Consider the following 56847-nt stretch of genomic DNA (forward strand, 5'->3'; position numbering starts at 1 on the left):
AACTCGCTTGCCTTCATCATCTCACAGATTTTATGGTTTTCGGATAGGCCCTTAGAACCTGTGGTACTTTAATAGCTGCGGCTGCGAACTTCAGTATACTAATAGGCTGAAGATCAAACCCTCAAGTAAGGTGATCCAGCCGTGGTCGTTGCAGTCGAAGCCCTACTCACGCCCGAAATCCTGCGCCCAGCTCGCTACCTCGGTAATGAGTTGGGTGCAGTGCATAAGCCTTGGGAAAGCGCGATCGTTCGGTGGTCGCTCACTTATCCCGAAGTTTATGAAGTAGGGGCTTCTAATCTGGGTCATATTATTCTTTACAGCATTCTGAATGCTCAACCTCGGCAGTTGTGTGATCGTGCTTACTTGCCTGCCCCTGACCTTGCCGCCAAACTGAGAGCAACACAGACACCCTTATTTGCGGTTGAGTCTCGACGATCGCTCACCGATTTTGATATTCTCGGTTTTAGCCTCAGCTACGAGTTAGGCGCAACGAATATTCTGGAAATGCTGGATCTGGCAGGTATTCCGCTGGCTTGGCGCGATCGGGCAGAGGGTGAGTATCCCTTAATTTTTGCAGGCGGCCAGACGGCTACCTCAAATCCAGAACCCTATGCAGACTTTTTTGACTTCATCGCCTTGGGAGATGGTGAAGAACTTTTGCCTGAAATTGGTCTGATTTTAGAAGAAGGAAAGATAGCTGGACTGAGTAGAGAAAGCCTTCTCTTGGACTTAGCACAGGTTCCCGGAGTTTATGTGCCTCGGTTTTATGACATGGCGGAGGATGGGTCAGTATATCCCAATCGTCCTGATGTCTCAACTCGAATTTTGCGACGAGTCGCTGATCCAATTCCCGCATACTCAATTGGTCTGGTGCCCTATATCGAGACGGTTCACGATCGACTGGTGATTGAGATTCGTCGAGGCTGCACGCGGGGCTGTCGATTTTGCCAACCAGGAATGCTGACCCGTCCAGCGCGAGATGTCGAACCTGAAAGCATCGTTGAGTCGATCGAGCAGGGAATGAGAGCGACGGGCTACAACGAATTTTCTCTACTGTCGCTAAGTTGCTCCGATTATCTGGCTCTGCCCGCAGTGGGAATGGAAATCAAAAATCGGCTCAAAAACGAGAACATTTCACTATCATTACCCAGTCAGCGAGTTGATCGCTTTGATGAAAACATTGCTCACATCCTCGGCGGCACTCGTCAAGGCAGCCTGACCTTTGCTCCAGAAGCGGGCACGCAGAGAATGCGCGACATCATCAACAAGGGCTTGACCAATGAAGAATTACTTAGAGGCGTAAAAACAGCATTTGATCAAGGCTGGGACAAGATCAAGCTCTACTTTATGATTGGCCTGCCAGGTGAGACCGACGTGGATGTGTTGGGGATTGCAGAGACCATTCACTGGCTGAGGCGAGAATGTAGTCAGAGAGGCAGAAAGCGGCTGGACTTTAACATCACCATCTCAAATTTTACGCCCAAACCTCACACGCCGTTTCAGTGGCACTCTGTCTCGACCGCTGAATTCAAACGCAAGCAGAGTCTTTTAAGAGAGGCCTTCCGTTCTCTGCGCGGCTTAAAGGTTAACTTCACCGATGTCCGCATCTCTGCAATGGAAGACTTTGTAGGACGAGGCGATCGTCGTCTTTCTAGCGTCGTCCGCCGAGCCTGGGAACTGGGAGCCGGGATGGATGCCTGGTGGGAAAGCCTGGACAAAGCCTTTAACGCATGGACACAAGCGATCGACGAATCTCATCTCACCTGGAAGTACCGCCAAGTCGAAAACGGCGAATGGAACCTCTTTGAGAACTCTGAATCAGCCCTCGAAGCGGAAGTCATCTCTCCTCGCGCAGCGGATTACCCCCAAAGGGGAACAGATCATCGAAGTTCTCCCTCATCCCTCGATTCCCCGCTCCCCTGGGACTTCATCGATACGGGCATTCATAAACAGTGGCTCAAAGAGGATTTGCAACGGGCGTTAGAAGCGGCAACTGTACCAGACTGCTCCTTTGAAGGCTGTTCTCACTGTGGCGTGTGCGGTGTGGATTTTGGGCATAACATCGTTGTTGCGCCATTACCCATTCCTGAGTTTGTGGGGCAGTTTGAACCCGATCAGCGTCGATCGCAGCGTCTTCGAGTCTGGCTAGGAAAAACTGGCGAGATGGCATTGGTTAGCCATTTAGACTTAATGCGGCTATTTGATCGAGCGATTCGTCGAGCCTCGATTCCGATTACTTTTACAGGCGGCTTTCACCCCAACCCGCGGATTATTCCCGCCAACGCGCTGCCCCTGGGAACGACTAGTTCGGGCGAAATTGTGGATTTTGAATTGACGGAAGCGATCGAGCCAGCCCTCTTTCAGGCAAAATTAGCGGCTCAATTGCCAGCAGACATGCCGATCTATCGCGTCGAAGCAGTCAGCATGAAAGCCCCCGCCTCCGCCCAGATTCTCGAAAAGGCAGAATATCTGATTACAGTGGATGTCGCTGATCAAGCTGGGGGCGATCGTCCCCAAATCTCGACAGACCAGTGGCAAACCTGGATTCAAGCCATTCAAGCAGCCGAAGAAATTTGGCTTGAGCAGACGACAAAATCTGGAAAAGTACACCTGATCAACCTGCGAGATCGGCTCTTTGAGTTGGAACTGGTAGAGAACGACCCCTCGCGGGTAACTCGAAGCGATCGCCAAACAACACTGCGCTATGTCGGTAGCTGTCGCAATGATGGCACTATGCTTCGTCCGGATCACCTGGTCTATATGCTCGAACAGATTGCCCAGCAAGAACTCTGCCTTTTACAGATTCACCGTAATCAACTGCTTCTAGCTGAGACTGAGAATATTTAATTTGGTCAGAGATAAGTAATTTGACGGAGAAGTCGAGGTACGATTCTCGCTAAATTTCAGCTAAATCTCGGTGATTTCTCGAAATTTTCGCTGAGGCGCAGATCCTCACGCTATAATGCTTTCCATTAGAGGCAGTTGTGGACTAGAGTTCCCCGTGGTTGCCGTCGGGTGAATTGCATTAGATGCCAGACGCAGCTTACTCTTGCTAGACTTTCCGCTCATCGTTCATGAGATGCAGTGACTTATCCTTCGAGGATATGCAACATTGCCTTATCGATCGCAGCTTGTGTATTGACTTGTCCGTCGCTGAGGCCGCCCACTTGAGGGTAGTTGGGCATTGATGACCTCAAGGGCTGGAATCCCCGGTTCTACATGATTTTAAGGGTTTAGCTCACAGACATTATTTAAGGAAAAAGCGAGAGGCGCAAGAACTTCGATGCCCTCCTCGCCCCCCAATTTTGAGGAAATTGAATGACAAAGCAGATTGTTATCGCAGAACAGCATCGAATTGCTGCCGTTTTTTCAGAAGATCAGATTCAAGAAATCATCGTTGCCACAGGCAGTCATCAAGTCAGTGATATCTATCTGGGCATTGTGGAGAATGTCCTGCCCGGTATTGATGCCGCTTTTGTAAATATTGGCGATTCTGAACGAAATGGATTCATTCACGTTACGGATCTAGGGCCACTCCGATTAAAGCGATCGGCTGGTTCGATTACAGAACTCCTTGCGCCACAGCAGAAAGTTCTTGTGCAGGTGATGAAGGAGCCAACCGGAAACAAAGGCCCCCGCCTGACTGGAAACATTTCTTTGCCGGGAAGATACCTGGTGCTGATGCCCTACGGTCGAGGCGTTAATCTTTCGCGTCGAATTCGCAGCGAGAACGAACGCAACCGCCTCAGAGCCTTAGCCATTCTCGTCAAGCCTGCTGGCATGGGGATTGTGATTCGCACCGAGGCCGAAGGAATGCCCGAAGAGGCAATCATCGAAGATCTGGAAACCTTGCAAAAGCAATGGGAATCGATTCAGCAAGAAGCTACCTCCACGCGCGCTCCGGCCCTGCTCAATCGAGATGATGACTTTATTCAAAGAGTTTTGCGGGATGTCTACAGCGCAGACGTAAACCGGATTGTCGTTGACTCTCATACAGGACTCAAGCGCGTCAAACAACAGTTGTTTAGCTGGGGCGGCGGAAAAGTTCCTCAAGGGGTGCTGGTCGATCATCACCGCGATCGTATTCCAATTCTCGACTTTTTCCGCGTCAACGCAGCCATTAGAGAAGCTCTGAAGCCTAGAGTGGATTTACCTTCTGGCGGCTACATTATCATCGAAAGAACAGAAGCATTGACCGTGATCGATGTGAACTCTGGCTCGTTTACGCGATCAGCAACAGCTCGTGAAACCGTTTTGTGGACAAACTGTGAAGCAGCGACTGAAATCGCTCGTCAGCTCAGATTACGAAATATTGCAGGTGTGATCATTGTTGACTTTATCGACATGGATTCTCACCGCGACAAGCTGCAAGTGTTAGAACACTTCAACAAGGCGTTGCGCGTCGATAAAGCCAAACCTCAAATTTCTCAACTGTCTGAGCTAGGACTGGTCGAGCTAACTCGCAAACGTCAGGGTAAAAACATCTACGAACTGTTTGGCAAAACCTGTCCAACCTGCGGCGGTCTGGGACATCTAGCCCATCTTCCTGGAGAGTCTGACGAAGAAGGGGAGAGCTTGGAGCGCTCTGCAGTGTCGCTGAGAGATAGTCGAGAAAGTCGGCGATCGGAGCCACGTCGAGAAATTCCCTCAGTGACAGAAGCATTTTGGGACGGAGATGACGCAGAGCCTGAGAATGGCGATCAGGATCTAGACTTGATCAACCATCCGAGCTACAGAGAGCAGGGACGAGCAACCAATCGTCGTCGCCGTCGCCGGGTGGGTGAAGAGCCAATCAGAGAAGGCGCACCCCCCAGAGAAGGGTTGCCTAGAGAAGGGCTGCCTAGAGAAGGAGTATCCAGAGAAGTCATTCGAGCGAAGACAGTTCCCTGGGAAGAACCCGTCCGCCACGTTCCAACGCCCACTCCCCTGCCTGCACTGGTCAACAGAAACGAGCCTGTAGTGGAGCCACCGGAGCAGTTGTTAATGCCGGAGGAGACTTCTGCACCTAGAGAAGGGCGTGTGCTAGACGATCGTCGAACTCGTACAGGTAGACGAGGGGCAGTTAAACCTGCTGCCGAGCCGCCAGAGTCAGTTTATGTAGAAATGACCCCCGAAGAGCAAGAAGTTTATGCCTGGATGGGCATTTCGCCCCTGGTGCTTTCGACTCGCGAGCTAAAAAATCCCAAATCAGCGACCGTAATCGTCACCCTTCCTGGGCAAGCACCTCCTGAACCTGTAGTTACGGAATCGATACCCGTTGAGGCAGCTTCTGATCAGGAGGAGAGGTTAGGTGAAGAACCTCCGGTTGGTGAGGAAGCCACCATTCCTGAACCTCGGTTTCAACCTGTCCTGAGAACTGCTGCCTCCCCAGCGCCAGAAGTTTCACTGCCAGAAGTTGAAGAGCAAAGTCAGCCTGAGCCAGAGGAGGAAGTTTCTGTAACTCGGCGACGGCGACGACGATCGTCAGCTACCAACGGGGATTCGGCAACGGGCGAATAAAGTCGGACTTTAGACTCTAGACTGGATGATCTGGAATTGGTCGAGGGTCTAAAGTTAATTTTTATGGCAAAAGCTCCTGGATTAGAGGTAGAGCTTACCTTTTGGGCAAAGGGCCAGTTGCGAATTGCGGGCGTAGACGAGGCAGGCTTGGGTAGCTTGTGTGGGCCGATCGTGGCGGCCGCTGTTCTACTTCCGGCTTACTGCCCCCTGATCGACGGGGTACGCGACTCAAAACTGCTGTCTGCGACTCAACGCGATCGACTCTTTGTCCAAATCTTGCAGCAGGCGACCGCGGTTGGTGTAGGCATTGCAACAGTTGCCGAGATTGAGCAGATTAATGTTCTGAGAGCCTCTTATTTAGCGATGCAGCGAGCGCTCAAGCGAATTCAGCCCTATGACCACGCTTTGATTGATGGACGAGCAATCAAGCAGGCTGACCTGGGAGCACATACGGCGATTATTGACGGCGATGCTACCTCTTATGCGATCGCATGTGCATCCATTGTGGCCAAGGTGAGGCGCGATCGATTTATGCAGCGTCTGGCAAAACGTCATCCTGGCTATGGCTGGGAACGTAATGCGGGCTACGGAACAAAGGCTCATCTAGCAGCAATTAAAGAACTTGGCGTGACCCGATGCCATCGCCGTACGTATGCACCAATTCAAAAAGCTTTGAAGCAGTTAGATCTGTTCGCAAACTAGCTGACCGGAAACGGAACTCCGTCTGGATTGCTTCCTGATTCTGCCTGAACTGATGCCCAGTTTCGATAATCTGACAGAAGCTGACTTAGCAATCGCTGCTTAATGGTAGTCAAAACGCTGATCAACAGTCCGTTTCCAGCAGTTTCTAGCATTGGTTTCGGCATGAATGAGAAGGGCGGCGGCAGTTCGACTAAAACTTCCAAATCTGCCTTCCCCTTCAAATAGGTTTTGCTGTTTTCTTGCGTAGGGTAGAGTCGTCCCACCAGGTTGAGGGTGAAGCGTTGATTAATGTATTCAGTTCCTCGAATTTCACAGGCGATCGACTGCACGTTTACCGTTCCTTCTGAATCCGTCCAGACGCGCAAATCAACGATCGGCTGAATGCTCAACGTCATAAAACTTAACGGCCGCATCGACAACCGGAAGCAATCTTCATTTACTTGTTCAATGCGGCTAGAAGCGGCGAGAGCCTGGACGACTCGATGGGGCTGACGAAGATAGTGAGAAATCGGTGTCGGCTGTTGTGGGACAAGGATTTCAACAGATTGAGAGTTGGCGAACCGTGTATCCATGTAGGGGGGAAGAAGGGTTACGATCGCGAATTTTACTTAACCAATTGTAACTAGCTTCTCATAGATTGCGTATCCCCACCGACGGATCAGCAGAATTCGGTTTTTTATAAAGATAATGTTTTGCAAACTCCCGTAGGAATTCTGAATCGTATGGGCTTAATTAGATCAAGATTTCAGTAATACTCAGTAGAAGTGAACCGCGATGGCAATCTCGATCGCTCATTTAGGCCCGGCTGGCACTTATGCAGAAACCGCCGCCCTCGCTTCTGTGCAGTGGTTAACACAGAATGGACAAGATGCTGTTCTTTGCCCTTATCCCAGCATTGCTCAAACGCTGATAGCTGCCGCCGACCAGAAAGTTCAATATGCTGTCGTGCCTGTAGAGAATTCGATTGAAGGCAGTGTCACTATGACGCTTGACAATCTTTGGCAGTTGGACAAGCTGCAAATTCAAAGGGCCTTTGTCCTGCCAATTTCCCATGCTCTGATGTCTCATGCAGACCGTCTCGAAGAGATTCGTGCCGTCTACTCCCATCCACAAGCTTTGGCACAATGTCAGAAATGGCTTGATAAGTTTTTGCCTACAGCTCAATTAATTGCTGCAAATTCTACCACCGAGGCGCTCCAGCATTTGAGGGAGGATCGCACGATCGCGGCCATCTCCTCTCAACGGGCGGCTCAACTTTACAACTTGCCAATTCTTGCAAGTCCCATCAACGATTACCCAGATAATTGCACTCGTTTTTTAGTGCTGAGTCTCGATTCGTCTCCTGGAGGCACCCACACGTCGATCGCCTTTGGGATGAGCGCCAATCAGCCCGGAGTATTAGTCAAGCCTTTACAAGTGTTTGCCCAACGCAACATCAACCTGACTCGCATTGAATCCCGTCCCACCCGACGCGCACGCGGAACGTATCACTTCTTCCTCGACCTGCAAGCCGATGCACGGGAATCCCCAATTCAATCTGCACTAGAGGAACTGACCCATTACACCGAAACGCTCAAAATCTTTGGCAGCTATGACATTGTGGCGATCGAATAAGCCAACGGCACTGCTTAAAGTTCAGTAATTTGTTATCGAAGTGGATGATGAGGCATCCAAATCTTGAAGAAATCAATTGTTCAGAAGTCACCGCTTCAAACCATTAAAAGTGATTAGGCAATCACCACCGACAAAAAAGAAACAATTTAGAACCAGTGTGAATTCATTTTCTTCAAAAACTCAGCAGTGATAGGATATCCAGACTCTGAGCCAAGGACTGAATCAATGCCGCAATTGGGACATAGAGCAGTTTGACCGACTCCCTCCCATTCGTCTGTCCATGCTTCAATAGCTGATGACAAGAATATTGAGCAACAGTAGAAGCAGCCGCACTTTGAGCTTGATAAAATCTCACTATGGTGGTGAATTGAATGACGGTGAGCGCGTACAAAATCTGGAGTAGTCACTGCCCAAGCTTACTCAGAAACATCGCCAAGCGTATCTTTGAGAACTGTCCGTGCTGCCAAATGGTTACGGGTTGAGGTCAAGATTTCTGACTCACGCTCCAATCGGGCGGCTGTATCCTGCATTTCTAGAAGCGACTGCTGCTCGTCGGACACCCCATAGAGATTACTAGCAATCCAGTAAGACAACTCAGTGGGTAGGTCAGGAATGCTCTCAGGAAGCTCAATTTCTTGACTCGTCAGTTTGGCAGACAATCGCACCACATCTTGAAGGAGCTGACTGACATTGTTAGCCAATGGTCGCAAATCCTGATCTGTCGGCTGGTCTTCAATCCACTCAACTAGACCAACTCGGTAAGGCTTTTCGCGGGTGTATTCCAGCACTCTAAAGCGCTGTTGTCCCAACGTCCAAACCTTCATCCGATCGTCCGGCAAGCGATGAAATTGGATAATCTCAGCACAGCACCCCACCGCAGCAGGTTTACCCTGAACCTGATCCCACATCAAAACACCAAATCGACGATCGCTCTCCAGAATCGTATTCATCATGATCCGGTAGCGAAACTCAAAAATATGCAAGGGCAACGGTCTACCCGGAAACAAAACGACTTCAGGTAGAGGAAAAAGCGGAAGTTCTCGAACCGCGATCGATGACGAAGATGCCATTACTTACCAAATAAAAAGACTGCTCCTTTATTTACTCTAGCCCATTCAGACTGAGGAATTGAAGCAGACTCAGGGTTTCTGTCAAAATTCACAAACACAAAACACAGGGCGACAGACATTTTGCCCCCTGCATTTCATCAGCTTCTACTTTTCAGAGGTCAAAGCTTCACTTCGATATCCACTCCAGCCGGGAGATCAAGCTTCATCAAAGCGTCGATCGTCTTCGAGGAAGGCTGGTAGATGTCGATAATGCGGTGGTGAGTACGAGTTTCAAAATGCTCACGAGCATCTTTATCAACGTGAGGAGAACGCAATACGCAGAAAATACGGCGACGAGTCGGGAGAGGGATCGGGCCGATCGCTGTAGCGTTAGTGCGATTTGCTGTGTCCACAATCTTCTCGCAAGAGGTGTCGAGAAGCCGACGGTCGAAAGCTTTCAAACGAATCCGAATTTTTTGCTGCTGAATCGTTGCCATTGGATTGTCTAGGTTCTGAATAAACGATATTGGACGGGTCTGAACAAGTGCCCAGTGTAAACAGTCTAAAGCTATCAGCAGCCAAACTCAATTGCTGACCACTGATAGCTGATTAACCTTTGTAGAAGCTATTTGAGGATCTTGGCAACTACGCCTGCGCCCACAGTCCGACCACCTTCACGAATTGCAAAGCGCATTCCTTGTTCAATCGCGATCGGGTTGATCAGTTCAACGGTCATTTTGATCCGATCGCCTGGCATGACCATTTCAGCTTCACCACCCTCATCGGTCGTAAAGTTACTAATAGTTCCAGTTACGTCAGTGGTTCGCACATAGAATTGAGGACGATATCCAGGAAAGAAAGGAGTGTGACGACCGCCTTCTTCTTTCTTCAGAATGTAAACCTCAGATTCAAAGGTGGTGTGAGGTGTAATGGAACCAGGCTTTGCAAGCACCATTCCACGTTCAATGTCTTCCTTCTTCAAACCCCGGAGTAAAATTCCCGCGTTGTCTCCTGCCATGCCCTGATCGAGACTCTTCTTAAACATCTCAATCCCAGTAACGGTAGTTTTCTGGGTGTTTCTGATGCCAACGAGTTCTACATCATCTTGAACCTTGACTGTACCTCGCTCAATTCTTCCTGTTGCGACAGTTCCCCGACCCGTAATCGAGAAAACGTCCTCAACCGCCATCAAAAAGGGCTTATCGACTTCGCGCTCAGGAGTTGGGATGTATTCGTCAACTGTATCCATCAAGGTGTAGATAGCGTCAACCCACTCATTAGTGCCACGACCCGCTTTGGGATTGGCAGTCATCGTTTCTAGAGCTTGCAAGGCAGAGCCAGCAGTGATAGGAATTTCGTCACCAGGAAAGTCATAGGAGCTAAGAAGCTCACGAACTTCCAGTTCCACAAGTTCTAGCAGCTCTTCGTCATCCACCATGTCTTTCTTGTTCAGAAAAACTACTAGACGAGGAACGCCAACCTGTCTCGCTAACAGAATGTGCTCACGAGTTTGGGGCATTGGGCCATCTGCCGCCGATACAACTAAGATTGCACCATCCATCTGAGCCGCGCCTGTGATCATATTTTTCACATAATCAGCGTGACCTGGACAGTCTACGTGAGCATAGTGACGCTCGGCTGTCTCATACTCGACGTGAGCAGTGTTAATCGTAATTCCTCTCGCCTTTTCTTCAGGTGCCGCGTCGATATCAGCATACTTCTTACCTGTCGCCTGACCCAATGCAGCCAATGTCATTGTAATTGCGGCAGTCAAGGTCGTTTTACCGTGGTCAACGTGACCAATCGTACCGATATTAACGTGGGGCTTTGTCCGTTCAAACTTTGCGCGTGCCATGTATTATTGTTCCTCTTGACTGAATTATGCGTTCCCTTTGTTCTTTGCGATGATGGCTTCAGCTACGTTACGAGGCACTTCTTCGTAATGGCTAAACTCCATTGTAAACGTACCTCGTCCTTGCGTCATAGACCGGATGTCGGTGGCATAGCCAAACATCTCCGCCAATGGAACTTTGGTTGAGACCTTGGCAATTCCCCGTTCAACGCCCTGAGCTTCAATCTGACCTCGGCGAGAAATCAGGTTGCCCATAACGGTGCCCAGGAAATCTTCAGGAGCTTCAACTTCGACCTTCATGACAGGTTCTAGAAGGACAGGTGAAGCTTTCATGACTCCATCCTTGATCGCCATTGAGCCTGCGATCTTAAATGCCATTTCATTGGAGTCAACTTCGTGGTAAGACCCATCAATTAATGTGGCCTTCACATCGATGAGCGGATATCCAGCGAGAATACCAGATTCACAGGCTTCCTTCATGCCCTGCTCGGCTGGGCCGACGTACTCTTTAGGAACGGTGCCACCCACGATTTTGGAAATGAATTCAAAGCCAGTGCCCGGTTCACCCGGTTCGACAGTGATCACAACGTGACCATACTGACCTTTACCACCACTTTGGCGAATGAACTTTCCTTCAGATTTCACGGCCTTGCGGATGGTTTCGCGATAAGCCACTTGCGGCGCACCCACGTTTGCCTCCACTTTGAATTCGCGGAGCATCCGATCAACCAGAATCTCGAGGTGAAGCTCACCCATCCCAGCGATGATCGTCTGATTAGTTTCCTGGTCAATGTTAACCCGGAAGGTTGGATCTTCTTCAGACAAAGCTTTGAGCGCTTTAGAAAGCTTTTCCATGTCCTGCTTGGTTTTGGGTTCAACCGCGACCGAGATGACGGGTTCGGGGATAAACAGCGACTCCAGAATCACCTGTGCGTTTTCGTCACAGAGGGTATCTCCAGTCAGAGTATCCGAAAGTCCTGGAATCGCCCCCAGATCTCCAGCCCGAAGTTCGTCTACATCAGTGCGATCGTCGGCTTTCAAAATAATCAACCGAGACACGCGCTCTTTTTTGCCTTTAGAAGAGTTCATGACGTAGCTACCCTTCTTCAAAACGCCAGAATAGACGCGAACAAAGGTCAAGCGACCCACAAACTTGTCCGCCATCACCTTGAATGCCAAAGCCGACATGGGCGCGCTGTCATCTGCTTTGCGCTCAACGGTTGTGCCATCAGCAAGCAGACCTTGAATCGGAGGAACATCGATCGGAGCAGGCAGATAATCCAGCACTGCATCCAGCATTAGTTGAACGCCTTTGTTCTTGAAGGCAGACCCACAGAGCATCGGCACCAAAAATTCGCCGTTTACGCCTTGAATTGTCCCTTTTCGCAGTGCTGCTTTGATTTCAGCTTCGGTCAGATCTTCACCTGCGAAGTATTTCTCCATCAAAGCATCGCTGGTCTCAGCAACAGATTCGATCAGTTTGGTACGGTACTCCTGTGCCAGTTCTAGAACATCGTCAGGAATATCAGTTTCCTCAATATCGGTTCCCAAGTCGTTGTTGTAGATGTAAGCGCGCATCCGCACCAGATCCACAATGCCTCTCAACTTGTCTTCTGCACCAATGGGGATTTGAATTGGCACTGCATTGGCCCGAAGGCGATCGCGCACCTGTTCGTAGACCTTGTAGAAGTTTGCACCTGTCCGATCCATTTTGTTCACGAACACAATGCGGGGAACGTTGTAACGATTGGCTTGCTTCCACACGGTTTCAGACTGAGGCTGCACACCACCCACCGAGCAGAACACCGCAATTACTCCATCTAGTACTCGCATAGAGCGCTCGACTTCGATCGTGAAGTCAACGTGCCCAGGGGTATCAATGATGTTGATCTGGTGATCTTTCCAACTGGTACTGATGGCGGCTGCCGTGATGGTAATTCCACGCTCACGCTCTTGCTCCATCCAGTCCGTAGTGGCAGTCCCTTCATGGACTTCACCAATTTTGTGAACGACCCCTGAGTAAAACAAAATCCGCTCAGTCGTCGTTGTTTTGCCCGCATCAATGTGGGCTGCAATTCCGATATTGCGTACTCGTTCGAGCGGGGTTGTACGAGCCACAGCTACCTCCTTAGTCTCTGCCGCATGAGTCGATAAAATACACTACTGCTTCTATTAAGTATTTTAACTTTCTAGTAACGATAGTGGGCGAAAGCTTTGTTGGCTTCGGCCATCCGGTGGGTTTCTTCCCGTTTGCGGATCGCGTTGCCAGTTTCGTTAGCAGCATCCATCAGTTCACTCGCTAGTCTGGCTGCCATTGTGCGACCGGGGCGTTGACGAGAAAACTGAATCAACCAGCGTAGGGCAAGAGCAATACCGCGATCGGGGCGGACTTCCATCGGCACCTGGTAGGTAGCACCCCCGACTCGACGGGCTTTGACTTCCACCAGAGGCGTTGCGTTGCGAACAGCCCGTTCAAACACTTCGAGAGGTTCTGTGCCTGTCCGCTCTTTGATGGTTTCAAAGGCATCGTAGATGATGCGGGAAGCCAATGACTTTTTGCCACTCTTCATAATTCTTCGCATCGTCATGCTGACGAGACGAGAGTTGTAAACCGGATCTGGCGGAACGGGACGCTTTTTAATGACAACGCGACGAGACATAGTAAGCCTTTTAGAAAGAAATCAGGATTGCTTGTGAAAATTCAACTTTTTGAGCTGAACATACGGCAGGAACTACAGCGCACAAACGGCTCTGAGAAAGATTCATCTTCCTTCAAAGCTGCTTTCAACTATTTCAACCAGCAGGTTTGGCTAACTGGAGGAGGCAGCGAGAGGCTCAAAAAATGAGGTTCTCAGGCTACTTACCTGCGGCTGCCTTGGGACGTTTGGCACCGTATTTGGAACGACCTTGCTTGCGGTCTTTAACGCCTGCGGTGTCGAGGGTGCCACGGATAATATGGTAGCGAACACCGGGTAAATCTTTCACCCGTCCGCCACGAATCATCACAACAGAGTGTTCTTGGAGGTTGTGACCAATACCGGGAATGTAAGCTGTGACTTCAAAACCAGAGGTCAAGCGAACCCGCGCCACTTTACGCAAGGCGGAGTTAGGCTTTTTGGGGGTCGTCGTGTAGACCCGCGTACAGACACCACGACGCTGAGGGCAACTCTTGAGCGCCGGAGATTTAGTTTTCTTTTGCGCTCTGTTGCGCTCAGTACGAATGAGTTGCTGGATTGTGGGCATTTTTTGGCGTAGGCAGCTTTGACTGTTCCAACTTTCAACAAATATTGAGCATACCAATCTGTCTGCGTCACTGTCAAACACATTTTATGAATGACCACAGATGATCGGTCTACAGTTCAGGAGATCTCACCGTTCTACAACAGAGAAAGACGTTCCGCAGCCGCAGTGTTGGGACGCATTGGGATTATGAAAGCGGAAACTTCCTCCCATTAGATCCTCTGAATAGTCTAGCGTTAAACCATTGACATAGGGAAGGCTCTGTGGGTTGATCGCCACTCGAATTCCTTGACAATCATGAATCTGGTCATCGACCTGCGCGACTTCCTCAAATTTTGTGATGTAGGACAAACCAGAGCATCCGATCGCCGCCACACCCACTCGAAAGTAAACCTGCGGACTTTTTTGACGTGACTTAAGTCGCATCACCTCATCGGCGGCGGATTGACTGAGATGAATCATACGAATCGCTAACGAAACTGTAGGGGCGATCGTACCGTGACGGAGAAGACTTTTCGACAAAAAATAAACGAGGCGACCCGTTCTGATAGCCCCGTTTTATTTATCGTCTTGGAATTAATGTCTTGAAATTAATATCTTGAAGATTGCTTTGAGACCTCTACTGAGCGCGAGAGTAGTCGTCTTGAAAACGCACAATATCATCTTCGCCCAAGTATTCGCCGTTTTGGACTTCGATGAGAATCAGGGGAATCACCCCAGGATTTTCTAGACGATGCGCGGTGCATTGAGGAACATAGGTTGATTGATTGCTGCTGAGGGTCAAGTCTGCTTCGCCACAGGTGACTCTTGCCGTTCCTGAAACAACGATCCAATGTTCGCTGCGGTGATGATGCATTTGCAGGCTCAGGCGATGACCTGGCTTGACCTCAATGCGCTTGATTTTGTAGCCGCGTCCTTCTTCCAGGATCGTAAAAGAACCCCAAGGACGAAGTTCTGTGGCTGCGGCTCCTTTGAGAGGAGTTGTCGATGTCGATAATGTGAGCGTGGGAGTCTGCATAATCTCTTGAGGTTGAGCCACCGTTCCTCTCCTTTACACTGAATTTAGTTTGTTTAACTGTCGTTAGAAATCCAGAACCTTTGCCAACCAATCAGACTAACAAACGCTTTTAAGGGATACCACCGCGAATCGAACCATTTAGAAGAAGTTTACAAATTCTTCACGGAGTTTTTCTAGGGAGTTGCAGGAAGAAAAACGCCGATAGCGTTATGGACACGGGCTGATGAGCGAGGGGGACGATCGAGGATTTGACCTCCTAAGTAAAGCGTGGTCGAACTTCCTCCATCCAGATTCAGTGCATTTACGGCTCCTAATTGAGACATCATCTGAGCAGTTTCACTTAAGGTTGCGCCTCTGCCGCCGACTCGATTGTGAACCGAAACGATGAGCAGGGTGCCGTCTGAAGTCTGTCCGATCGCGCTTCGGGCAGCAGTTTCTTGAATGAACGCCTCACTAAATTTCTCAAGTCTGCCATCCAATACAATTTGACGATTTTGAATCAGCAACGGCCCCGCTCCCACAATGTTTTGGTAGGAACTGAGGTCAGAAGGGAGGGAGATATTCTCTAGCTGGAGCGACGTGCCGATCGTTAACAAAGCCGCCGCATTTGCACTCGATCGAGCCACCAGCAGATAGCCATTCGTCGGAATTGCAAAAGCACTCCCTGCCTTGCCTCCAGGCTGTTGATTCGTGACCTGATTGTTTTGAACCGTGATCAAGATTTCGTTGTCACCCAGCGTCGTGTAGCTGGCACCCCAAACCGCTGTATAGCGAGAAATTCCAGCTTGAGGATAAGCGCTATTGAGCGTGGCGAGGGGGATGCGCTGATTGGAAGCGACGATCGTTTCTTGCAGCGTCAGGCGATCGAACCTTGTTTCACCCGTTTCATTCCAGGCAAAAACGCCACGATTGAGAATCGGCCCAGATAGCCACTGCCCATCAAGACGAATTGCACCAAGCGGTAGCTGGTTATTACGATTAAAGAAGCCTCCATTAATGGCAGCGCTCGCTTGAGACTGTCGAGCCGTCTGGATTAGGGGCGCAGTTCCTACAACAGTTGGATTGGGGAGAATGGGGCGGATTTTCATGCCTGGCTGACGTGGATTGACTTCAAGCCAGATGACAGGGAATCGCGACGATCCCACGGTTAAGGTTTGCTGTCGCCAGCGCAGTCCGCTTGACCAGAGAATATTTAGGTTGGGCAAGTAGTCCGATCGCAGGTCAATCACAATACGACTTGGATTCGACAAAGTTGAAATCTGCGATCGCTGCGTAATCGGAATCCCTAAGCGAATCGTTGTTTGATTTGACCCCGCCTCCACTTTGAGCGACTTGACCTGAGTTGTCACCTTGGGCTTGAACGCTTGAACGAACGCGGGATCAGTTTGGGCATCCAAGGTCAGGATAAATTCTTGACTTTGCTGATCGACCTGCCAGGGAACGGGACGATCGAGATCAATCACAATACGATCGCCAAACGGCTGCTGTCCCTGACGAATTCCGACCAACTTGGCAACGGGCGTATTGATGCGTAAACTCTGACCCGATGCCTGGATTTGCCACCCATACTGCTGCGCTAGAGTAGTGATATCCAGGTAGCGAAGCGGCGCGATCAGGCGAGTCGAAAGGATTGACCCTTGAGCCGTGGGAAACCACTCGATCGGCTGTCTCAAGACATCCGACGTACTCAACAAATTCGCTCCAAATAGCTGATTCAACGTTGCATCGCTTAACCCAATTCGAGTTGTCCCGCCTGTCTGCCATTGAATCCAAGGAACATTGAAGGTGCGGCCGTTGAGCGAGATTTGAGTGCCCTGTTGAGGAATCTGTGCCAGCTTTTTGGGAGGTGGCGGCTGAAAGTTGAGCGGTTGGGGAGCGGATGGCTGCGGGTGCTGTCCTAGAGGCATAAAATTGAGCGGTTTGCTCGAAGAGTCAGCAGTTCCGGGCTTTTGAGCGATGAGGAAAAGCGCGATCGTTAGCCAGACTACCGATACTGAGTGAAAGAGTCTTGTACGCTGAAACGACCCCTTGCGGGTAACTCCAAGAGAGCGCATCTCATTTTGACGATGATCTTGACAATGACAACAAGTTTTAGTCCTAACCACAGGCTTCCTTACCGTTCTGCGCGTTCTAAAAAGTGACGATTTTTAAAAGTGATGACTGAGGCGCATTTTACTCGACTCGGCTGATTCTGAACTGAGATATTTATTTTTGTGAAGTTTTTTGTGAAGAAAGTGTCCAAACTGAGAAAGCACCATCAGGTCAGCATCCTGAGTTATCAAGAAACACTGACTTTGAGACTGGCCCTTCCTTAAGCCACCCATGATATGAAGTACATATGAAGTAGCATAGTGAGTCTCCCCATCCGGTCGTTCTTCATCTTTTAGGACGATTTGCCTTCGTAAGTTGCTCCTCGAAGAACTCAAATTTTTTACGATCGCTTTTTACCACAGGGATTGCCAGCAGAAAGGATCTTTTATAATATTTTTACTTTATCCTTTTTTCAGGTCAGGCAATTTCCGCATCGATCACTATTTGCTTAGTCACGATTCAAGCAAGCTCGTAAAAGCGTCGAACGTTTAGGTCTGCAAACCTGCTGAACGGGTCAACGTTGAAGCTAGAGGCAGCTTTGTCAGTGAGCGCAATAGACGTTCTGCTTCTGTTTGTCAGTGAACTTGACTAGCACAGTTTTTTAACTGATTGTGTGATCTATGTCATTCATATTTTATCTACTCAGGCTTTTAGCGCTTTGATTTTGGCAGTGAACGCCGCGATCGCTCAGAGCATCCCAACCTTCGATTTCTTCCTAGAAGAAACAAAACTCTCATTGAAATGAACGAAATGAACCATCCCATGATCAACGCAAGTGCAAATTTAGAGAACAGTCAAGAATCGGATGCAGGGTATGCAGGGCAACGGTGGTTAGTCGAAGAACGGGATGCCTGTGGGGTGGGCTTTATTGCCGATCGTCAGGGAAGCGCCAGCAGCGATCTGGTTGCCAAAGCGTTGTCCGCCCTTGCCTGTCTTGAACATCGGGGAGGATGTAGCGCCGATCAAGATTCTGGGGATGGTGCGGGGGTGATGACGGCGATTCCGTGGGAGCTTTTGCAGCAGTGGGCAGCTTCTCAGGGAATTTCAGCTTTGAAAACGGCTCAAGTGGGTGTCGGCATGGTCTTTTTGCCCCAAAAGTCAGAAGATGTGGCGGCGGCGAAACAGAAGATCGAAAAGGTTTTGACCGAAGAAGGATTGACGCTTTTGGGCTGGCGTGTGGTGCCCGTCAAGTCAAATCTGCTGGGCATTCAGGCGAGAGAAAATCAACCGCAAATTGAGCAACTGGTCGTGCAGTCTGAGCTTCAAGGAGACGCACTAGAACGGCAGCTTTATCTGGTTCGCAAACGGATTCATGGCATTCTCAATCCCACTTCGACGAACAAAGCTGGCGTGTCAGAGTGCTATTTTTGCTCATTTTCAAGCCGAACGATCGTTTATAAAGGCATGGTGCGATCGTCCGTGTTGGGCACCTTTTATGAAGATTTGCAGAATCCTGCTTACAAGAGCGCTTTTGCGGTTTATCACCGTCGCTTTAGCACCAACACAATGCCGAAGTGGCACCTGGCACAGCCGATGCGATTGGTCGGTCACAATGGCGAAATCAATACGCTGTTGGGCAATGTGAACTGGATGGTAGCGCGGCAGGCGGATATTGCTCATGCTCACTGGGGCGATCGTGTCGAGTTGCTCAAGCCGACTGTCAATCCTGAAAACAGCGATTCGTCTAACTTGGATAATGTGCTGGAACTGCTGGTGCGATCGGGGCGCAGTCCGATGGAAGCCTTGATGATTCTGGTGCCAGAAGCTTACAAAAATCAGCCCGACCTGACGGATCATCCTGAAATTACCAATTTTTACGAATATTACAGCGGCATTCAAGAACCCTGGGACGGGCCAGCGCTGTTGGTGTTCAGCGATGGAAAACGGGTGGGGGCGACACTCGATCGCAATGGTCTGCGTCCGGCTCGCTATTGTCTGACCGATCAATATATTGTGGTCGCTTCCGAAGCTGGCGTAGTGGACATTCCAGAGTCAGACGTGATTGAGAAAGGCCGACTAGGGCCGGGACAGATGATTGCCTTTGATCTCGATTCTCATGAAGTTCTCAAAAACTGGGAACTCAAGCAGCGAGTCGCGTCCGAAAATCCCTATGGCGACTGGTTAAAGCAGCGCCGCAACATTCCCCCTCAACCGCCAACCGAAACGACGCTGATGGATGGTCGAACCCTGCTGGGTCATCAAACCGCCTTTGGCTACACGTCTGAAGATGTGGAAATGATCATCCAAGAAATGGCGGCTCAAGGCAAAGAACCGACCTTTTGTATGGGCGATGACATTCCGCTGGCCGTACTGTCTACGAAATCTCACTTGCTCTACGACTACTTCAAACAGCGCTTTGCTCAGGTGACCAATCCGCCGATCGACCCCCTGCGCGAAAAGCTCGTAATGTCTCTGACGATGCAGCTTGGAGAACGCGGCAACCTGCTAGAAGCCAAACCCGAATATGCCAATCTGTTGATGCTGGAGTCGCCCATTTTGGATGACAGCGACCTGGAGCAGGTGCGGCAGTCTGGTCTAGAAACGGCCAATTTATCAACGCTGTTTGCGATCGCCAATGGCCCTGAAGGTTTGAGACGTGCTGTGACGGAACTTTGTCAGAAAGCAACGGAGGCTGTTCGGTCAGGTCAGAAAATTTTGGTGTTGAGCGATCGTCTCACGCCCTCTGGCCAATTCACCCATCTCAACACAGATTACAGCTACATTCCGCCGATGCTGGCTGTGGGAGCCGTTCACCATCACCTGATTCGTCAGGGCTTGCGAATGAAAGCGTCGATCGTTTCGGACACCGCTCAGGCCTGGAGTACTCACCATTTTGCTTGTCTAATTGGCTACGGTGCGAGTGCGGTTTGTCCTTATTTGGCGCTCGAAACGGTGCGTCAGTGGTGGTCTGATTCGCGTACCAAAGCCTTGATGGAACGAGGCAAAATCAAAGCGGCCAGTCTGTCAGCAGTGCAAGCAAACTTTAGAAAAGCGATCGAAGACGGTCTGCTGAAGATTCTTTCTAAAATGGGAATTTCGCTGCTGTCGAGCTACCACGGGGCGCAAATTTTTGAAGCGATCGGCATTGGTTCCGATTTGCTCAACCTGGGATTTACCGGAACGGCTTCTCGGTTGGGCGGTCTGAGCGTGACGGATCTGGCTCAAGAAGTGCTGTCTTTCCACTGTCGCGCTTTTCCTGAACTGAATGCCAAGAAGCTAGAAAACTTCGGATTTGTGCAATATCGTCCCGGTGGCGAGTATCACATGAACAGTCCCGAACTGGCGAAACATTTGCACAAAGCCGTCGCCACCAAGAGTTTCGACCATTACGACCTGTATCAAAAGCATTTACAGAACCGACCATTGACAGCGCTGCGCGACTTATTGGATTTTAAGAGCGATCGTCCTTCTCTGCCCATTTCAGAAGTCGAATCTGCGGCCGAAATTGTCAAACGGTTTTGTACAGGTGGGATGTCGCTGGGTGCGTTGTCTCGCGAGGCGCATGAAGTGTTGGCGATCGCCATGAATCGCATCGGTGGCAAATCGAATTCGGGTGAGGGCGGCGAAGATCCGGTTCGCTTTAACGTTCTCAATGATGTCACCGAAGGATTGTCTCCGCTGTTGCCTCATCTAAAAGGCTTGCAAAATGGTGACACCGCTAATTCGTCAATTAAACAGGTAGCATCTGGTCGATTTGGCGTGACTCCTGAATATTTGATGAGCGCCAAGCAGATCGAAATCAAGATGGCTCAGGGCGCAAAACCGGGCGAAGGTGGACAGCTTCCTGGCCCCAAAGTCAGCCCTTATATTGCGATGCTGCGCCGATCGAAGCCCGGTGTCACTCTAATTTCTCCGCCGCCTCACCACGACATTTACTCGATCGAGGATTTGTCCCAACTAATCTTTGACCTGCACCAAATCAACCCATTGGCTCAGGTGTCCGTCAAACTGGTCGCCGAAGTAGGAATCGGCACGATCGCCGCTGGGGTCGCCAAAGCCAACGCTGACATCATTCAAATCTCTGGTCACGATGGCGGAACGGGTGCCTCTCCCTTAAGCTCGATCAAACATGCGGGAAGTCCGTGGGAATTAGGCTTGACCGAAGTTCACCGCGTTCTCATGCAAAACCAACTGCGCGATCGCGTCACCCTGCGAGTAGACGGTGGCATCAAAACAGGCTGGGATGTCGTCATGGCAGCGCTGATGGGCGGTGAAGAATATGGCTTTGGGTCGATCGCGATGATCGCTGAAGGCTGCATTATGGCGCGGATCTGCCACACTAACAACTGTCCGGTCGGCGTGGCCAGCCAAAAAGAAGAACTGCGGAAACGCTTTCCGGGAACGCCTGAGCATGTGGTCAATTTCTTCTACTTTGTCGCGGAAGAAGTGCGATCGCTCCTGGCACGTCTGGGCTACCGCTCTTTGAATGAGATCATTGGTCGAGCGGATTTGCTGAAACCTCGTGAAGTTAGCCTGACTAAAACCACGAGTCTGAATTTAAGCTGTTTGACTCAGCTACCGGATACTCGTCACGATCGCACCTGGCTGACTCATGAATCTGTCCATAGCAACGGCCCAGTTCTGGATGATGAATTGCTCAGGGATGCTGGCATTCAGACCGCGATCTGGGATCAGGGCAGTGTGACAAAAACCGTTCGAGTGGTGAATACCGATCGCACCGTCGGCAGTCGGATTGCAGGCACGATCGCCAAACAGTATGGCAACACGGGCTTTGGTGGTCAAATTTCGCTCATCTTCCAGGGCAGTGTCGGTCAGAGTTTTGGTGCATTCAATCTGCCTGGGATGACGCTGATTTTAGAAGGTGAAGCCAATGATTATGTCGGCAAAGGTTTACACGGCGGCGAACTGATCATCAAGCCTACCGCTGACGCAGCCTACGATCCGTCGTTGAATGTGATCATCGGCAACACCTGCTTGTATGGAGCCACAGGCGGCAGTCTATTCGCCAATGGTCAAGCGGGAGAACGGTTTGCAGTCCGCAACTCGAAAGCTCAAGCCGTGGTTGAAGGAGTCGGCGATCACTGCTGCGAATACATGACCGGGGGAACGATCGTCGTTCTCGGTCGCAACGGTCGCAACGTGGGCGCAGGCATGACAGGCGGTTTAGCGTACTTTTTGGACGAAGACGGCAGCTTTCAAGCAAAGGTCAACCCAGAGATTGTCAAAGTCCAGCGGGTGATTTCTCCAGCAGGTGAGCAGCAGTTGAAGGAATTGATCGAAGCGCATCGCGATCGTACAGGCAGCCCCAAAGCCAAAGCGATCTTGGCGGACTGGTCAACCTATTTGCTCAAATTCTGGCAAGTCGTACCTCCATCTGAGAAAGACACCCCCGAAGCCAATCCCGAAGTGACGACTGAAAAGATACTAACCCCCGCCTCTTGAGCGAGTCTCAATCTGGTTAAGAGGATGTTTGAACAGGTGTTGTTCATGGCATTCACCCGCCCTGGATTGAAATCCGGGCTACCCGTGCGAACTCCGTTGAAACGGACTCAAGACGCTGAAATGGCTCCGGAGTCCCTTCAGTGGACTTTCCTCAGTTAGCCCGTACTTCCAGTGCAGGGCGGGACAGCATCGAAGCAAAGAAACTCTGGTCAGCATCAGTAGCCCCTTTTTGTGAGTCAAGCCCTAAACTAAAAGTACCTTTACGAGTTGAAGTGATGTCCCTATCTCAAGACATCGTTTTTCCGCCTGGTGACATTTACAGCGACGAACCCCCATTGGAAAGCGAACTCCACCTGCGGCAACTGCTGCTTCTGATTCGATGTTTGGAACTGTGGTGGGACGATCGCCAGGATTTCTACGTCTTTGGCAATCTGACCATCTACTACAGCCCTCGCCAACTCAAGTCTGAATTTTTTCGCGGCCCGGATGTCTTCGTCGTGTTGGGCACTGAGCGGAAAACCCGCAAAAGTTGGGTTGTCTGGGAAGAAGACGGCAAATATCCCAACGTGATTATCGAGTTGCTGTCAGACAGTACGGCGAAGGTCGATCGCGGTCTCAAAAAGCAAATTTATCAAGACACCTTCCGCACGCCTGAATACTTTTGGTTTGACCCTAATACGCTGGAATTTCAGGGATTTCGGCTGATGGCTGGCGAATATCAAGCGCTACAGCCCGATTCTCAAGGCTGGCTCTGGAGCCAACAGCTTGAACTTTATCTGGGCATCCATCAGCTTCAGCTTCGACTCTTTAGCCGTCAAGGGCAGCTCCTTCCCACGCCCGAAGAATGGGCAGAAGCCGCGCAACAGCAACTAGAAGCAACACAACAGCAACTAGAAGCAACACAACAGCAACTAGAAGCAGCACAGTCCCAAATCGAGAACGAACGCCTTCAGAAAGAACGACTTGCCGAGAAACTGCGCGAGTTAGGAATTGACTTAGAAACGCTTTAGGTTCAACAAAGGGCTTTGATCTAGCGATCGTTACCTGTAGCTGTGCTTTGTAATATCAACGATCGCTTGATAGAGATTGGGTGGATATTCAGCCAGACGATTGCACAAATATAGATGCCATTCTTGACCGTAGGGAAGGTAGACGCGGGTACGATATCCCAACTCACTCATCGTTTTCAGACGCTCTGGTGTCACCCCTTGTAGCATTTCAAATTCGATTTTTGCAGAGACGATATTTTGCTCCTGAATCAATTTGTGTGCATCATTTAGCAAAGATTGGTCGTGGGTTGCGATCGAGCAAGAATGCCCACTTTTTAGCAGCGTTTCTATTAGCTGACGGTAGGCGGTGTCAAGTTCAGCACCTCTCGATCGCGCAAGATTTGATGGCGCTTCAAAGGCTCCCTTGACCAACCTAATTTTGCCTGGGCGCTGCAAGGCGTTAGCTAAATCATTCGAGGTTCGATGTAAGTAAGCTTGCAGTGTGATGCCAACGTTATTGAATTGCTCACATAGACGCTGATGGATTTCTAAAATTAGAGCGGTTCGATCCGTTCCTTCCATGCTGATCATCATTTCTAAACCCGTTTGTTGAACAGCTTCAGCCAAAATAAAAGCGTTTTTGTAGCCAAGTTCCGCATCAATGACCATACCAATGTGGGACAAATCCAGAGAGATAGAAGCATCAAGATTTTGATTCGCGATCGCTTCAATCACGTTCAAAAATTCCTGTGTCGCGTGTTCTGCCATTTCAGCATCACGAGTGCTTTCACCCATAAAGTCAATAGTGACGGCATGACTTTGCTCATTCAAAGATTTTGTAATTTCGACACAGTTTGTTAGCGTCTCACCCCCAATAAAACGCATTGCTGCATGACGCAGAGCTTGATAGATCGGTGGATGTTTCAAAACATATAACTTAACTGTTTCATCCAGTGCAATGTGCCGCAATGCCTCAGCCGCTTCAAGTTCAACACTCATATTGTTCAATGCTTCTCACGAATGATTTACCGGAAGCATCCCAATTGTGTAGCACAGTCTTTCTGCCCTCACCCTAACCCTCTCCCCAAGGAGAGGGAACAAGAGATCTGACTCCCTTCTCCCTGGGGAGAAGGGCTGGGGATGAGGGCAATCCGAGATTTTGCACAATTAGGATGCTCCCGATTTACCTGGATGATGGATAAACTTTCTGATACTTTTCAGGCTCGACGTATTTGCCGTCACATTCAGATTTGATTCTGATTTCTTGGGCGACAAAGCGATCGTTCTCAAATTGATATCGTCCAAAGCTTCCGCAGTCTCCAATCCCTCGACTTTTGGTAAAAACAGTCAGTTCTTTTTTAGATGAATCATAAGTAGGATAACCCACTAACGTATTGTCAACTAGCTTTTCTCCACGTTCGCCAATCTTCAATAAATTGAGCGGTTTGAATTGAGTTTTACCTGCACTTTCGGTTAACAAATAGTATTCAAAGGCTCCCTGATAAGCCCCAAAATTGCACATAATTTGAACAATGTATTTCTGATTGCCCACTCTCAAAAAACTGGATCTTTGAAGGGCATCTGGTTGAGAACCATAAGGACATTTCTGTAAGCGATTGACAATCCGAGATTGATAAGGAGAGAGTTTTGTTTCAGCTTTTTGAGCCAGTGGTTTAGCGAATGTTTGGGAAGTAAAAAGTAGCGTTGTCGCTAATAAAACTGAACCAACTTTAATCAGATTGAGAGGCATTTGTTCTCCAAAAAATAAGATCACAAAAAAAGGGCCGCCCGTTAGCAACCCCTTTTACAACTAACAGCTAGTACTGTGGAACCGAAGCGTCTACTTCTTGGCTCCAGGCAGTAATTCCCCCTTTCAAATTGGTTCCTTCAATTCCGGATTCTTTGAGGATTGCCAGAGCTTTTGCTGATCGCCCCCCCATTTTGCAGTGAGCAATCAGCTTGTGTCCGTTGAGCAATTCTTTCACCTTTTCGATGCCTTCGCCCTTCTCAATATCCGGCAGGGGCACCAAAATTGAACCAGGGATCTTGGCGATCTCGTATTCATTTGGATTGCGAACATCAAGGAGAACATAGTCTTGACCGATCGCTCCACTGTCAATCAGTTGTTTCAGTTCTTGAACCGTCATTTCTGTCATGTTTGCACGCTCCTTCTCTTCGGCTGCTTTTGCTTGAGGAATGCCACAAAACTCTTCGTAGTCAACCAGTTTCTCAATCACAGGGCGCACCGGATTGGGTCGCAGCTTCAACTCTCGAAACGTCATATTCAAGGCGTTGTAAAGTAGGAGCCGTCCGCTCAAAGTCGTGCCCTGTCCGAGAATAATCTTGACGGCTTCTGTCGCCTGGATGGTTCCAATGATGCCGCACAACACGCCCAAAACGCCACCTTCAGCGCAAGAAGGAACGAGTCCAGGAGGCGGTGGTTCGGGATACAAGTCGCGATAGTTGGGGCCGCCTTCGTAATTGAACACGGTCGCCTGACCTTCAAATCGGAAGATCGAACCGTAAACGTTTGGCTTGCCTAACAACACGCAGACATCATTCACTAGATAGCGCGTCGGAAAGTTGTCGGTTCCGTCAATCACCAGATCGTAGGGACGAGCAATATCCAGCGCATTCTCGGCACTGAGGCGCGTTTCGTACAGATCGACTTGACAAGTAGGATTGATTTCGAGAATGCGACTTTTTGCCGACTCGATCTTAGGCTTGCCGACCCAGGAGGTGCCGTGAATGATTTGGCGATGCAAATTGGAGCTATCCACCGTGTCAAAATCGACGATACCGATTCGTCCGATCCCAGCGGCAGCGAGATAGAGCAACAGGGGAGACCCTAGCCCACCCGTCCCGACACAGAGGACGCTGGCGGCTTTGAGGCGTTTTTGACCATCTAGCCCGACTTCTGGCAAAATAATGTGCCTTGAGTAACGAGCGTATTCTTCATTGGTTAACTGAATATCATCCAGATTGGGACTTAGCATGGCGGCGGATGAAAGTGAGTGTTTTCTGAACGTTGAAGCGATCGGGGATCACAGTCGCATTGTGAGAATTTCTTCGGGTTGAAACTGGTGAGCCTCATCCAGCGTCCAGCTTTGCCAATCGATCGCCCGTCCCGACTGAACCGAAACGATCGCATAAGAATACTCCTGCCAGGCAAGCTGACGATCGCACTCCGAGGGCAAGGCTGGATTGTCAGGATGAGAATGATAAATGCCAATGAGGGTGAGGTTGCGATCGCGGGCTTCTCGCATCGTTGCTAACATCGCTTGGGGTGCAATCGAGTAACGGCGAGTTTTGGGGATCGCAGCTTCATCGGCGTTCCAGGTATTTTCGATCGGTTTGACCTCAATGACCGTTTTGCCCGTGGGGTCGATCGTACCCAGCAGCAAACCACAGCACTCTTCGGGATAGGTGCCTTGTGCATGAGTGACGATCGTCTGAAGCTGCTGAGAATTGAGTTTGAGAACCACTACAAATGCTGTGCAAATCCAGAGATCTATTCTATGACAGGATCAGGATGCGAAAAATTATAGAGTTGTGAAGAGTGTTTGAGGGACTGCAAATTTCTGCGTAGTTGGGCTGATGAGCGATCGGCTATGATTTTGACATGGAGTTTGAGTGGGATCAGTCAAAAGCAGCGGCTAACCTGAAGAAGCATAATGTCAGCTTTGAAGAAGCTAAAACTGTCTTTGATAACTGTCTTTGAGAATACGTTGGCAGTTATTTTTGACGATGAGGCTCATTCAAAAGATGAGAGGCGCGAGATTATAATTGGACATTCTCAGAGCGATCGCTTGCTGTTAGTTTCGTTTACCGATCATGGTGATGTTTGAGAAGTATAAAAAGTCAGGTCGTAGGTTGGGTAGAGCCTTGCGAAACCCGACATCCTAGAAGCCGTTGGGTTTCATGTTTCAACCCAACCTACACATATTTAATTCGCGATCCTAGGCTCGTTGAAATCCTTTGCTTCCCTTTTTGTCGCCTTTGTTTTTGGGCTGAGATTTGGTGACTTCTGACAGCGCTTCTTGAAAGAGATTGTGTAAATGAATCGGTACGCTGGCAATTTCTGGAAGTTCTGGTTCGGTGGATTTTTGGTACGATCGCAGCAATCCACCCAAATCGCGCTTAAGTTGAAAGTCTGGCTGCTGCAAAAACTCTCGCAAAATCTTCTCTAATTGAGTTGGATAAGTTTCTGCTAATCGATACCAAACAAAGGCGTTAATCGTCGGGTCTTCTAAATATTTGCGAATCAATTTATCAGAACCTTTTACACTTTGCCAATCGTCGGTTTGCAGAAGATCAGTGAATTGTTGATAGTTCGTTAAAAGCGATTGCCCCCATTTGGGATGTGCCAAAACGGTCACTTGTTCTGCTTTCTTGATATCAGGAGGCAGGTTAACTTGAGGAGCGGCCATTTTCAACGAGTCTTTGCTTTTGAGCATTTTTGCAGCGGCTTGAGAATCCATCCCCATCGCTTCGGCCGCTTCTTCCAATTCCTCATCGGTCATGCCTGCATCAGTGGCAATTTCTGCGAGAGATTTAGAGCTGTCCACTCCGGCAGCTTCTAAACTGCGCTGCGTCATAAACTCTTGAAACTCAGCCACCTTTTTGCCCAATTGATAGCCCGGTAGCGTCACTTCATCACTGCCAAAAAATTCGAGAAAATCTTGGTGATAGCGATCGACTGATTTCCAGGCTTCCTCCAATAGTTCTGGAGCGTCGCCGTAGAGATCTGGTTTGTGATTTTGCTTGAAGTTGCCGATCGCGACCGCTAGTTTTGGTTTGCCCAAATTGCCCATCTGAGTGTACGAACTGAAGAACGTCCAGTAATCTTCAACGGGTGCAATTCGCGTTAACAAAATTTCTCCCAACTTGAACCGAGTCATTTCTTCTAGCATTGCCGGATCGTTGGGCTTCACAATGTAAGTTTTATCGGTCAGCCAGTTTCTCAACTCAAACCCATCGGGTAACATTTGCTGAACGACAAACAATCCTGTGAAATTTTGTTTCCATTCCGTTAACAGTTGGCGATCGCCTTCCGATAATTCTGTTTCGCTTTCGATAAATAAATCGATCGGTGTTTTCTCTCCAATTCGCCCAGCGTTTAAGAAAGTATCTACGGCTAAATCACGCTGCTTAGTATCTTTTTGCTGTGACTTTGCTAACTGTTCAGCTGTGAATGTCTCCAAAGCAGTCGCCAAGTTTCCCTCAGCGTCGTAGACAAAATCTGTCAATGCCTGTTTTAGCACTCTTGTCCGCTCTAGAATAGAATTCACGCTTTGATCCTCCGATCGCATTTGGCTAACATAGCCTTCACTGTACTCGTAGAAACGTATCTTACGATAGATTTTTGAGTCCATGTCTAAGTCATATCAGCATCTCGATTCGATTACAGCCTTGTTTGTAGCGGTATTACTGATCTCGAATATTGCATCTACCAAGATTGTTGATTTTGGTTGGTTCACCTTTGACGGGGGAACGTTATTGTTTCCTCTTAGCTATATTTTTGGTGATATTTTGACGGAGGTTTACGGGTATCAGCGATCGCGAAAAGTAATCTGGTTAGGATTCTTCTCAGCATTGCTGATGTCATTAACTTTGATTATTGTTGGAGCGCTTCCTCCAGCCGCAGATTGGCAGTATCAGACAGCTTACGAGCAGATTTTAGGGCTGGCTCCTCGCATCGTTATCGCCAGCTTGATCGCTTATTTTGTCGGTGAATTTTCTAACTCCTGGATTTTGGCAAAGCTGAAGATTATCACCCGTGGAAAGTGGCTTTGGAGCCGCACGATCACTTCCACACTGGTTGGTCAACTTCTAGACACCGGAATCTTTGTTCTGATCAGCTTTACAGGAGTCGTGCCTGATTCGCTGTTGCTGACACTAATCATCTCAAACTACCTGTTCAAATGCGGCATTGAGATTTTGTTTACGCCCATTACCTACATTTTGACAAGCTGGTTAAAGCGTCAAGAAAGAGAAGATTTCTATGATGTGAACACGAACTTTAATCCTTTTGCCTTAAGGGAATCGGAGCGATCGACTTCTTAAAAATAGAGTTAAGAAGGCTGCTCAAAGATTTCTCTCAACCGTTTTAACGATGTTTTGATCTCACTCAATTCTGATTCGCTAAGTTGATCAAATCGTTCTTTTAGATAACTAATATGAACTGGAAAGATATTGTTAAAAACCTGCTCACCTTCCGGGGTCAAAACAATCAGAAAACAGCGTCGATTTTCGGGCGGAACTTCTCGACGGACAAAGCCTTTTTGTTCTAAGCGATCGATAATTCCCGTCAGCGTTCCTTTCGTCACCAGCGTTTTTTCCGCTAACTGATTCATAAACATACCGGGCGTATTTCCCAGCGTCGCAATCACATCAAACTGAGGGGACGTTAAGCCGAGTTCACGAATGTGGGGTTCTTCATACGCACAAAAGGCTTGATAGGTTTGGACGAGTTCGCGCAAAGTCGCCAAAAAAGGTTGATTTGCCGCACTATCAGCGGTCAGTTTGGAAGGGGTCAATTTTGTTTTGTTAACCTTTGTTTGCTTCACAAGACAGAGGATTGAATGTATTTATTATTTTCAGTATTACATATCGAATGTACTAATCCAAACTTTAAAGATTCGTGCCTGATTATTCTCTGACTTTTGTTTCTGATTACACATCAAGTTATGAATCGCTTAGTTAAGCTTTTTGTAACTCTTTTGCATCTTGTGAGATCCTCGATCGACGCTTAAAAGATTCAGTATGGTGAACACAAGGCAAATTCTTTTGGTCATCCGTCACCTCTTCAAAATCCCATGAATCCCTCAACGCTTCGTCAACTCTGGTCTCTGATCGAAACGACTCAAGCAACCCTGCTTTTGAATCTCGACGACACCAGCCTCGTCCAATGTTTACTGCGACAATTTCCCACTCAGCGCCCCCTCAACCCTGAAGAAACCACGCTTCTGCGGAGCTACATTCACTCCAAACTGACGCTAATCCGCGATCTGGCCCACAATCGTTTGGCTGCCAGCTAGAGTGAGCTTTATTCTGGGGTTGTTTTGGGAAGCGTGATGGGTGAACCCTTCTGAATTGAGTTTATGGGTGAAGGCGGTTTATTGAGCGTGGCAGAGACCAGCATAAAGCCCAGATAAGCAGGCAAAGTCAGAAGCATTATACTGACGATCGCCATCACCCAAAGTCTTGAATTTCCAGAAGCGCCATAATAACTGCGGTAGGGATCGATCGTCATCATGTCGGACTTGATGATTTCCCGGAGCGCGATCGGACGCTTAAATCGAATCCGTCGATCGTCCAGTTTTTCCAATAAAATCCAGCCAGCGTGCGACTCTTCTTCACACAGTCGTTGCAACACTGTTGGATCGCGAAACAGGTCTTGATGCGATCGTACGATTTTAAATTCCCAGCCGACGAGTCGAGGATCTTTGGGCGGTTTTTTTGAGCCGTTTTTTTGGGTAGAAGTCGTTGCTGTGTCGTTAGATTCGTAAGGGGTCAAGGTTTCTTCTTCCTCCTCACAGACTTGCTGCAATTTTGACTGTTGCCACCGCAACCATCCACCTCCAACCACTGCCTGCAATCCGAGACTGCCAACCAACAAGCTCAAAAGGGTGATTTCGCTCATTAAGAAAGTAGGGCGTGGGGAGTAGGGTGTAGTGTACAGGCAAAAGTTCTCCCTGAGAAACTTCTTTCAAGGGCGTTGCTGATTGGAGGGATGAATCTGTTGGGAAGTGTCAATCTTTCCGCCCCCTAAACCCCCAAAAATGGGGGACTTTGAGCATTGGGCTTCCCTCCGCTCTGGGGCAATTCACCCCCTGATTCAGCAACGCCCTTTCAAGTTTTGAATTAACCCCTCACTCCTCACTCCTCACCTTCAAATACCCTTGCAGTAAAAAATCAGAGCCGATCGCTTCCCAGCTAACTCGCTCCAGTTCCAAAGCTTGTGTCATCGCCACCAATCCCAGATCGCCCACCGGAGAAGGGGCACCAACTCCACCAATAATCTTGGGAGCAATAAACGCCAGCACTTTTTGAACACATTTCTGCCCGATCGCCTGCGCCGCCAGCATTCCGCCACACTCCCAGAGAACCGAGAGACAGCCTCGATCGTACAAATTAGCCATGACCTGAGTCGGCGTTAACGAGTCCAGTTTTACGACTTCTACGCCTTGCTGGGTGAGTGTTTTCTCAACTTCCCAATCGGCTGCTAACCCTGTGAATACGATCGTGGGAACAGCTTCGGTATTCCACAAATGAGCATCGGTAGGCAGATCGAGCGATCGACTCATCACCACGCGCAGAGGATTGTGATTTGAAACATTGTGCGTCGTTAATTGAGGATTGTCTTTGCGAACCGTGTTGCCCCCGATGATTACCGCGTCGCAGGTCGATCGCAACTGATGGACTCGATTTCGAGAAGCTGCCCCCGTCACCCAACTGCTGTGTCCTGTAGTCGCCGCAATTTTGCCGTCTAGGGTCATGGCGTATTTGAGAATGCCAAACGGACGATGATGCAGAATGCGATGCACAAAGGCTTCGTTGAGAGTCTGACACGCTGCTTCTTCAACGCCCACAACCACTTCGATTCCGGCTGCTCTGAGTCGAGCAATGCCGCTTCCTGCCACCTGCGGATTGGGATCAACCATGCCCACAACGACTCGCCAAATTCCGGCTGCAATGATCGCTTCAGAGCAGGGAGGCGTGCGGCCGTAATGATTGCAGGGTTCCAGATTGACGTAAAGGGTCGCATTTTGGGCACGATTACCCGCCGCTCTCAGCGCAAACACTTCTGCATGGGGCTGTCCCGCCTTGGGATGAAAGCCTTCACCCACAATTTCCCTATCTTGAACGACCACACAGCCCACTAAGGGGTTGGGAGCCGTCTGCCCGATCGCCTGTCGCGCCAATTCCAAACAGCGATGCATGAGAGTGCGATCGAGTTCACCTAGTTCATCTACCGAAATTTTCATTCAGCCTTCTCAATCCGAGTGAGTATCTTAGTTCATCACTTATTGAATCACTGAAGGAGAAAAGTTTCAGGTTAGAACGGCTAGGACGATCGCGACGTGGAATACTGACTTAGCACTTCTTGACCCCAGCGCACCAGCTTTTCTGGCCCTTCCATCATCAGCAAATATTGTCCCCGGTTGAGATGGTGACGATAGACACTAACCGTCGTGCCTTCTCCAAACAAGCCAAACAGGCCGCCGACCACTGCACCACAAAACCCGCTCACGATCCCAAATGCAGGAATAACCAGCAAATGACGAAAATGCTCCCAATCGACCTCGCTAGGGCCTTGATATAGAAACAGCGCTAGACCGAAGATCGTACCCAATGTGCCCGCCAATAGAGAAAACGATCGCGCCTTACGGGTAGCGATCTGCATGGGTTTGAGTAAGCCAACGTGTTCTGGGCTGCTGTACCCTCGACCCACGATCGCCAAATGCTCAGGTGAAATTCCGTAATAATGCAGCAATCGATACGCCTGAAATGCAGATACTTCATCGGGAAATATCATCACGGACAGATGAGTCTGTCGGCGTACTAGACCCGTCTTTCGCAAGAAACGTGTAACTGTCACAAAACTATAGGGGGAGAGTGAGGGCGGTGGCTATTTCTGTTTGAATTCTAAACCTTTGATCGGGGTTTGCTCAGGGACGAGAGGAGGAATTTAATTATTCTTCAGTAAAGCTTGGATGAATGGGTATGTGAAGAACAGCGTTGAGTTGAGAAAGGGGAAGGGAATACTGGCGATCGAGACTGTAAACCTTTTTTAGCTTCTCAATCAGGATTGTTTGCTATGGGATTTTTGATTTTTTTGGTCGGGCTGATTTTACTGATCGGCTATATCGTGATCGATGCCTACAACCGACTGGTGACGCTTCGCAATCGCTACAAAAACGCCTACTCTCAAATCGATGTTCAACTTCAGCGACGATACGATTTGATTCCCAATCTGATCGAGACGGCCAAAGGCTACATGAAGTATGAGCAAGAAACTCTGCAAGCGGTGATCGCGGCCCGCAACTCTGCCATTACTGCTAACAGTCGAGCCGCCCAAACTCCCGGTGATCCCCAGGCAATGCAGCAGTTGGGTAGCGCCGAAGCTGCACTCACAGGCGCATTGGGTCGGTTTATCGCCATTTCAGAAGCTTATCCTGATCTCAAAGCAGACCAGACGATGACCCGCGTGATGGAAGAGTTGTCGTCCACTGAGAACAAAGTTGCGTTTGCGCGTCAAGCTTTCAACGATGGCGTGACGGTCTACAACACCAAGCGAGAAGTGTTTCCGAGCAATCTGGTCGCAGGGGCTTTTAACTTTGCGGCGGCAGAACTGCTGGCCGAGGTCGCTCCCGAAGTGAAAGCTGCTCCCCGCGTATCGTTCTAGACTGCCATGAACTTTTTTGAACATCAGGATCAGGCACGGGCAAACACTCAAAAGCTGGTGGGGCTGTTTGGGTTGTCCGTTTTGTCGATGATTATTTTGATCTACCTGGCGACGATCGCCACCTTCAATCTTGCGTCGCCCAGTCGTTGTCTGAGTTTCGTTGAACCGGAATCGCCAAGCGTCACGTTTGTCGCCAGCAAGCGCTCTAGAAGTGGCGGGTCTTCAGGGTTTTCGGGCACGAGTTCTAGTTGGCGATCGCGATCTGGTTCCTCGACTCCGATCGGCTCTCCGCGCTCAAGTTCCTCTTGTAAGTCAACGGCGATCGGCTGGTGGCATCCCAAAATTTTCTTCTGGGTATTCACGTTGACCATTTTGGTGATTGGCGGGGCCAGTTGGTACAAAGTTTTCACATTGCAGGCGGGAGGCAGTGTCATCGCTCAAGAACTGGGCGGCCGCTTGCTGCTCGCTGAAACCGTCGAAACTGAAGAACAGCAGCAGCTATTAAATGTGGTCGAAGAAATGGCGATCGCCGCCAACATGAAAGTACCAGCCGTTTACATTTTGGACAATGAGACGGGAATTAATGCCTTTGCTGCGGGACATACGATCGACAATGCCGTAATCGGCGTGACTCGTGGCTGTCTAGAACAGTTAAATCGAGATGAGTTGCAGGGCGTGATCGGGCACGAATTTAGTCACATTCTCAACGGAGATATGCGGCTCAATTTGCGGCTAATAGGACTGCTTCACGGGATTTTGTTTGTCTACATCACAGGCAGGATCATGATCGCACTCGAAGATCGAGACAATCGCTGGCTCTGGTATTTGGGTCTGGCAGTGACGACGATCGGTTTGGTGGGTCTCTTCTTTGGGCGACTGATTCAAAGTGCGATTTCCCGTCAACGAGAATTTTTGGCGGATGCGTCAGCGGTACAGTTCACGCGCAATCCGGCCGGCATTTCTGGAGCGTTGCAGAAAATTGGCAATTTGGGGTCTCAAGTGAAGTCCCCTTATGCAGACGAAGCCAGCCACATGTTTTTTGGCAATGCCTTAAAGCTGAGTTGGTTTGACGATCTGTGGGCAACTCATCCACCGCTGCTACATCGGATTCGTCGCCTGGGCGGTTTGCAAAATGTGCCTTTGTCAGAAACGCCGCTTGCTGGCTCCAGTCATGCAAGCTCAAGTTCAATCATGGGATTTGCAGGGGGATCTGCGGCCATCAAGCCTGTTCCGCCAATCCGTTCAGAATCCTGGTTAAACGAAGTTTTGCAGTCAGAAATTCAGACTTGTGAAGGGGCAACGGCGATCGTTTACGCGCTCCTGCTCAATCCTCAGTTTCAAACTCAACAAATAGACTGGCTGCGTCAGGTCGGATCAGAAGAATTGGTCGAGCAAGTGCTGATGTTGAGAGCAGAAGTGGAACAGATTGCAGACCGCGATCGCCTTTCTTTGTTAGATCTGACAGTTCCTGCTCTGCGACAAATTTCTACAAATCAAATCAAAAAATTATTCATCGCCATTCAAGGACTGATCAAAGTTGAAGGCCGCTGGACGCTCAGCAAGTTTGTCGTATTTGTGATTTTGCAGCGTCGGCTTCAGGCTTCTCAAACTCAGACCGAACAGTTTTCAAGTTTGAGCGAAATTTGGACAGACTGCGGATTGATCATTTCATCAATCGCTCAAATCGGACAAAAGACCCCTGACACGATCGCCTATGCCTTCCGATCAGGACTGTTTTGCCTCCCCGGTGCCAGCCAGCAAGAAATGCCCAACGCTCCTCCCCCTTCTAACTTCAGCGAACTCAAAAAAAGCCTGACTCGACTGGGTGCAGCCACACCAAAACTCAAGCAAGCGATCGTCGAAGCCTGCTCTTACACAGTTTTGCTCGACAACACAGTGACTGATTCGGAGGCGGAATTATTGAGGGCGGTAGCGATCGCTTTGGATTGTCCCCTGCCGCCGTTTCTCAACAAAAAACAAAGCAACCCCAAAAAACAACCTGTGCTTTAAGGGGTCGAATTAGTTTTGGAATTTTGGAAATTTTGAAGGGAGCGATTCGGATGATGATTAATAAACTATCAAGTTTATTCACTTCGTTGTTCAGCGCTTCTGCCCCCCATTCTGGAGACTTTGAGGCAAGAGTTCTAGTTCAAAGTCCCTCACTTGTGGGGGATTTAGGGGGCTTCCCGAATTTGAAATCGAAGCATAAAGCTTGATCAGACTCGCGTTTAGCGTCTTTTACAACGTCGATTCAAGCTGATTTAACAGATTTTCGACATAGGTGAGTGCGCCTCGAATCGTTTCAGGATCTTCGATGTCCACGCCGACATAGTGACGCAGGGCTTCGACTTGATCTTGACTGCCTCCCGCTGCCAGCAGTTCTAAATAGCCAGGAATAAAGTCTTTGCCGACCTCCAGATATTTTTGATAGCAGGCCAGACTGACAATATTCGAGGCGGTGTATTGGTAGCAGTAGTATGGCTTGAAGTAAATGTGACCAATTCTCGCCCAATCATATTGATGCTCTGGCAGCACTTCGACCGCATCGCCACAGAGTTCTTGATAGAGGTTCGTCCACTGCTCATTGACGAAGCTGGAATCAAAACTGCCCTGAGCGGCGCGATCGTGTACCAACAATTCCAATCGGCTAATCGTGCTTTGTCGAAACAATAGATTGAGCTGGTCTTCTAGCTGACGAGTGATCAGAGATTTGGTTAAAGCCTTGTCACCTTTGGCTTGCTTGAGCAAATAATCCAGCAACAACAACTCGTTGAATGTAGAAGCAATTTCGGCCAGCACCATCGGCGGATTGCTATTGAAGTAGGTTTGGCGATCGTCGATCCAGGCAAAGTGTAAGCCGTGACCCATTTCGTGAGCCAAAGTAAACAGTGAGTTGTAATCATCGGTATAAGACAACAACAAATAGCTGTGTTTGCCGTAGCTATAAGCGCAAAACGCTCCTCCTCGCTTGCCGGGACGAACTTTTGCGTCTACCCAGTCTTTGATAAAAAATTCCTCGGCGCGACGAGCATAGTTCGGGTCAAACTGGTCGAGTGCCGAAATCAACGTTTCCACGCCAGCTTTGTAAGGAATGGGCGAAATCTGCTCGTCGGTCGTCCAGGGTGCGTAAATGTCGCAGAGACGAATCTTTTGCCCGATCGCTTGTCCCTTGAGCCGATAGTAGCGCTGAAACAAATCAAATCGGCTGTGAGTCCCTTCCATGACGGCGCGAAACACGGGTTCTGACACTTCATCCGCTAACAGTTGTTTGTGCAGCGTCGAGTCGTAACCGCGCATCTGATTTTCGATCTTGTGATCTTGAGCGACGGTGTTGAGAATGTAGCCATACAGCGAGTTGTGCTGTCCCATCACCTGACGCACCGATCGATAAGCCGCTTCGCGAGTTTCGGGATGAGGATGAAACGCCAGCGCGCTCAAATCTGCTTCGGTACTGACGGTTTTGCCTTCTGGAGTAGTGACAGATTCGTATTGCTGTTCGCCCAAGTGAATCGATCGCAGTTGAATAAACGCCTGCCGTCCGGTTAAGCTGTCTTGATTTCGAGTTTGCTCAACCGCTTCAGACAGGGTGTGGGGACGATATTTGGCAATCTTGTTCAAATAATGACCGTAGGGTTGCAGAATCGCTGCTTTTTGGAGTTGATCAAACTGCTCTGCGGTCAATCCTTGCAGTTCCAGATCAAAAAACAAAAGCTGATTTTCAACCGCCGTCAACGCTTCCATTACTTTGTCAAGAAACTGTTTCGCCTCTGTGTTGCGCGTGTCAGCCGAGAAAATCAGCGACGGAAAGGAATAGAGATAACCCGACTTTTGAGCGATCGCTTCCAACGTTTTGAAACACTCTACGAGGCGATCGGCATTCAGTTCTGCAACTTTGCCCCGAAAGCGATCGCGAAAGTCTGCGGCTTCTGTTTTTAGCGTCTCTAGATCTTGGGCTAACTGCGGATCGTCAAAGCCTGTATACAAATCAGACAAATCCCATTCTTGAGGACTGTCTAGCTTGGTAGAAGTGAGCGATTGAACCATGACCAAATCTCCCTGTGCGATGTAACCGAATTTTCAGTGAACGCCTCTAATTTTGCGGGTGTTTTCGACGAGGCTTTGGGCAAAGCGATCGAACCGTTCTGACAGTTTTTCGTCCAGCAGTTTGCCATCGGGACTAAAGGCTTGCCAAGCTTGAGCGACACCAATCTGTTCTGGAATCACCCAGGCATTCACCCATCTCATGATCAGGCGCAAATCGTTCAATGCGTTGCTGTTGGATTGTCCGCCCAAAACGCTGATCAGACCTGCCACTTTGCCCGCCATTTCTTCAAAACTCATCAAGTCGAGCGCATTTTTGAGTACGCCACTGACACTGCCATGATACTCAGGACTGGCTAAAAGGAGGGCATCCGCTTCTTTGACGGCTTTTTGCAGTCGCGCAACATCGGGGTAGTCAGAATAGTCGTCGCCCCCATTACAAAAGGGCAAATTCAGAGTCCGTAAGTCCAATACTTCGACCTCAGCGCCCAGAGCATTGAGGCGATCGACCGCTTGCTGAAGAGCCTGATAGGTGTAGGAGTCCGATCGCAAACTGCCGCCAATTGCTACAACTTTTACCATTGCTGTTCCTGTGTGAGTAATCTTCCCAAAGGGTTCTATTGCTTAGTTTGCAGAGGTTAAACGAAACCGACCTGTATCGATGGTAGAATCCCTAAAGCGAAGTCGTTATGAATTCATTTAATCTAACAGTTGTCTCTAGAAAGTGCAAATCTCGAAATGAACCCGGCGATCGCAGGTCGCTTCACAAGTGCCTTCGTCAACCCGGATATCAGAACGGAATCTGCCTCCACAAATTAAACCCAATTAAACTGCCAGCCAAAGTCACTTAAATCAGGCTTTGATAACCAGTCGGGAGGTACGAATTTTTCTCGACTTTGAACTGACCTCACCTTAAAAAGGAAGATTCAAAGAAGTCGCCCATCGCTTAACCTGAAACTTAGAACTCAAAACTTAGAACTCAAAACTCTTCTCCTCCCTCCTCCCTCCTCCCTTATTTCATGCCGATCGATTTCCGCAATCTCAACACGCTCTGGTCATCTGTTCTGGTCGAAACATTACATCGTCTGGGTTTGAAGACAGCGATCATCTGTCCTGGCTCTCGATCTGCACCTTTGGCGATCGCGTTTGCTCAACATTCTGAGATTGAGGCAATTCCGATTTTGGATGAGCGCTCGGCCGCTTTTTTTGCATTAGGACTCGCCCGCAAATCCCATCAGCCTGTCGTTTTAGTTTGCACATCGGGAACGGCAGGAGCCAATTTTTATCCAGCAATCATTGAAGCGAGAGAAAGCCGAGTGCCGCTGTTGGTGTTGACCGCCGATCGTCCGCCTGAATTACGAGACTGCAACGCGGGACAAGCGATCGACCAACAAAAACTTTTTGGTTCCTATCCCAACTTTTACGCTGAGATTGCGCTTCCTGATGCCGAATCAACCATGCTGGCGTACCTCAGACAGACGGTGATGCAAGCTTGGCAGCAAACCCAATATCCCATTCCCGGCGTTGTCCATTTGAATCTGCCCTTTCGTGATCCATTGGTGCCGATCGCTCACCTCGCCACTCAATCCTTAGAAGCTACTTTTCCGCCCGACTTTTTCCACCACATTCGCCCCTCACTCCCTCCCTCCTCACTTCTCACTCCTCACCCCTCACTCCTCACCCCTCACTCGCCCCGCGGTCTCATTCTCGCCGGAGCAGCCCAACCCTCTGATCCGATCGCCTACTGTCAAGCGATCGCCCATCTCTCCAAGACGTTTGGAATGCCCGTTTTGGCAGAGGGATTGTCGCCCTTGCGAAACCACGCCAGCTTAAATCCCTATCTAATTTCCACCTACGACACCCTTCTGAGAAACGCAGAACTCGCAGACAAACTAGCGCCCGATGTGGTGATTCGCGTAGGAGAAATGCCGACCAGCAAGGCACTGCGCCAATGGTTAACGGCCACTCAACCGAACCAGTGGGTGATTGATCCGAGCGATCGCAGTCTCGACCCGCTTCACGGCAAAACGATTCATCTGCCTACCTCAATTGAAGCTTTTGTTACCCAGTTGTCCGAGTCCGTTGCGCCCAGTCCCTACACGCAGCTTTGGTGTGAAATGGAAGCTCAGATGAGACGCGCGATCGACCAAAAGCTGTCTGCTGAGACAGCCCTATTTGAAGGAAAAGCCGCCTGGTTACTCTCTCAACACCTGCCTCACAAAACGCCGCTCTTCATTTCCAGCAGTATGCCCATTCGGGATGTCGAGTTTTTTTGGATGCCCAACGACTCCGCAATTCAGCCCTTTTTTAACCGAGGCGCAAACGGCATCGACGGCATTCTCTCGACAGCATTAGGAATCGCCCACCACAATCAAGCCAGCGTTCTCTTGACAGGAGATTTGGCGCTGCTGCATGATACCAACGGATTTTTGAACCGCGATCGCCTGATCGGAAGTTTGACCATTATCGTGATCAACAACAACGGTGGCGGCATTTTTGGCATGTTACCGATCGCTCAATTCAACCCGCCCTTTGAAGAATTTTTCGCCACTCCTCAAAACATCGACTTCGCCAACCTCTGCCAAACTTACAACGTTGACCATCAGCCCATCCACACCTGGGAGCAACTAATCCAGCAGCTAAATCCTCTCCCTCCCCAGGGCATTCGCGTCCTAGAAATCAAAACTGATCGTCAATCCGATGCCCAATGGCGACAAAATAATTTAAGCGCGATCGCCGCCTCCCTCTCCTAACTCACTCCTCACTCCTCACTCCTCATCCCTCACTCCTCATCCCTCACCCCTCACCCCTTATGACTGACTGGCACGCCGTCAAATCCTACGAAGACATCACCTATCACAAAACCGACGGCATCGCCAAAATCACGATCAACCGTCCCCACAAACGCAACGCCTTTCGACCCAAGACCGTCGTCGAACTCTACGACGCTTTTAGCAATGCCCGCGAAGATAGTCGAATCGGCGTAATTTTGCTAACAGGAGCCGGGCCGCACACCGACGGCAAATATGCATTTTGTGCAGGGGGTGATCAGAGCGTTCGGGGGCAGGGAGGCTATATCGATGAAGAAGGTGTCCCCCGGCTCAACGTACTGGATTTGCAGCGTCTGATTCGCTCAATGCCCAAAGTAGTCATCGCACTAGTGGCAGGCTATGCGATCGGCGGTGGGCATGTCCTTCATCTGCTCTGTGACTTGACGATCGCCGCTGACAACGCCATTTTTGGACAGACTGGCCCCAAAGTCGGTAGTTTTGACGGAGGGTTTGGAGCCAGCTACATGGCGCGAATTGTGGGACAAAAAAAGGCGCGAGAAATCTGGTATCTCTGTCGTCAGTACGATGCTGCTCAGGCGTTAGAAATGGGCTTAGTCAACTGTGTCGTGCCGATCGCTCAACTTGAAGCTGAAGGCATCCAATGGGCAGAGGAGATTTTGGAGAAAAGCCCGATCGCCATTCGCTGTCTCAAAGCTGCCTTTAATGCTGACTGTGACGGTCAAGCCGGACTTCAAGAACTCGCCGGAAACGCCACGTTACTCTACTACATGACCGAAGAAGGCTCCGAAGGAAAACAAGCCTTTTTAGAGAAGCGCTCCCCTGATTTTCGTAAATATCCCTGGCTGCCTTGAGGTGTGGGCTGAGGATAACGCCCTTCAGGTTACAAAAAAATCGCACCGACTGGGATGCGATCGTTGAAACTAATTAAAACCTGCATTAGGCGGAAAGCTTTTCTGAAGAGACTGGTCTAGCCGCACTATCCAACACCATCGGTCGATTGGTTTCTCGCAGATCTGCGGTCGTCAGTTCGCTGGTTATAGGAAGCAGTTCTTCTTTCCACATCATAATTTTTGTAAAATCCCAGGTGGGGGCAAATACTGGACGCGCTAAAGAACAAGCCGCCCAACTTCCTCGCACAGATACACTGAGTTGGCTACAGTGCCCTCCTCGTCTCCCTTCTGGCATGTAGTAGCGACAGTGCCGACAAGCAGAAGCGAGGGGATCAGAACTTTTCATAATCGAGCTTTTAGAAATGATTTGTGTTTTGGAAAAATGACGCGAAACTGCTAAGAAAAAGCTTCATGACTAAAAGTCAAAATTACTTAAAGTTGGCTAAGAAATATGACCATTCTTATCAATTTTTAAGAACCAGCTTACTGCAAGGCGATTTCGCGAACTCGGTACTTCTATTGTGAATTAAGGCGGTTTTACCCTTGCAGATTTAGAAAAGTCAAACACATCTCCCCGTCAAGGTTCCAAGACTTTTTTGCTAAAAGTGGGGTTTATATTCTCTTTAGATTTGTGTAAAGAAGAGACAAAATGAAAAGCCTTTTTTTTGAAATCTAGAGAGATCAGTCCTACTTTTACTAAAACAAGCCAGGGATCAAGTTAAACACCTAAAGTTTAAGTGTCTTTGTTAACTGCTCAATGCTGCCTTAATCTCCTTAAATATGAAGGAAGTATTAAACGAATCACATCTTTCTTCTGACGGACGATTCCCTAATCAGGAGTTCTGTATACAGTGAACATTCGGATATGAAAAGCGATTTCCTCCAAAAGTTAGAGCCAATTCCCTCACAAATGCTGTTTACAAAACAACGTGTTTGTAGAGTAAAAATCAATCGAAGAGTCACCGAATCGTTCTCAAAGGTCAGCATCCTCTCGAAGAAGCTCTACCAGCGTTTGGCCACACAAACCGCACACATCGACCAGCGCTCTAGCTCTCCGATCGGGGTAGGACACTGACATTGAGGACACAACGGCAACCGATCGCCCCGATGCTGCACCACCGCCACCCAGTTTTGAAAAGCGGCTTCTGGGCTTTTTGCCTTATCCAACTTATCTGCCTTGTCCAACTTAAAAGAGGTCGGCTCTACTCGACTGGGATGCTCTGCCCATATTTCTGGCATCTCTTCAACAAAATCCACCTTGTGCCAGTCTGTGGTCGAAAATCGAATGTCTGCGATCGGCGTAGAGAGAGTGGTATTTAGCTTTTCCAAAATTCTCTGCCGCTCAAAGACTAAATTTTGTGACCAGACCGCGTTAGAAGTCGCAACCTTGAGAGTGCCCCGTTTCAGCGCGATCGGGCGAGTTTGCTGAGAGACGATCGCGCCAACCACCTCAGACCATTTCCGAATCACCTGCTGAAGCTGCTTTTCTTCGGGTCGATTAAGTTGAGTTTCGAGAGAGCCTAAAAGCTGCTGCAAGGGTTGAAATGACATGTCGAGACTGACCCAAACGCATGTAGATAGGAAAATGTAAACGGTCTTTAGTCTTTGCATCAAAGCCGGGAAACATCACACTCAGCTTTGGAGGGCTTCCATTTATATTGTCGCTTTATATTGTCGCTGATTCCGCCCAAACTCATTGGCTGAGAAGCGACCGCGCTTGTTCTGAACGGGTTGACTAATCGACTTGCACCTTTTTGCTCACAATTTTTGGCTCACAGTTGATTCATTTTGCCAACGGTGAATTACACTAATAGCGCCCGAATATTCCTGAAAAATTCCTTTCAAATCAAGCCTTTCTTCCTCAAGCCACAGTTACGTCCTCCCAAATCGGTCTCAAACAGTTAGGAGTCACCACAATGCGTCACAGTCCGTTAGTTGATTCGCAGTTCTCCGAAGGGGAAACTCCTGCCCAGCCCCAACTCAATTCCAAGCTGCAAAGAGCGCTAAACTGCCTCGACATTCAGCTAGAAGAAGAACTGATGCGCTATCGACGACAACGGTCAGGACGCTCGATCTCGCCTTCTATTGGACTCAAACGCAAGCAGCCTCCCAAACTAGAGTTGATGTCTGTAGGAGAACCCACTACTCAACCCCTGACTCCTGCCAGTCTGAGCGGTCATGAGGATTCGCCCTTTGAGCCAAGCTTTGAGCGACAAGATTCCTCTGGGTTGGCGATCGTTTCCCCCGAACCCTCGACGGACAGCGAAATTCTTTACCCGCCTCAAGTAGACAGCACCCATCTAGCCGATTCGACTCCTCCCGATGACTATTTAGAGTCGTCAGAAGAACTGTTGAGAAGTTTGGCGCGAGAAGAGGCTCAGGTTCGCGTCGATCGCGGCTTTCTAGAAAGTCTGGCAACGCCTTTGGGTGTGGGGTCGATGCTGATGTTGCTGATGTCAAGCGCCATGTTTGGCTATGTGATTATGAATCCGTCGAGTTTGAGCTTTGTAGCGGGATTGTTCGATCGTCCAACACCAACTGCCACATCGCCTTCAGCGGCTCCGACCAATCCTGACGGTTCTCAAGTCGCCATTCCCAACTCGCCCCCTTTAGATAAACAAGAATTTGTCGATTTGGGATTGGGCAACCTGACGACGCTTAAATCCCGTAAAGATGCTCTGACTAGCAAAGTTCCCAAAGTAACCGCTTCTCCGGCTGCCTCTCCCCAAGTGAAGCAAGGCATTTCTCCTCAGTCTTTGCCTCGATCGACGGCCAGCACTCCAACGGCTCCCGTTCAGCCTGCACCTGCGAGAAGCTACAGTCCTCCTAGAAACGATACGCCTGCACCCGCAAGAAGTTATGCTGCCCCTGCGCCTGTGACAAGCTACAGTCCTCCTTCGAGACCCTATACGCCCCCTGCGATTCAGACTGCGCCGTTGCCGCCTGTTTCGGTGCCGCGATCGTATGACCCTCCCGTCAGCGCCCCCAGCCCGCCTCAAAGCGACGGCTACTCTTATAAGGTTGAAATTCCGTTTACGGGCGATCGCTCTCTCGAAGAGGCGCGCAAAGCTGCTCCTGATGCTTATCTTCGTCCTGATGGCAAAATTCAGCTAGGGGCGACGGGCAGCGAAGCCGAGGCCAAAGCCAAAGCGCAAGAACTCCAAAACCAGGGCATTCCCGCCGAAGTTAACCAACGGTAGGATTGTCCAACCGAAAAGTTACGGTACCATTGAGGGAACTGGACTGGAGAGAGAGCTATGGGCATTCTTGACCGACTCTGGAGAGCGATTCGCGCCAATATTAATCATCTGGTAGGTCAGGCAGAAGATCCGGAGAAGATTCTGGAACAAACTGTCCTGGATATGCAGAATGATTTGATTCAGCTTCGGCAGGCGGTGGCTCAGGCGATCGCGACTCAAAAGCGCACTGAGCGGCAATGTTCTCAAGCCCAATCCATGTCAGAAGAATGGTACCGTCGGGCCCAGCTTGCTCTACAAAAGGGCGACGAAAATCTGGCGAGAGAGGCTCTGACGCGCCGTAAGTCTTATCAAGAAACGGCAGAGGCGATGCAGTCTCAGCTAGGGCAACAGGCATCCGTCGTGACTCAGCTCAAGCAAAACATGATGAAGCTAGAGAGTAAAATCTCTGAGGCGAAAACCAAAAAGGATCTCTACATTGCGCGTGCCCGATCTGCAAAAGCGTCTCAGCAACTCAATGACATGTTGAGCGGTGTGGGAACGGGGAGCGCCATGAATGCTTTTGAGCGGATGGAAGAAAAAGTGTTGCAGCTAGAGGCGCAATCTGAAGCGATCGCCGAACTGGGTACTGACCAGCTAGAAAAGCGCTTTGAGGCATTGGGCGAAGCGGACGACATTGATGCTGAATTGGCTTCGATGAAAAATCAGCTTGCCGGGGGAAGTGCCGCTTCGTTGCCTTCAGCAGGTGTGACTCCTGAAATTGATCCTGAATTGGAGAAGCTGCGATCGCAAATTCGAGGGAATTAAATTCGATTCGCCGTGATGGAAACTCAATTCGCCGTGATGAACATTCGATTGGACGCGGTGAACATTCGATTCGCCGTGATGGAAACTCGATTGGACGGGGTAAATATTCGATTGGTCGCGATGGAAACTTGATTGTTTGCGATCGACATAGGATTGTTTGCGATCGACATAGGATGTCGCGGTAGTTTTATGAAATTGTGCGTGATTTTCTACGATCGCAGTGTATCAATGAGAGAATTTCTCTCCTACTGCGGCTTAAATCTTTATGGTTTTTGATCCTGTCTCGATTCTGACAACCGAAGCGCTCAAGAAGCTGACCACGCTAGTGATCGATGCAGCTTGGAAACAGAGCGGTCGAGCGATCGATAGACAAACTGAGCAACAAATTGGGAATGCGATGAAAGAGTACGTCGCAACCTATGAAAAGCGCCATTGCAGCCTCAAATATGATTGCTTGCGGATGGATAACTCGCTGAGACTGGAAGAAATTTATACCGATGTGCAGGTTTTGGATACTCGCGAGAGCCGTCGTTTTGAGTCTCCCGAAGGCTTGAAAGATCTCTACCTCGAAATTGGTCGAGGATTTGTGTTTGAGCAAACTACCCGCAAAGAAGGCATCGCGGTCGCAAATCTTGAACCTCGGCTGATGATGTTGGGCAGTCCGGGAATTGGCAAATCTACCTTCTTGAGAAAGGTGGGACTCGAAGCGCTGAAGTGGGAGACCGGACGGTTTCGACATGAGTTGCTTCCGGTGTTTGTGGAGCTAAAACGCTTTGATGCGACCCAGACGCACATCGAGAAGTTTATTGCAGAAGAGTTTGAGACTTGTGGATTTCCGAATGCTGAAGTCTTTACGCAGAATCTTTTGAAAGCAGGAAAGCTGCTGATTTTGCTGGATGGCTTGGATGAAGTGCCGACTGATCAGGTCGATCGCGCCATTGAGCAGATTGGGAGATTAGTCGATCGCTACGACAAAAATCACTTCATCGCCTCCTGTCGTATCGCTGCTTACAAAGGCGGATTTCCACGCTTTAAGGATGTAACGATGGCAAACTTCAGTGATTCGCAGATGGAAACGTTTGTGTGTCAGTGGTTTCGACGTGAGCCGAAGATCGCAGATCAATGTTGGGAGTTATTGAGCAGCGAAGACTACAAAGCAACGAAAGAACTGGGGCAAACTCCCTTACTATTGACGCTGCTTTGTGCCGTATACAACGAGTCGCAGAGCTTACCGAAACAGAGAGCATCGCTGTATGGCGAAGCATTAGACGTGTGGCTAAAGAAATGGGCATCTGAAAAGCGAATTCAACACAATCCCATTTATCAAGAACTCAGCCTGGAGCTAGAACGCATCCTGCTTTCTGAAATTGCCTATCAGAGTTTTGCTGAAGATCAGTTGTTTTTGTCAAAACGAGAACTCACTGATCAAATTCGAGAATTTCTGATGAGCAATTTGAATGCTTCAAAGACTTTGGATGCAGAGAAAGTGTTGAATGCAATCGAAGTGCAGCAAGGCATTTTGGTCGAACGTGCTAGAGATGCCTATTCGTTTTCACATCTAACCTTTCAGGAATATCTAACGGCTCAATACATCGTGGATGAGCGACAGGTTGAGACACTGGTTGCCGAACATTTGACAGACGAACGCTGGCGTGAGGTGTTTTTTCTAGTTGCAGGTCTATCGCGCAATGCAGACGATTTGCTTGCAGCAATGAAACGTGAAACTCAGAAGCTCATCAATTCAGACAAGCTGAAAGCCTTGATTGATTGGTCGGAGCAAACCACCAAAAACTCGGTAGGAGACTATAAACCTGCCGCTAAACGCTTCGTTGCAATCTTCGTCGCCCTCCTCGTCCTCGTCCGCGACCGCGCCCTCGTCCGCGACCGCGACCTTAACATTAACCTTGACATTGACATTGACATTGACATTGACCTCGCCCTCGCCCTCGCCCGCACCCTCAACCGCACCCTCAACCGCGTCCGCGTCCGCACCTTCGACCGTGATCTCGACCCCGACCTCGACCTCGACCTTGCCCTCGCCCTCGACCTCGACCTTGCCCTCGCCCTCGTCCGCGCCCAAATTTTTAATTCTGTTGATTTCTCAGCTTTGAGTCAGCAACTCGAAGCAATGAAGGCTCAAGTCCCAGGTAATGACGAACTGGTCGAGGTGCGTCGAGCTTTCGCCAACCGCATTCGTCAGACCTGGTATGAGGCTTTGCATCTCGACCCCGAATGGCTCGATTTATCTGAGGAAGAAGAACGATCGCTCGAAAACTATCTCTACGCCAACGAACTCATGGTGCGCTGCAAAGAAGCCGCCTTGCGCGTGTCGCCGCAGGTCTGGGACGGCATCGAATCGCGAATGCTGACCATACCCGATAATAAAATCAACTCATAGATCGCGATCGCAGAGGCAACCAAAATGACCGATCGAGAACAACTCCTTCAAGAACTGGAGCAAGCCCCCGACGAACTCATCGCCGAAACCTTAAACTTTCTACGATCAGCAAAAGCCAAAAAAACCAACTTCCCACCTGGCATCACGCCAATTAATATTGCTGAACTACAAAAGCAAATTCCAAAAACTCCCGAAGAACGATCGCGCCGCCTTAGAGAATGGGTCGCCAGTCTACCCAAAGACAGCCCAGCACTCCCAGAAGAAGCAATGCACCGAGACACAATGTACGACTGATGCCGCAATACTTTCTAGATACCAACATTCTTTTGCGTCTAAGTGATTCCAACGCATCACAAAACACGCTCGTCCTAAACACTGTCGATCGCTTAATTTTACAAGACAATCCCTGCGTAATCACTGCCCAAGTCTTAGTCGAATTTTGGGTTGTTGCAACCCGGCCGATTTCAGTCAACGGATTCGGCTGGACAACTGAGCAAACCCGTACCAGAATCGCACAACTCCTATCCCAATTTGACTTGTTACTAGAAACCGAAGCAATCTTCACCACCTGGTTAGACCTACCGTCTACACACAAGTTGATTGATCTGTCATTGCCGAGAGGCTTCGCCCCCTAAATCCCCCATTCTGGGGGACTTTGAACGAGAAATATTGTCTCAACGGTCATTTTATGACCACAATCCCTACTCGCCCAATTTTGATCAAACTAACGTCGCCGCAACTGCTCAACTCGTGTCTGTGCCGATCGATAGTCTAATTCTGCTTGATCGACCTGCGATCTCGAAATCGCCCCCGCCTCATTGAGCAGTAAAGAACGCTGGTAAAGCAACTCAGCTTGTTTTAGACGAGCTTGGGCAGCTTCTAGCTCAGACTGAGCAGGATTTGTAGCAGATTCGCGCTTTTGTGCGGCTCGATAGTCTAACTCCGCCCGACCGACCTCTGATCGCGGCACCGCCCCCATCCTGTATAGCCACAACAATCGCTCATACCGCATCTCAGCTAATTTGGTCGTATCGTCGCGAGTGGCTTTTGAGCAGCGATCGACTTTAGCAAGAGATCTCTGCTGAGTGCGTAACTCCTCTTGAACCCGGATGACTGCCAGCTTAGAAATCGCTCCTTCCCCATAGAGTGCGCTGTATCGCTCATAGTTTTGTTTCGCTAGAGCTAGGTCTGCTTGAGCCTCACGAATCTCAGCCGTCGAACTTAAGAGCGATCGCTCACACGGTTGCGAAAGGGCAGGTAGAGCAATCACCCAACCGATCCAGCCCAGATAGAGCAGCCTGAATATCTTCATGGGTTTATTCTACAAACTCAGAGATTTTTCTGAATCTTACACCACTCAAAAAAATTCTCCGAAATTGACCGATTTTGGACTGAAGTTCTTAGACTGAGAGAAGAGCCTGTTATTTTTACAATTCTCGATGCCGCTTGCCTCTTTGATGAGTCGCCTACAGAATTGTGAACCATACATCAAAGGTTCTCGCAAAATCGATCGCAACTTTGCCGATCCGATCGCGCTGTGTAGGCTAACGTAATCGTAAACCGTACACCTTTTGTATACCGCGTCAAGAGGAAAAACAGAATTATGGGATTATTTGATCGAGTCAGCCGTCTGGTCAGAGCCAACGTCAACGATATGGTGAGCAAGGCTGAAGATCCAGAGAAAATCCTGGAACAAGCGGTCATCGACATGCAGGAAGACCTGGTGCAGTTGCGTCAAGCCGTTGCCAGCGCGATCGCCAGCCAAAAACGCTCTCAACAGCAATATAACCAGTCCCAAACCGAATCCAACAACTGGCAACAGCGCGCCCAACTCGCCCTGCAAAAAGGTGACGAAAATCTTGCTAAAGAAGCGCTGCTCAGAAAGAAGACCCACACCGAAACCGCCAACACTCTCAAAGCTCAACTCGACCAGCAAACCACGCAGGTTGACACGCTCAAGCGCAGTTTGATTGCTCTAGAAGGCAAAATTTCTGAAGCCAAAACCAAGAAAGACATGCTGCGGGCCCGGGCCAGCGCTGCCAAAGCTCAAGAGCAGTTGCAGTCCACGGTGAGCAATCTGGGAACGAGCAGCGCCATGGCCGCCTTCGAGCGCATGGAAGAAAAAGTATTGCAGCTAGAAGCGCGATCGCAGGCCGCAGGTGAGTTGGCAGGAGCCGACCTCGAAAGTCAGTTTGCTCGACTCGAATCGGGTGACGTTGACCTCGAACTCGAAGCCATGAAACAGCAAATGCTGGCAGGCTCTTCTCAAGCTCAAGCACAACTTCCTGGGACGGCCACACCGACTACTCAGACTCCAGCCTCTCCTCAAGATCAAGCCGTCGTCGATGCCGAACTCGAAGACCTCAAAAAGCAGTTGGATAATCTGTAAGCACGCTGCTGCGATCGTCCACTCAACTGACTTCTTGGTAGCCTTAGCTTCCGATCGCTGTTTGTTTACAAGCAGTCATGATTTGGGGAGCTAAGGCTCTAAAATTATGAAGGGTTTTTAAGAGAAGATGCACTATGAGTCGCGTTCGTGTAATCACCGATAACGAATTTCAAACCGAAGTCCTGGAGGCTACGCAAACGGTGTTGGTGTACTTCTGGGCTGCGTGGTGTGGCCCCTGTCGTCTGACTGCGCCTTTGATCGAAAAAGTGGCTGACAGCTATGGCGATCAGCTAAAAGTCATCAAAATGGAAGTCGATCCCAACCCCAAAACCGTCGCTACCTACAAAGTAGAAGGCGTTCCTGCCTTTAGATTCTTCCAAAAAGGAGAACTGCTCAAAGCCACTGAAGGGGCAATTAGTAAACAAAAATTAGAAGAACTCGTTGCGTCTCAGCTTTCTCATTAGAATAGTCAGACCGTCGCACTTCCCTCCGCTATGCAATTTGCCACTCGCCTAAACGCTCTGCAAGCCAACGTCTTCGCGGACATGGATCGGGCCAAAGCTCAGGCTAAAGCCGCTGGGTGCGATGTGATTGATCTCTCGTTGGGGTCGTCTGATCTGCCCACTGAAGCGCATGTGCTGGCGGCGATCGCGCAATCTCTCCCCGATCCCACGACTCACGGCTACCTGCTGTTTCAAGGGACTCAGGCATTTCGTCAAGCGGCTGCAACCTGGTACACTCAGAAGTTTGGTGTGGCGATCGATCCAGAAACCGAAGTGTTACCGCTGATTGGCTCTCAAGAAGGTACGGCTCATCTTCCACTCGCGATTTTGAATCCTGGAGATTTTGCCCTGCTACTTGATCCTGGCTATCCTTCCCATGCGGGAGGTGTCTATTTGGCGAGCGGTCAAATCTACCCAATGCCCTTAAAAGCAGAGAACGGATTTTTACCCATCTTTGAAGAGATTCCTGAGACCGTGTTGGCGCAGTCAAAGATGATGGTGTTGAGCTATCCCCATAATCCGACAGCAGCGATCGCGCCCCTTGCTTTCTTTGAATCGGCAGTATCATTTTGTCGAAAGTATAATTTAGCACTAATTCACGATTTTCCCTACGCAGACCTTTACTTTGGACAGTCCTGCCCTCCCTCTGTTCTGCAAGCTGACCTTGAGAAAAGCGTTTCGATCGAGTTCTTCACTCTTTCTAAGTCCTACAACATGGGAGGGTTTCGGGTTGGCTACGCGATCGGGAATGCGGAGTTAATTCGCGCTTTAAGACAAGTGAAAGCAGCCGTAGATTTTAATCAGTACAAGGGCATTTTGAACGGAGCGATCGCCGCCCTTACCGGCCCCCAAACAGGGGTCAAAACGGTAGTAGAAACCTTCAAACGACGACGGGATACTTTTGTGAGCGCCCTTGAGCGCATTGGCTGGCAGGTGCCCACTCCTCAAGCAGCGCTATACGTATGGGCAAAGTTACCCGATCGCTGGGCCTACCACTCGATTCAATTTGCCAAGGAACTCGTGAAATCTACGGGGGTTGCGGTATCACCAGGGGCCGGGTTTGGCAAATTTGGTGAAGGATATGTGAGGTTTGCTCTGGTGCATGAGCCTAAAATTTTAGAGGAAGCGGTTGATCGCATTGCTCAGTTTCTGTAGCGCTTTACTCAAGTCTCGCGATCGCTTCCGTCTCCTTGCCCAAAAGAATCAGTTCTAGACAGGGTAACCCTTTCAGCAATGGCAACCCACCCGCTCTGTTGTGGAAAAACTCGCCAAATTATGAAAATGGCTGAGTTTTACTGAGATTTTTTGAGCCTTTGAAGAACTATATCGCTTTGAGAGGCTATAACCTCTGTTAGAAGTTTAATAAGAACAGTGAAATCTAGATGTACCTTCCAGATGCCTCTTAGTTGAGTTGAAGAAGGTAAATGAGAGAGTGTTTTAGCAACGTATTGAATCGAGCACTTGTTTAATCTGCTCCAGCTTTTTACTCTATTCGTAGAGTGTTGGAGGGCTTGAGGTCTCCTTTCATTGATTCTGGTCGATTTATGTAGCTTTTTTTACTTCAAAGGGCACCTTAACCTAAGTATAAGTCAGTAAACCTTCTTTAAGGAATCTTTAGGGACTGCGGAAAGACAAGAAGATTTTCTGAAGTCGATGTGACAAGAGAGCTAGACGACCCTCCACTCGCTATGGTTGCAATACTGCCACAGGAGTTGTGTCCATAGACTCTCAGTAAATACCCTGCCTAGCCGCCGTTTTCAAGCTTTCGGATTAACTTGCAGTGAGTTAAGCGCAACATTATCGTCTGAGTCCAACAGCCATGCGTGTTTTAATCTATTCCTACAATTACTATCCAGAGCCGATCGGGATCGCCCCACTTATGACCGAGCTGGCGGAGGGGTTGGCAAAACGAGGACATGACGTTCGGGTGATCACAGGGATGCCCAACTACCCACAGCGGCAGATCTACGAAGAGTATCGCGGCAAACTGTACGCGACCGAAGAGCGCAACGGCGTAAAAATCCAGCGTAGCTATGTGTGGATCAAGCCTAAGCCAAATCTCGTCGATCGCATTCTCCTCGACAGCAGTTTTGTCTTTACGAGCTTCTTCCAGGCGCTTAGAGGTTGGCGACCTGACATTATTTTGCTTACGGTTCCCCCACTTCCGGTTTGCGTCCCTGCCGCCCTGCTCAGTTGGCTGCATAACAGCCCGATCGTTCTCAATGTGCAAGATATTTTGCCCGAAGCCGCAGTGCATGTGGGACTGATCAAAAGCAAGGCAATGATTCGCGTGTTTGAAGCGCTTGAGAAATTTGCGTATCGAACCGCTCACACGATCAGCGTCATCGCCGATGGATTTGTCGAAAATTTAGAAGGAAAGGGCGTACCCTCCAGCAAGATCACCTGCATTCCCAACTGGGTTGATACCAACTTTATCCGACCGCTGCCTAAAGAGAACAATGCGTTTAGAACGGCTCACCACCTTGAAGGCAAATTCGTCGTCACCTACTCTGGTAATATCGCCCTGACTCAAGGACTAGAGACCGTTGTAGAAGCGGCCGCTCGATTAAAGCATATTCCAGAGATTGTGTTTGTGATTGTGGGTGAGTCAAAGGCTGTCGAAAAGCTCAAGAATTACTGCAAGACCTGTGGAGCGGACAACGTACTGTTGCTGCCTTTCCAGCCACGAGAAAAACTACCCGAAATGTTGGCGGCAGCTGATGTAGGACTGATTGTGCAAAAGCATAATGTGGTGTCCTTTAATATGCCGTCCAAGACTCAAGTGTTGTTAGCGAGTGGTCGCCCGGTGATTGCTTCTGTCCCCGATACGGGCAGCGCTGCTAAGGCGATCGAGAAAAGTCGAGGAGGGGTGGTCGTTGCGCCCGAAAATCCAGAAGCCCTGGCCAATCAAATTTTGGAGCTGTATCACAATCCCGAACAGGCAGAGTTGTTGGGTAAGCAGGGTCGTCAATATGCGATCGATCGCTACTCCTTTGAGCAAGCCTTAAATCAGTACGAGGCGCTATTTGAGAAGGTCAAAGACAGTTCAGCCAGCGTCAGACCCACCTATGCCCTCACTGCTAACAAGACTGGTAGCTAGATAAAGCGCAACGTTGAGAAAAGAGATTGTGACTTAACGTTGCAAAGCTTCCCGATTAAGCCTAAATCTCTAGCAAAATGAGACAGAACCCCCTGAATCCAGACTATGGAATTGGGGGTAGATACGGTAGCGTTGTTCTTCAATGTTCTTCAACTGTTATTGAGACTATCGATTTTGCAAAACGGCTGGGAATACTAAAGCGCAACCATGACTGTGTAGGGATTGAACTGCACGAACTTATTTACCCTTTTGTCACCCTAGTCAAACCGTTGGCTGCACTCATCAGGTAACTTTTTGAATCATGAACTCTAAGCCGCCCAAAATTCCGGTTTCTGTCTTAATCCCGGCTCGAAACGAGGAAGCCAACCTCCCGGCTTGTCTCACCAGCGTTGCCAGGGCCGATGAAGTTTTTGTGGTCGATTCGCAGAGTAGCGATCGCTCGATCGAGATCGCTGAGAGCTATGGTGCTAGTGTGGTGCAGTTTCAATTCAATGGTCGCTGGCCTAAGAAAAAGAACTGGTCTTTAGAAAACTTGCCCTTCCGCAATGAGTGGGTGTTGATTGTCGATTGTGACGAACGCATCACACCCGAACTGTGGGAAGAGATTGAAACCGCTATTGAGCAAGCCGATTGTGACGGCTACTATTTGAATCGTAAAGTCTTTTTCCTGGGGCAGTGGATTCGCTACGGCGGCAAATATCCTGACTGGAACCTGCGGCTATTTCGCCATGCTAAAGGGCGCTACGAAAATTTGAACACCGAAGAAATTCGCAATACCGGAGACAACGAAGTCCATGAGCATGTGATCATTCCGGGTAAGGTTGCCTACCTAAAGCATGACATGCTGCACATTGACTTCCGGGACATGTACCACTGGCTAGAGCGCCACAACCGTTATTCTAATTGGGAAGCGAGAGTTTATCTGAATTTGCTCAATGGCAAAGGTGATGGAGGAACGATCGGCGCAAATCTCTTTGGTGACTCGGTTCAGCGTAAGCGATTTCTCAAAAAAATCTGGGTTAGACTCCCTTTCAAACCACTTCTGCGCTTCATTTTGTTCTACTTCATTCGTTTGGGCTTCTTGGATGGCAAAGCTGGCTACATCTATGGTCGCCTTCTCAGCCAGTACGAATATCAAATCGGCGTGAAGCTTTATGAGCTACGTCGTGGGGGCACTTTGAATACAAACAGCAACCCTACTACTATTTCTGTATCCACCTCTGAGCCAGTCCCGCAAATTGAGTCTTAATCGTTTTGAGGGGGGAGTATGAAGCAGGTCGAGACCGAAAAATTGGGGCAGGAAGACTGTGAATCCGAAGAACTTTTACCCATTCTGAATGCTAAACCGTTGGTAAATTTGCAGAGCTACGACCAATCGCACTTTGATCGCGGTCGTCCCGGTTGGTATATTTTGCTCTGGTGGCTGGTGCAGGCGATCGTCTTCCCGCTGACGCCTCATCCATTCAACTCAGTTCGGTGTGGGTTGCTCAGACTGTTTGGTGCACAAATTGGCAAGCGAGTGCTGATCCGCCCGACGGCTCGGTTTACCTATCCCTGGAAAGTTCAGATTGGAGATGATAGCTGGATTGGGGATGATGTCGTCTTCTACAGTTTTGAGAAAATTCAAATTGGAGAACATTGCGTAATTTCTCAGAAAACGTATCTTTGTACCGGAAGTCACGATATTCAAGATGCCAGTTTTAAGCTAACGACGGCTGGAATTGCGATCGGAAACGGTGCCTGGATTGCCACAGATTGCTTCATTGCTCCAGGGGTTCAGATTGGCTCAAATGCGGTGGTTGGGGCACGAAGTAGCGTTTTGAGGTCTTTACCTGCCCAGCAAGTTTGTTGGGGGACTCCCTGCCGTCCCCGTTATTTAAGAGAAATCAGGGGCGTTAATGAACAAAATCCTTAATTGAGGTGACGATGCTCAACATTCCCTTTATTTATCAGCGTTTGAGAATTAGAAATTTTGAGTAGAACCTGACTGCATTGCGCCCAGGTATTTTTGTAGGCACGGTGAGAAGACTTCGTAGATCAGGGTGAGAGGTTGACCGTTATGCCAAAAAAGGTAGTGTCTTCCCCAGAACGGCCCTGGTTGTCCGAAGGCTTTTTCTAAAGCGCTAGAATGCCCACAGTAAATGCCTTTGAGGTCTCGATATAGCTCCAAATGGGCGAGGCTCGTCCAAACGGGAATCGATCGATTCTTTAAGTATTCGTCAACGTGGCTTTGTTCCCACCAGGAAGTTGCATAAGCCAGCCGTTGTCCAGAGGCGGTTCTCAGCCAAACCTGTCTTCTCAAACGGGGAGCGGGCACCATTTCAACAACTTTGGGTGCATTGTCGTCAGTGAGACCGATCGCAGACATATCGATCACATCGACTTCGGTGGGTTCGCCTGTGAGAAGTTGTAGGTGACGAGTCGGAGACCCATCACCTAATAGCAACATTTGCCAGGTCGGGGCTAACTGAGCGTGCGGCAAGCCTGTTTGAATGTCACGATCGCTGCCCTCCCAAATTGGATCGAGAGAGTGCCAGGCAGCAGGCAGCGTCACGCTATCGGTGGGTCTAAAGGTGGCAGTCATAAAACTTTACATAAGTTAACCTTCCTTTCATGATAGCGCTCTTAGCCGATCGCAACGGTGGGAAAGTTTCTGCAACTCACTTTTAGAATTTCAGCATTGCTATTGGCAATTTCAAGGAAATGAATTAATTACCCGTGCATACTACTCAACTGGGTTTACCCAAAATCTGCTCAAGGCTAATCCAACGTGAATTCGATGGAGTTTTCTCACTTCGTTATTCAGCACTTCAGCCCCCCAACCCCCCAATTTTGGGGGACTTTGAGACAATATTTCTCGTT

General features: G+C 49.3%; 50 protein-coding genes. 24 read left to right on the forward strand and 26 right to left on the reverse strand.

The window, feature by feature from the left end:
• Positions 1–141: 141 nt before the first annotated feature.
• From ACJ2PR_RS16475 to ACJ2PR_RS16485, 3 genes are all read left to right on the forward strand, one after another.
• On the forward strand, positions 142–2847 hold the full coding sequence (locus tag ACJ2PR_RS16475; protein ID WP_446877803.1) for a TIGR03960 family B12-binding radical SAM protein: 2706 nt from the start codon (positions 142–144) through the stop codon (positions 2845–2847).
• 471 nt (positions 2848–3318) lie between these two features.
• Entirely contained in the window at positions 3319–5499 is a 2181-nt protein-coding gene (locus ACJ2PR_RS16480; RefSeq protein ID WP_446877804.1) for an Rne/Rng family ribonuclease, read from the forward strand.
• A 63-nt stretch (positions 5500–5562) separates the two neighbouring features.
• A complete protein-coding gene (locus tag ACJ2PR_RS16485) occupies positions 5563–6201 on the forward strand; it encodes a ribonuclease HII (RefSeq protein ID WP_446860811.1) in 639 nt (212 codons plus the stop codon).
• Here ACJ2PR_RS16485 and ACJ2PR_RS16490 read toward each other — a convergent pair.
• Positions 6198–6773, reverse strand: coding sequence for a DUF1997 domain-containing protein (locus ACJ2PR_RS16490; RefSeq protein ID WP_446860810.1), 576 nt, complete (start codon positions 6771–6773; stop codon positions 6198–6200). The genes ACJ2PR_RS16485 and ACJ2PR_RS16490 overlap by 4 nt on opposite strands.
• Positions 6774–6975: 202 nt before the next feature.
• Between ACJ2PR_RS16490 and pheA the strand changes: the two genes are divergently transcribed.
• The gene (gene pheA / locus ACJ2PR_RS16495) at positions 6976–7815 is read left to right on the forward strand and encodes a prephenate dehydratase (protein ID WP_446860809.1); all 840 of its coding nucleotides are present in this window, start codon (positions 6976–6978) and stop codon (positions 7813–7815) included.
• 172 nt (positions 7816–7987) lie between these two features.
• Here pheA and ACJ2PR_RS16500 read toward each other — a convergent pair whose 3' ends face one another.
• The 10 genes from ACJ2PR_RS16500 to ACJ2PR_RS16545 form a co-directional block, all read right to left on the reverse strand.
• Entirely contained in the window at positions 7988–8170 is a 183-nt protein-coding gene (locus ACJ2PR_RS16500) for a hypothetical protein (RefSeq protein WP_446860808.1), read from the reverse strand.
• A gap of 61 nt (positions 8171–8231) precedes the next feature.
• Positions 8232–8885, reverse strand: coding sequence for an LON peptidase substrate-binding domain-containing protein (locus ACJ2PR_RS16505; protein WP_446860807.1), 654 nt, complete (start codon positions 8883–8885; stop codon positions 8232–8234).
• A 158-nt stretch (positions 8886–9043) separates the two neighbouring features.
• The gene (gene rpsJ / locus ACJ2PR_RS16510) at positions 9044–9361 is read right to left on the reverse strand and encodes a 30S ribosomal protein S10 (RefSeq protein WP_446860806.1); all 318 of its coding nucleotides are present in this window, start codon (positions 9359–9361) and stop codon (positions 9044–9046) included.
• Positions 9362–9489: 128 nt separating this feature from the next.
• Positions 9490–10719, reverse strand: coding sequence for an elongation factor Tu (gene tuf, locus ACJ2PR_RS16515; protein WP_446860805.1), 1230 nt, complete (start codon positions 10717–10719; stop codon positions 9490–9492).
• A gap of 24 nt (positions 10720–10743) precedes the next feature.
• Positions 10744–12834, reverse strand: a complete 2091-nt coding sequence (fusA, locus tag ACJ2PR_RS16520; protein ID WP_446868312.1) for an elongation factor G — start codon at positions 12832–12834, stop codon at positions 10744–10746.
• A 71-nt stretch (positions 12835–12905) separates the two neighbouring features.
• Entirely contained in the window at positions 12906–13376 is a 471-nt protein-coding gene (gene rpsG, locus ACJ2PR_RS16525; RefSeq protein ID WP_446860803.1) for a 30S ribosomal protein S7, read from the reverse strand.
• A gap of 196 nt (positions 13377–13572) precedes the next feature.
• Entirely contained in the window at positions 13573–13959 is a 387-nt protein-coding gene (rpsL, locus tag ACJ2PR_RS16530) for a 30S ribosomal protein S12 (protein WP_446860802.1), read from the reverse strand.
• 126 nt (positions 13960–14085) lie between these two features.
• Complete coding sequence (locus tag ACJ2PR_RS16535; protein WP_446877805.1) at positions 14086–14478, reverse strand: HesB/IscA family protein; 393 nt, start codon at positions 14476–14478, stop codon at positions 14086–14088.
• 97 nt (positions 14479–14575) lie between these two features.
• Complete coding sequence (locus tag ACJ2PR_RS16540; RefSeq protein WP_446860800.1) at positions 14576–14995, reverse strand: cupin domain-containing protein; 420 nt, start codon at positions 14993–14995, stop codon at positions 14576–14578.
• 152 nt (positions 14996–15147) lie between these two features.
• Positions 15148–17028 (reverse strand): phosphodiester glycosidase family protein, encoded by a 1881-nt coding sequence (locus tag ACJ2PR_RS16545; protein WP_446877806.1) that lies wholly within the window; start codon positions 17026–17028, stop codon positions 15148–15150.
• Between the two features lie 778 nt (positions 17029–17806).
• On the opposite strand from ACJ2PR_RS16545, the gene gltB reads away from it, so the two are divergent.
• Positions 17807–22468 carry a glutamate synthase large subunit gene (gene gltB / locus ACJ2PR_RS16550; RefSeq protein WP_446877807.1) on the forward strand — a complete coding sequence of 1554 codons (4662 nt, stop codon included), beginning with the start codon at positions 17807–17809 and terminating at the stop codon, positions 22466–22468.
• A 275-nt stretch (positions 22469–22743) separates the two neighbouring features.
• Entirely contained in the window at positions 22744–23478 is a 735-nt protein-coding gene (locus ACJ2PR_RS16555; RefSeq protein WP_446877808.1) for a Uma2 family endonuclease, read from the forward strand.
• Positions 23479–23508: 30 nt separating this feature from the next.
• Here the strand turns inward: ACJ2PR_RS16555 and ACJ2PR_RS16560 are convergent, their stop codons facing one another.
• From ACJ2PR_RS16560 to ACJ2PR_RS16575, 4 genes are all read right to left on the reverse strand, one after another.
• Positions 23509–24456, reverse strand: a complete 948-nt coding sequence (locus tag ACJ2PR_RS16560) for a proline dehydrogenase family protein (protein ID WP_446877809.1) — start codon at positions 24454–24456, stop codon at positions 23509–23511.
• A 184-nt stretch (positions 24457–24640) separates the two neighbouring features.
• Positions 24641–25207, reverse strand: coding sequence for a DUF1176 domain-containing protein (locus ACJ2PR_RS16565; RefSeq protein ID WP_446877810.1), 567 nt, complete (start codon positions 25205–25207; stop codon positions 24641–24643).
• Between the two features lie 67 nt (positions 25208–25274).
• On the reverse strand, positions 25275–26453 hold the full coding sequence (gene moeB, locus ACJ2PR_RS16570; protein ID WP_446877811.1) for a molybdopterin-synthase adenylyltransferase MoeB: 1179 nt from the start codon (positions 26451–26453) through the stop codon (positions 25275–25277).
• Between the two features lie 48 nt (positions 26454–26501).
• A complete protein-coding gene (locus tag ACJ2PR_RS16575) occupies positions 26502–26942 on the reverse strand; it encodes a M67 family metallopeptidase (protein ID WP_446862422.1) in 441 nt (146 codons plus the stop codon).
• Positions 26943–27079: 137 nt separating this feature from the next.
• On the opposite strand from ACJ2PR_RS16575, the gene ACJ2PR_RS16580 reads away from it, so the two are divergent.
• Positions 27080–27178: a BrnT family toxin gene (locus ACJ2PR_RS16580; RefSeq protein WP_446862423.1), complete on the forward strand. Its 99-nt coding sequence runs from the start codon at positions 27080–27082 to the stop codon at positions 27176–27178.
• Between the two features lie 238 nt (positions 27179–27416).
• Here ACJ2PR_RS16580 and ACJ2PR_RS16585 read toward each other — a convergent pair whose 3' ends face one another.
• Entirely contained in the window at positions 27417–28832 is a 1416-nt protein-coding gene (locus tag ACJ2PR_RS16585; protein WP_446877812.1) for a hypothetical protein, read from the reverse strand.
• Here ACJ2PR_RS16585 and ACJ2PR_RS16590 point away from each other — a divergent pair.
• Positions 28831–29523: a queuosine precursor transporter gene (locus tag ACJ2PR_RS16590; protein WP_446877813.1), complete on the forward strand. Its 693-nt coding sequence runs from the start codon at positions 28831–28833 to the stop codon at positions 29521–29523. The two genes, ACJ2PR_RS16585 and ACJ2PR_RS16590, sit on opposite strands and share 2 nt — an antisense overlap.
• A gap of 8 nt (positions 29524–29531) precedes the next feature.
• On the opposite strand, the gene ACJ2PR_RS16595 is transcribed toward ACJ2PR_RS16590, so the two are convergent.
• Positions 29532–29996: a MarR family winged helix-turn-helix transcriptional regulator gene (locus ACJ2PR_RS16595; RefSeq protein ID WP_446877814.1), complete on the reverse strand. Its 465-nt coding sequence runs from the start codon at positions 29994–29996 to the stop codon at positions 29532–29534.
• Between the two features lie 279 nt (positions 29997–30275).
• On the opposite strand from ACJ2PR_RS16595, the gene ACJ2PR_RS16600 reads away from it, so the two are divergent.
• Complete coding sequence (locus ACJ2PR_RS16600; protein WP_446862427.1) at positions 30276–30497, forward strand: hypothetical protein; 222 nt, start codon at positions 30276–30278, stop codon at positions 30495–30497.
• An 8-nt stretch (positions 30498–30505) separates the two neighbouring features.
• On the opposite strand, the gene ACJ2PR_RS16605 is transcribed toward ACJ2PR_RS16600, so the two are convergent.
• The 3 genes from ACJ2PR_RS16605 to ACJ2PR_RS16615 form a co-directional block, all read right to left on the reverse strand.
• Positions 30506–31102, reverse strand: coding sequence for a hypothetical protein (locus ACJ2PR_RS16605; protein WP_446867154.1), 597 nt, complete (start codon positions 31100–31102; stop codon positions 30506–30508).
• Positions 31103–31331: 229 nt separating this feature from the next.
• Positions 31332–32447, reverse strand: a complete 1116-nt coding sequence (gene ribD, locus ACJ2PR_RS16610) for a bifunctional diaminohydroxyphosphoribosylaminopyrimidine deaminase/5-amino-6-(5-phosphoribosylamino)uracil reductase RibD (RefSeq protein ID WP_446877815.1) — start codon at positions 32445–32447, stop codon at positions 31332–31334.
• 80 nt (positions 32448–32527) lie between these two features.
• Positions 32528–33061 (reverse strand): hypothetical protein, encoded by a 534-nt coding sequence (locus tag ACJ2PR_RS16615; RefSeq protein ID WP_446862430.1) that lies wholly within the window; start codon positions 33059–33061, stop codon positions 32528–32530.
• 219 nt (positions 33062–33280) lie between these two features.
• Here ACJ2PR_RS16615 and ACJ2PR_RS16620 point away from each other — a divergent pair, with 219 nt between their 5' ends.
• Positions 33281–33868, forward strand: a complete 588-nt coding sequence (locus ACJ2PR_RS16620) for a LemA family protein (protein WP_446867149.1) — start codon at positions 33281–33283, stop codon at positions 33866–33868.
• 6 nt (positions 33869–33874) lie between these two features.
• On the forward strand, positions 33875–35878 hold the full coding sequence (locus ACJ2PR_RS16625; RefSeq protein ID WP_446877816.1) for a M48 family metallopeptidase: 2004 nt from the start codon (positions 33875–33877) through the stop codon (positions 35876–35878).
• 228 nt (positions 35879–36106) lie between these two features.
• Here the strand turns inward: ACJ2PR_RS16625 and ACJ2PR_RS16630 are convergent, their stop codons facing one another.
• Positions 36107–37912, reverse strand: a complete 1806-nt coding sequence (locus tag ACJ2PR_RS16630) for a M3 family oligoendopeptidase (RefSeq protein WP_446877817.1) — start codon at positions 37910–37912, stop codon at positions 36107–36109.
• Between the two features lie 33 nt (positions 37913–37945).
• Complete coding sequence (locus ACJ2PR_RS16635) at positions 37946–38491, reverse strand: NADPH-dependent FMN reductase (protein ID WP_446867146.1); 546 nt, start codon at positions 38489–38491, stop codon at positions 37946–37948.
• Positions 38492–38928: 437 nt separating this feature from the next.
• On the opposite strand from ACJ2PR_RS16635, the gene menD reads away from it, so the two are divergent.
• Entirely contained in the window at positions 38929–40662 is a 1734-nt protein-coding gene (gene menD / locus ACJ2PR_RS16640; RefSeq protein WP_446877818.1) for a 2-succinyl-5-enolpyruvyl-6-hydroxy-3-cyclohexene-1-carboxylic-acid synthase, read from the forward strand.
• A gap of 59 nt (positions 40663–40721) precedes the next feature.
• Positions 40722–41552, forward strand: coding sequence for a 1,4-dihydroxy-2-naphthoyl-CoA synthase (gene menB / locus ACJ2PR_RS16645; RefSeq protein ID WP_446862436.1), 831 nt, complete (start codon positions 40722–40724; stop codon positions 41550–41552).
• An 85-nt stretch (positions 41553–41637) separates the two neighbouring features.
• Here menB and ACJ2PR_RS16650 read toward each other — a convergent pair whose 3' ends face one another.
• A complete protein-coding gene (locus tag ACJ2PR_RS16650; protein ID WP_446862476.1) occupies positions 41638–41937 on the reverse strand; it encodes a hypothetical protein in 300 nt (99 codons plus the stop codon).
• A gap of 656 nt (positions 41938–42593) precedes the next feature.
• A complete protein-coding gene (locus tag ACJ2PR_RS16655; protein ID WP_446867144.1) occupies positions 42594–43142 on the reverse strand; it encodes a DUF721 domain-containing protein in 549 nt (182 codons plus the stop codon).
• Positions 43143–43507: 365 nt separating this feature from the next.
• On the opposite strand from ACJ2PR_RS16655, the gene ACJ2PR_RS16660 reads away from it, so the two are divergent.
• The 5 genes from ACJ2PR_RS16660 (at position 43508) to ACJ2PR_RS16680 (ending at position 48628) form a co-directional block, all read left to right on the forward strand.
• Positions 43508–44791, forward strand: coding sequence for a hypothetical protein (locus ACJ2PR_RS16660; protein ID WP_446867142.1), 1284 nt, complete (start codon positions 43508–43510; stop codon positions 44789–44791).
• A 57-nt stretch (positions 44792–44848) separates the two neighbouring features.
• Positions 44849–45595 carry a PspA/IM30 family protein gene (locus ACJ2PR_RS16665; RefSeq protein WP_446877819.1) on the forward strand — a complete coding sequence of 249 codons (747 nt, stop codon included), beginning with the start codon at positions 44849–44851 and terminating at the stop codon, positions 45593–45595.
• A 265-nt stretch (positions 45596–45860) separates the two neighbouring features.
• Entirely contained in the window at positions 45861–47993 is a 2133-nt protein-coding gene (locus ACJ2PR_RS16670; protein WP_446877820.1) for an NACHT domain-containing protein, read from the forward strand.
• 24 nt (positions 47994–48017) lie between these two features.
• Entirely contained in the window at positions 48018–48287 is a 270-nt protein-coding gene (locus tag ACJ2PR_RS16675; RefSeq protein ID WP_446877821.1) for a hypothetical protein, read from the forward strand.
• A complete protein-coding gene (locus ACJ2PR_RS16680) occupies positions 48287–48628 on the forward strand; it encodes a type II toxin-antitoxin system VapC family toxin (RefSeq protein ID WP_446877822.1) in 342 nt (113 codons plus the stop codon). The genes ACJ2PR_RS16675 and ACJ2PR_RS16680 overlap by 1 nt, the downstream gene beginning before the upstream one ends.
• Positions 48629–48717: 89 nt before the next feature.
• Here ACJ2PR_RS16680 and ACJ2PR_RS16685 read toward each other — a convergent pair whose 3' ends face one another.
• Positions 48718–49305: a hypothetical protein gene (locus tag ACJ2PR_RS16685; RefSeq protein ID WP_446877823.1), complete on the reverse strand. Its 588-nt coding sequence runs from the start codon at positions 49303–49305 to the stop codon at positions 48718–48720.
• A 291-nt stretch (positions 49306–49596) separates the two neighbouring features.
• Between ACJ2PR_RS16685 and ACJ2PR_RS16690 the strand changes: the two genes are divergently transcribed.
• From ACJ2PR_RS16690 to hpsU, 6 genes are all read left to right on the forward strand, one after another.
• Positions 49597–50382, forward strand: a complete 786-nt coding sequence (locus ACJ2PR_RS16690) for a PspA/IM30 family protein (RefSeq protein ID WP_446877824.1) — start codon at positions 49597–49599, stop codon at positions 50380–50382.
• A 134-nt stretch (positions 50383–50516) separates the two neighbouring features.
• Positions 50517–50846: a thioredoxin family protein gene (locus ACJ2PR_RS16695; protein ID WP_446877825.1), complete on the forward strand. Its 330-nt coding sequence runs from the start codon at positions 50517–50519 to the stop codon at positions 50844–50846.
• 30 nt (positions 50847–50876) lie between these two features.
• A complete protein-coding gene (locus ACJ2PR_RS16700; protein WP_446877826.1) occupies positions 50877–52040 on the forward strand; it encodes an LL-diaminopimelate aminotransferase in 1164 nt (387 codons plus the stop codon).
• Positions 52041–52704: 664 nt separating this feature from the next.
• Positions 52705–53985, forward strand: coding sequence for a glycosyltransferase family 4 protein (locus tag ACJ2PR_RS16705; RefSeq protein ID WP_446877827.1), 1281 nt, complete (start codon positions 52705–52707; stop codon positions 53983–53985).
• A gap of 301 nt (positions 53986–54286) precedes the next feature.
• On the forward strand, positions 54287–55234 hold the full coding sequence (locus tag ACJ2PR_RS16710) for a glycosyltransferase family 2 protein (protein WP_446877828.1): 948 nt from the start codon (positions 54287–54289) through the stop codon (positions 55232–55234).
• A gap of 18 nt (positions 55235–55252) precedes the next feature.
• A complete protein-coding gene (gene hpsU, locus ACJ2PR_RS16715; RefSeq protein WP_446877829.1) occupies positions 55253–55900 on the forward strand; it encodes a hormogonium polysaccharide biosynthesis acetyltransferase HpsU in 648 nt (215 codons plus the stop codon).
• A gap of 48 nt (positions 55901–55948) precedes the next feature.
• Here hpsU and ACJ2PR_RS16720 read toward each other — a convergent pair whose 3' ends face one another.
• Positions 55949–56569 (reverse strand): chorismate lyase, encoded by a 621-nt coding sequence (locus ACJ2PR_RS16720; RefSeq protein WP_446877830.1) that lies wholly within the window; start codon positions 56567–56569, stop codon positions 55949–55951.
• Between the last annotated feature and the right edge of the window lie 278 nt (positions 56570–56847).

The organism is Phormidesmis sp. 146-33, assembly GCF_052939515.1.

Coding starts and splice junctions, on each gene's coding strand:
- ACJ2PR_RS16675 (WP_446877821.1), top strand. CDS start 48,018: ATGACCGATCGAGAACAACTCCTTCAAGAACTGGAGCAAGCCCCCGAC.
- ACJ2PR_RS16635 (WP_446867146.1), bottom strand. CDS start 38,491: ATGGTAAAAGTTGTAGCAATTGGCGGCAGTTTGCGATCGGACTCCTAC.
- rpsJ (WP_446860806.1), bottom strand. CDS start 9,361: ATGGCAACGATTCAGCAGCAAAAAATTCGGATTCGTTTGAAAGCTTTC.
- ACJ2PR_RS16580 (WP_446862423.1), top strand. CDS start 27,080: ATGGAGTTTGAGTGGGATCAGTCAAAAGCAGCGGCTAACCTGAAGAAG.
- hpsU (WP_446877829.1), top strand. CDS start 55,253: ATGAAGCAGGTCGAGACCGAAAAATTGGGGCAGGAAGACTGTGAATCC.
- ACJ2PR_RS16480 (WP_446877804.1), top strand. CDS start 3,319: ATGACAAAGCAGATTGTTATCGCAGAACAGCATCGAATTGCTGCCGTT.
- ACJ2PR_RS16670 (WP_446877820.1), top strand. CDS start 45,861: ATGGTTTTTGATCCTGTCTCGATTCTGACAACCGAAGCGCTCAAGAAG.
- ACJ2PR_RS16710 (WP_446877828.1), top strand. CDS start 54,287: ATGAACTCTAAGCCGCCCAAAATTCCGGTTTCTGTCTTAATCCCGGCT.
- ACJ2PR_RS16680 (WP_446877822.1), top strand. CDS start 48,287: ATGCCGCAATACTTTCTAGATACCAACATTCTTTTGCGTCTAAGTGAT.
- ACJ2PR_RS16505 (WP_446860807.1), bottom strand. CDS start 8,885: ATGGCATCTTCGTCATCGATCGCGGTTCGAGAACTTCCGCTTTTTCCT.
- ACJ2PR_RS16560 (WP_446877809.1), bottom strand. CDS start 24,456: ATGAGTGTTGAACTTGAAGCGGCTGAGGCATTGCGGCACATTGCACTG.
- menD (WP_446877818.1), top strand. CDS start 38,929: ATGCCGATCGATTTCCGCAATCTCAACACGCTCTGGTCATCTGTTCTG.
- ACJ2PR_RS16600 (WP_446862427.1), top strand. CDS start 30,276: ATGAATCCCTCAACGCTTCGTCAACTCTGGTCTCTGATCGAAACGACT.
- ACJ2PR_RS16625 (WP_446877816.1), top strand. CDS start 33,875: ATGAACTTTTTTGAACATCAGGATCAGGCACGGGCAAACACTCAAAAG.
- ACJ2PR_RS16660 (WP_446867142.1), top strand. CDS start 43,508: ATGCGTCACAGTCCGTTAGTTGATTCGCAGTTCTCCGAAGGGGAAACT.
- pheA (WP_446860809.1), top strand. CDS start 6,976: ATGGCAATCTCGATCGCTCATTTAGGCCCGGCTGGCACTTATGCAGAA.
- ACJ2PR_RS16685 (WP_446877823.1), bottom strand. CDS start 49,305: ATGAAGATATTCAGGCTGCTCTATCTGGGCTGGATCGGTTGGGTGATT.
- ACJ2PR_RS16485 (WP_446860811.1), top strand. CDS start 5,563: ATGGCAAAAGCTCCTGGATTAGAGGTAGAGCTTACCTTTTGGGCAAAG.
- ACJ2PR_RS16490 (WP_446860810.1), bottom strand. CDS start 6,773: ATGGATACACGGTTCGCCAACTCTCAATCTGTTGAAATCCTTGTCCCA.
- ACJ2PR_RS16545 (WP_446877806.1), bottom strand. CDS start 17,028: ATGCGCTCTCTTGGAGTTACCCGCAAGGGGTCGTTTCAGCGTACAAGA.
- ACJ2PR_RS16620 (WP_446867149.1), top strand. CDS start 33,281: ATGGGATTTTTGATTTTTTTGGTCGGGCTGATTTTACTGATCGGCTAT.
- ACJ2PR_RS16585 (WP_446877812.1), bottom strand. CDS start 28,832: ATGGACTCAAAAATCTATCGTAAGATACGTTTCTACGAGTACAGTGAA.
- rpsG (WP_446860803.1), bottom strand. CDS start 13,376: ATGTCTCGTCGCGTTGTCATTAAAAAGCGTCCCGTTCCGCCAGATCCG.
- ribD (WP_446877815.1), bottom strand. CDS start 32,447: ATGAAAATTTCGGTAGATGAACTAGGTGAACTCGATCGCACTCTCATG.
- ACJ2PR_RS16565 (WP_446877810.1), bottom strand. CDS start 25,207: ATGCCTCTCAATCTGATTAAAGTTGGTTCAGTTTTATTAGCGACAACG.
- ACJ2PR_RS16720 (WP_446877830.1), bottom strand. CDS start 56,569: ATGACTGCCACCTTTAGACCCACCGATAGCGTGACGCTGCCTGCTGCC.
- ACJ2PR_RS16665 (WP_446877819.1), top strand. CDS start 44,849: ATGGGCATTCTTGACCGACTCTGGAGAGCGATTCGCGCCAATATTAAT.
- ACJ2PR_RS16605 (WP_446867154.1), bottom strand. CDS start 31,102: ATGAGCGAAATCACCCTTTTGAGCTTGTTGGTTGGCAGTCTCGGATTG.
- ACJ2PR_RS16590 (WP_446877813.1), top strand. CDS start 28,831: ATGTCTAAGTCATATCAGCATCTCGATTCGATTACAGCCTTGTTTGTA.
- tuf (WP_446860805.1), bottom strand. CDS start 10,719: ATGGCACGCGCAAAGTTTGAACGGACAAAGCCCCACGTTAATATCGGT.
- menB (WP_446862436.1), top strand. CDS start 40,722: ATGACTGACTGGCACGCCGTCAAATCCTACGAAGACATCACCTATCAC.
- ACJ2PR_RS16655 (WP_446867144.1), bottom strand. CDS start 43,142: ATGTCATTTCAACCCTTGCAGCAGCTTTTAGGCTCTCTCGAAACTCAA.
- ACJ2PR_RS16695 (WP_446877825.1), top strand. CDS start 50,517: ATGAGTCGCGTTCGTGTAATCACCGATAACGAATTTCAAACCGAAGTC.
- ACJ2PR_RS16700 (WP_446877826.1), top strand. CDS start 50,877: ATGCAATTTGCCACTCGCCTAAACGCTCTGCAAGCCAACGTCTTCGCG.
- gltB (WP_446877807.1), top strand. CDS start 17,807: ATGAACGAAATGAACCATCCCATGATCAACGCAAGTGCAAATTTAGAG.
- ACJ2PR_RS16690 (WP_446877824.1), top strand. CDS start 49,597: ATGGGATTATTTGATCGAGTCAGCCGTCTGGTCAGAGCCAACGTCAAC.
- rpsL (WP_446860802.1), bottom strand. CDS start 13,959: ATGCCCACAATCCAGCAACTCATTCGTACTGAGCGCAACAGAGCGCAA.
- moeB (WP_446877811.1), bottom strand. CDS start 26,453: ATGCTAAGTCCCAATCTGGATGATATTCAGTTAACCAATGAAGAATAC.
- ACJ2PR_RS16650 (WP_446862476.1), bottom strand. CDS start 41,937: ATGAAAAGTTCTGATCCCCTCGCTTCTGCTTGTCGGCACTGTCGCTAC.
- ACJ2PR_RS16630 (WP_446877817.1), bottom strand. CDS start 37,912: ATGGTTCAATCGCTCACTTCTACCAAGCTAGACAGTCCTCAAGAATGG.
- ACJ2PR_RS16705 (WP_446877827.1), top strand. CDS start 52,705: ATGCGTGTTTTAATCTATTCCTACAATTACTATCCAGAGCCGATCGGG.
- ACJ2PR_RS16555 (WP_446877808.1), top strand. CDS start 22,744: ATGTCCCTATCTCAAGACATCGTTTTTCCGCCTGGTGACATTTACAGC.